Origin of the sequence: Nonomuraea soli (assembly GCF_013761175.1) — a bacterium.
In the GTDB taxonomy this organism is placed as follows: Bacteria; Actinomycetota; Actinomycetes; order Streptosporangiales; family Streptosporangiaceae; genus Nonomuraea; species Nonomuraea soli.
Genome location: NZ_JACDUR010000007.1, coordinates 689,477 through 746,070, shown reverse-complemented (window position 1 = coordinate 746,070; position 56,594 = coordinate 689,477). Strand labels below are relative to the sequence as shown.

At 71.0% G+C, this 56,594-nt stretch carries 55 protein-coding genes (1 of these 55 cut by a window edge); 23 read left to right on the top strand and 32 right to left on the bottom strand.

What is annotated here, in order from left to right:
* Window positions 1-252: 252 nt before the first annotated feature.
* Window positions 253-2,310 carry an ATP-dependent DNA helicase UvrD2 gene (locus tag HNR30_RS36085; RefSeq protein ID WP_181614561.1) on the bottom strand — a complete coding sequence of 686 codons (2,058 nt, stop codon included), beginning with the start codon at window positions 2,308-2,310 and terminating at the stop codon, window positions 253-255.
* Between the two features lie 139 nt (window positions 2,311-2,449).
* Here HNR30_RS36085 and HNR30_RS36080 point away from each other — a divergent pair, with 139 nt between their 5' ends.
* Both HNR30_RS36080 and HNR30_RS36075 read left to right on the top strand, forming a co-directional pair.
* A complete protein-coding gene (locus HNR30_RS36080; RefSeq protein ID WP_246379912.1) occupies window positions 2,450-3,442 on the top strand; it encodes an alpha/beta hydrolase in 993 nt (330 codons plus the stop codon).
* A 71-nt stretch (window positions 3,443-3,513) separates the two neighbouring features.
* Window positions 3,514-3,759, top strand: a complete 246-nt coding sequence (locus tag HNR30_RS36075) for a glutaredoxin domain-containing protein (RefSeq protein WP_181614560.1) — start codon at window positions 3,514-3,516, stop codon at window positions 3,757-3,759.
* A gap of 37 nt (window positions 3,760-3,796) precedes the next feature.
* Here the strand turns inward: HNR30_RS36075 and nudC are convergent, their stop codons facing one another.
* The 6 genes from nudC to HNR30_RS36045 all read right to left on the bottom strand — a co-directional run bounded on the left by nudC (window position 3,797) and on the right by HNR30_RS36045 (window position 8,534).
* Complete coding sequence (nudC, locus tag HNR30_RS36070; protein ID WP_181614662.1) at window positions 3,797-4,759, bottom strand: NAD(+) diphosphatase; 963 nt, start codon at window positions 4,757-4,759, stop codon at window positions 3,797-3,799.
* A gap of 106 nt (window positions 4,760-4,865) precedes the next feature.
* Window positions 4,866-5,546 (bottom strand): class F sortase, encoded by a 681-nt coding sequence (locus tag HNR30_RS48540; protein WP_220134340.1) that lies wholly within the window; start codon window positions 5,544-5,546, stop codon window positions 4,866-4,868.
* Window positions 5,547-5,548: 2 nt separating this feature from the next.
* A complete protein-coding gene (locus HNR30_RS36060; protein ID WP_181614559.1) occupies window positions 5,549-6,211 on the bottom strand; it encodes a hypothetical protein in 663 nt (220 codons plus the stop codon).
* A gap of 93 nt (window positions 6,212-6,304) precedes the next feature.
* Window positions 6,305-6,964, bottom strand: a complete 660-nt coding sequence (locus HNR30_RS36055) for a response regulator transcription factor (protein ID WP_181614558.1) — start codon at window positions 6,962-6,964, stop codon at window positions 6,305-6,307.
* The gene (locus tag HNR30_RS36050) at window positions 6,942-8,291 is read right to left on the bottom strand and encodes a sensor histidine kinase (protein WP_312894880.1); all 1,350 of its coding nucleotides are present in this window, start codon (window positions 8,289-8,291) and stop codon (window positions 6,942-6,944) included. Before HNR30_RS36050 ends, HNR30_RS36055 begins: the two co-directional genes overlap by 23 nt.
* A 9-nt stretch (window positions 8,292-8,300) precedes the next feature.
* Window positions 8,301-8,534, bottom strand: coding sequence for a hypothetical protein (locus HNR30_RS36045; protein ID WP_181614557.1), 234 nt, complete (start codon window positions 8,532-8,534; stop codon window positions 8,301-8,303).
* Between the two features lie 158 nt (window positions 8,535-8,692).
* Between HNR30_RS36045 and HNR30_RS36040 the strand changes: the two genes are divergently transcribed.
* Genes HNR30_RS36040 through HNR30_RS36025 form a run of 4 tightly spaced genes read left to right on the top strand, consistent with a single transcriptional unit; the run spans window position 8,693 to window position 13,869 of the window.
* Window positions 8,693-9,820, top strand: a complete 1,128-nt coding sequence (locus HNR30_RS36040; RefSeq protein ID WP_181614556.1) for an ATP-grasp domain-containing protein — start codon at window positions 8,693-8,695, stop codon at window positions 9,818-9,820.
* On the top strand, window positions 9,817-11,310 hold the full coding sequence (locus HNR30_RS36035; protein ID WP_181614555.1) for an IucA/IucC family protein: 1,494 nt from the start codon (window positions 9,817-9,819) through the stop codon (window positions 11,308-11,310). Before HNR30_RS36040 ends, HNR30_RS36035 begins: the two co-directional genes overlap by 4 nt.
* 1 nt (window position 11,311) lies before the next feature.
* The gene (locus HNR30_RS36030; RefSeq protein ID WP_181614554.1) at window positions 11,312-12,811 is read left to right on the top strand and encodes an IucA/IucC family protein; all 1,500 of its coding nucleotides are present in this window, start codon (window positions 11,312-11,314) and stop codon (window positions 12,809-12,811) included.
* Complete coding sequence (locus HNR30_RS36025; RefSeq protein ID WP_181614553.1) at window positions 12,808-13,869, top strand: type III PLP-dependent enzyme domain-containing protein; 1,062 nt, start codon at window positions 12,808-12,810, stop codon at window positions 13,867-13,869. The genes HNR30_RS36030 and HNR30_RS36025 overlap by 4 nt, the downstream gene beginning before the upstream one ends.
* Here the strand turns inward: HNR30_RS36025 and HNR30_RS36020 are convergent.
* The 11 genes from HNR30_RS36020 to HNR30_RS35970 all read right to left on the bottom strand — a co-directional run bounded on the left by HNR30_RS36020 (window position 13,857) and on the right by HNR30_RS35970 (window position 30,934).
* Window positions 13,857-17,129 (bottom strand): ATP-dependent helicase, encoded by a 3,273-nt coding sequence (locus HNR30_RS36020; RefSeq protein ID WP_312894879.1) that lies wholly within the window; start codon window positions 17,127-17,129, stop codon window positions 13,857-13,859. The two genes, HNR30_RS36025 and HNR30_RS36020, sit on opposite strands and share 13 nt — an antisense overlap.
* On the bottom strand, window positions 17,123-20,356 hold the full coding sequence (locus HNR30_RS36015; RefSeq protein WP_312894888.1) for an ATP-dependent helicase: 3,234 nt from the start codon (window positions 20,354-20,356) through the stop codon (window positions 17,123-17,125). Before HNR30_RS36015 ends, HNR30_RS36020 begins: the two co-directional genes overlap by 7 nt.
* 168 nt (window positions 20,357-20,524) lie before the next feature.
* A complete protein-coding gene (locus tag HNR30_RS36010; protein WP_181614551.1) occupies window positions 20,525-21,439 on the bottom strand; it encodes an LLM class flavin-dependent oxidoreductase in 915 nt (304 codons plus the stop codon).
* A 58-nt stretch (window positions 21,440-21,497) separates the two neighbouring features.
* Entirely contained in the window at window positions 21,498-24,227 is a 2,730-nt protein-coding gene (locus HNR30_RS36005; RefSeq protein ID WP_181614550.1) for a CDP-glycerol glycerophosphotransferase family protein, read from the bottom strand.
* Between the two features lie 186 nt (window positions 24,228-24,413).
* On the bottom strand, window positions 24,414-24,722 hold the full coding sequence (locus HNR30_RS36000) for an MGMT family protein (protein ID WP_376771775.1): 309 nt from the start codon (window positions 24,720-24,722) through the stop codon (window positions 24,414-24,416).
* Window positions 24,723-24,732: 10 nt separating this feature from the next.
* Entirely contained in the window at window positions 24,733-25,887 is a 1,155-nt protein-coding gene (locus tag HNR30_RS35995; RefSeq protein ID WP_181614548.1) for a S8 family serine peptidase, read from the bottom strand.
* Window positions 25,881-26,753: a hypothetical protein gene (locus HNR30_RS35990; RefSeq protein ID WP_181614547.1), complete on the bottom strand. Its 873-nt coding sequence runs from the start codon at window positions 26,751-26,753 to the stop codon at window positions 25,881-25,883. The genes HNR30_RS35995 and HNR30_RS35990 overlap by 7 nt, the downstream gene beginning before the upstream one ends.
* Window positions 26,754-26,839: 86 nt before the next feature.
* Window positions 26,840-28,057, bottom strand: a complete 1,218-nt coding sequence (locus HNR30_RS35985; protein WP_312894877.1) for a S8 family serine peptidase — start codon at window positions 28,055-28,057, stop codon at window positions 26,840-26,842.
* Entirely contained in the window at window positions 28,045-28,764 is a 720-nt protein-coding gene (locus tag HNR30_RS35980; RefSeq protein WP_312894876.1) for a hypothetical protein, read from the bottom strand. The genes HNR30_RS35985 and HNR30_RS35980 overlap by 13 nt, the downstream gene beginning before the upstream one ends.
* Before the next feature lie 59 nt (window positions 28,765-28,823).
* Complete coding sequence (gene moeZ / locus HNR30_RS35975; protein ID WP_181614546.1) at window positions 28,824-30,005, bottom strand: adenylyltransferase/sulfurtransferase MoeZ; 1,182 nt, start codon at window positions 30,003-30,005, stop codon at window positions 28,824-28,826.
* A gap of 41 nt (window positions 30,006-30,046) precedes the next feature.
* A complete protein-coding gene (locus tag HNR30_RS35970) occupies window positions 30,047-30,934 on the bottom strand; it encodes an alpha/beta fold hydrolase (protein ID WP_312894875.1) in 888 nt (295 codons plus the stop codon).
* Between the two features lie 117 nt (window positions 30,935-31,051).
* Between HNR30_RS35970 and HNR30_RS35965 the strand changes: the two genes are divergently transcribed.
* The 3 genes from HNR30_RS35965 to HNR30_RS35955 all read left to right on the top strand — a co-directional run bounded on the left by HNR30_RS35965 (window position 31,052) and on the right by HNR30_RS35955 (window position 32,487).
* Window positions 31,052-31,405, top strand: coding sequence for a hypothetical protein (locus tag HNR30_RS35965; RefSeq protein WP_181614545.1), 354 nt, complete (start codon window positions 31,052-31,054; stop codon window positions 31,403-31,405).
* 156 nt (window positions 31,406-31,561) lie between these two features.
* Window positions 31,562-31,840, top strand: a complete 279-nt coding sequence (locus tag HNR30_RS35960) for a hypothetical protein (protein ID WP_181614544.1) — start codon at window positions 31,562-31,564, stop codon at window positions 31,838-31,840.
* Between the two features lie 362 nt (window positions 31,841-32,202).
* The gene (locus HNR30_RS35955) at window positions 32,203-32,487 is read left to right on the top strand and encodes a hypothetical protein (RefSeq protein ID WP_181614543.1); all 285 of its coding nucleotides are present in this window, start codon (window positions 32,203-32,205) and stop codon (window positions 32,485-32,487) included.
* Between the two features lie 125 nt (window positions 32,488-32,612).
* Here HNR30_RS35955 and ku read toward each other — a convergent pair whose 3' ends face one another.
* A complete protein-coding gene (ku, locus tag HNR30_RS35950; protein WP_181614542.1) occupies window positions 32,613-33,494 on the bottom strand; it encodes a non-homologous end joining protein Ku in 882 nt (293 codons plus the stop codon).
* Between the two features lie 61 nt (window positions 33,495-33,555).
* Between ku and ligD (HNR30_RS35945) the strand changes: the two genes are divergently transcribed.
* The 5 genes from ligD (HNR30_RS35945) to HNR30_RS35925 all read left to right on the top strand — a co-directional run bounded on the left by ligD (HNR30_RS35945) (window position 33,556) and on the right by HNR30_RS35925 (window position 36,602).
* Window positions 33,556-34,458 carry a non-homologous end-joining DNA ligase gene (gene ligD, locus HNR30_RS35945; protein ID WP_246379911.1) on the top strand — a complete coding sequence of 301 codons (903 nt, stop codon included), beginning with the start codon at window positions 33,556-33,558 and terminating at the stop codon, window positions 34,456-34,458.
* A complete protein-coding gene (gene ligD / locus HNR30_RS35940; RefSeq protein WP_181614540.1) occupies window positions 34,455-35,330 on the top strand; it encodes a non-homologous end-joining DNA ligase in 876 nt (291 codons plus the stop codon). The genes ligD (HNR30_RS35945) and ligD (HNR30_RS35940) overlap by 4 nt, the downstream gene beginning before the upstream one ends.
* Before the next feature lie 42 nt (window positions 35,331-35,372).
* On the top strand, window positions 35,373-35,579 hold the full coding sequence (locus tag HNR30_RS35935; RefSeq protein WP_181614539.1) for a hypothetical protein: 207 nt from the start codon (window positions 35,373-35,375) through the stop codon (window positions 35,577-35,579).
* 85 nt (window positions 35,580-35,664) lie between these two features.
* Window positions 35,665-36,285 (top strand): TetR/AcrR family transcriptional regulator, encoded by a 621-nt coding sequence (locus tag HNR30_RS35930; RefSeq protein ID WP_181614538.1) that lies wholly within the window; start codon window positions 35,665-35,667, stop codon window positions 36,283-36,285.
* A gap of 86 nt (window positions 36,286-36,371) precedes the next feature.
* Window positions 36,372-36,602: a DUF3107 domain-containing protein gene (locus tag HNR30_RS35925; protein ID WP_181614537.1), complete on the top strand. Its 231-nt coding sequence runs from the start codon at window positions 36,372-36,374 to the stop codon at window positions 36,600-36,602.
* 296 nt (window positions 36,603-36,898) lie between these two features.
* On the opposite strand, the gene HNR30_RS35920 is transcribed toward HNR30_RS35925, so the two are convergent.
* Complete coding sequence (locus HNR30_RS35920; protein WP_181614536.1) at window positions 36,899-37,177, bottom strand: alpha/beta fold hydrolase; 279 nt, start codon at window positions 37,175-37,177, stop codon at window positions 36,899-36,901.
* Window positions 37,178-37,251: 74 nt separating this feature from the next.
* Entirely contained in the window at window positions 37,252-37,902 is a 651-nt protein-coding gene (locus HNR30_RS35915; RefSeq protein ID WP_181614535.1) for a ferritin-like fold-containing protein, read from the bottom strand.
* 246 nt (window positions 37,903-38,148) lie between these two features.
* On the opposite strand from HNR30_RS35915, the gene HNR30_RS35910 reads away from it, so the two are divergent.
* The gene (locus HNR30_RS35910) at window positions 38,149-40,023 is read left to right on the top strand and encodes a DEAD/DEAH box helicase (RefSeq protein WP_376771774.1); all 1,875 of its coding nucleotides are present in this window, start codon (window positions 38,149-38,151) and stop codon (window positions 40,021-40,023) included.
* Window positions 40,024-40,186: 163 nt separating this feature from the next.
* Here the strand turns inward: HNR30_RS35910 and HNR30_RS35905 are convergent, their stop codons facing one another.
* Entirely contained in the window at window positions 40,187-40,756 is a 570-nt protein-coding gene (locus tag HNR30_RS35905) for a GNAT family N-acetyltransferase (protein WP_181614533.1), read from the bottom strand.
* 83 nt (window positions 40,757-40,839) lie between these two features.
* Between HNR30_RS35905 and HNR30_RS35900 the strand changes: the two genes are divergently transcribed.
* A complete protein-coding gene (locus tag HNR30_RS35900; protein WP_181614532.1) occupies window positions 40,840-41,724 on the top strand; it encodes an alpha/beta fold hydrolase in 885 nt (294 codons plus the stop codon).
* A 2-nt stretch (window positions 41,725-41,726) separates the two neighbouring features.
* Window positions 41,727-42,614, top strand: a complete 888-nt coding sequence (locus tag HNR30_RS35895) for an oxygenase MpaB family protein (RefSeq protein WP_181614531.1) — start codon at window positions 41,727-41,729, stop codon at window positions 42,612-42,614.
* Between the two features lie 45 nt (window positions 42,615-42,659).
* Here the strand turns inward: HNR30_RS35895 and HNR30_RS35890 are convergent, their stop codons facing one another.
* From HNR30_RS35890 to HNR30_RS35875, 4 genes are read right to left on the bottom strand one after another with little or no spacing between them, the layout of a single operon-like run.
* Window positions 42,660-43,469, bottom strand: coding sequence for a RecB family exonuclease (locus tag HNR30_RS35890; RefSeq protein ID WP_181614655.1), 810 nt, complete (start codon window positions 43,467-43,469; stop codon window positions 42,660-42,662).
* Between the two features lie 30 nt (window positions 43,470-43,499).
* The gene (locus HNR30_RS35885) at window positions 43,500-44,207 is read right to left on the bottom strand and encodes an MBL fold metallo-hydrolase (protein WP_181614530.1); all 708 of its coding nucleotides are present in this window, start codon (window positions 44,205-44,207) and stop codon (window positions 43,500-43,502) included.
* Between the two features lie 20 nt (window positions 44,208-44,227).
* On the bottom strand, window positions 44,228-44,836 hold the full coding sequence (locus HNR30_RS35880; RefSeq protein WP_181614529.1) for a MarC family protein: 609 nt from the start codon (window positions 44,834-44,836) through the stop codon (window positions 44,228-44,230).
* A 36-nt stretch (window positions 44,837-44,872) separates the two neighbouring features.
* On the bottom strand, window positions 44,873-45,505 hold the full coding sequence (locus HNR30_RS35875) for a DUF6758 family protein (protein WP_181614528.1): 633 nt from the start codon (window positions 45,503-45,505) through the stop codon (window positions 44,873-44,875).
* A 63-nt stretch (window positions 45,506-45,568) separates the two neighbouring features.
* Between HNR30_RS35875 and HNR30_RS35870 the strand changes: the two genes are divergently transcribed.
* A complete protein-coding gene (locus tag HNR30_RS35870; RefSeq protein WP_312894873.1) occupies window positions 45,569-45,988 on the top strand; it encodes an NUDIX hydrolase in 420 nt (139 codons plus the stop codon).
* Here the strand turns inward: HNR30_RS35870 and HNR30_RS35865 are convergent.
* Both HNR30_RS35865 and HNR30_RS35860 read right to left on the bottom strand, forming a co-directional pair.
* On the bottom strand, window positions 45,951-48,986 hold the full coding sequence (locus tag HNR30_RS35865) for a DUF6242 domain-containing protein (protein WP_181614526.1): 3,036 nt from the start codon (window positions 48,984-48,986) through the stop codon (window positions 45,951-45,953). The two genes, HNR30_RS35870 and HNR30_RS35865, sit on opposite strands and share 38 nt — an antisense overlap.
* A 688-nt stretch (window positions 48,987-49,674) precedes the next feature.
* A complete protein-coding gene (locus tag HNR30_RS35860) occupies window positions 49,675-50,673 on the bottom strand; it encodes a CPBP family intramembrane glutamic endopeptidase (protein ID WP_181614525.1) in 999 nt (332 codons plus the stop codon).
* A 97-nt stretch (window positions 50,674-50,770) separates the two neighbouring features.
* Here HNR30_RS35860 and HNR30_RS35855 point away from each other — a divergent pair, with 97 nt between their 5' ends.
* Together HNR30_RS35855 and HNR30_RS35850 are read left to right on the top strand one after the other, a co-directional pair.
* A complete protein-coding gene (locus HNR30_RS35855) occupies window positions 50,771-51,454 on the top strand; it encodes a hypothetical protein (RefSeq protein ID WP_181614524.1) in 684 nt (227 codons plus the stop codon).
* Window positions 51,451-52,002, top strand: coding sequence for a DUF6529 family protein (locus HNR30_RS35850; protein ID WP_181614523.1), 552 nt, complete (start codon window positions 51,451-51,453; stop codon window positions 52,000-52,002). The genes HNR30_RS35855 and HNR30_RS35850 overlap by 4 nt, the downstream gene beginning before the upstream one ends.
* Here the strand turns inward: HNR30_RS35850 and HNR30_RS35845 are convergent.
* Entirely contained in the window at window positions 51,992-52,924 is a 933-nt protein-coding gene (locus HNR30_RS35845) for an HpcH/HpaI aldolase/citrate lyase family protein (RefSeq protein ID WP_181614522.1), read from the bottom strand. The genes HNR30_RS35850 and HNR30_RS35845 overlap by 11 nt on opposite strands.
* 131 nt (window positions 52,925-53,055) lie before the next feature.
* Between HNR30_RS35845 and HNR30_RS35840 the strand changes: the two genes are divergently transcribed.
* Window positions 53,056-53,649, top strand: a complete 594-nt coding sequence (locus tag HNR30_RS35840; protein ID WP_181614521.1) for a biotin transporter BioY — start codon at window positions 53,056-53,058, stop codon at window positions 53,647-53,649.
* Window positions 53,650-53,671: 22 nt separating this feature from the next.
* On the opposite strand, the gene uppS is transcribed toward HNR30_RS35840, so the two are convergent.
* Entirely contained in the window at window positions 53,672-54,412 is a 741-nt protein-coding gene (uppS, locus tag HNR30_RS35835) for a polyprenyl diphosphate synthase (protein WP_246379910.1), read from the bottom strand.
* 18 nt (window positions 54,413-54,430) lie between these two features.
* Between uppS and HNR30_RS35830 the strand changes: the two genes are divergently transcribed.
* The gene (locus HNR30_RS35830; protein WP_181614519.1) at window positions 54,431-54,913 is read left to right on the top strand and encodes a GNAT family N-acetyltransferase; all 483 of its coding nucleotides are present in this window, start codon (window positions 54,431-54,433) and stop codon (window positions 54,911-54,913) included.
* Window positions 54,914-54,922: 9 nt separating this feature from the next.
* A complete protein-coding gene (locus HNR30_RS35825; protein ID WP_181614518.1) occupies window positions 54,923-55,999 on the top strand; it encodes an epoxide hydrolase family protein in 1,077 nt (358 codons plus the stop codon).
* Here the strand turns inward: HNR30_RS35825 and HNR30_RS35820 are convergent.
* Window positions 55,996-56,409, bottom strand: a complete 414-nt coding sequence (locus HNR30_RS35820; protein WP_181614517.1) for a PPOX class F420-dependent oxidoreductase — start codon at window positions 56,407-56,409, stop codon at window positions 55,996-55,998. The two genes, HNR30_RS35825 and HNR30_RS35820, sit on opposite strands and share 4 nt — an antisense overlap.
* Window positions 56,410-56,411: 2 nt before the next feature.
* Window positions 56,412-56,594, bottom strand: the 3' portion of a protein-coding gene (locus HNR30_RS35815; protein WP_181614516.1) for an AraC family transcriptional regulator. Its footprint extends 564 nt past the window's final position; the window shows 183 of its 747 coding nt (coding positions 565-747); the start codon falls outside the window, past its right edge — the gene reads right to left on this strand; the stop codon is at window positions 56,412-56,414.

Genomic DNA, 56,594 nt, shown 5'->3' with positions numbered 1-56,594 from the left:
TCTTGCCCGCCTGATGGCGTAGGAACAGTGTGACGTGTCCGCACGCTCCCGGGTCACTCGGGGGCGGGGGGTGTGGACAACCATGTCGTACGGCTGCCGCAGGGTTGCCGCCACCCGCCGCCGTGAGCGGCCCTGCGTGCTCCAGGGCAGGCAGTCGGACGTGGCTGGGCGCCGCTACGTGGCGAGGATTGCCCACGTCCGTGGCCGAAGGGTGGGGCGGCCGGGAGCGCCTTGGTGGGGCGTCTGCCTGTCTCAGGCCGGGGACGAGTGATCGGTGCGGCACAGCTCCAGCACGTCGGCCCCGTACTTGTCGAGCTTCACCCTCCCGATCCCCGCGATCGCCAGCAGCTGCTGCTCCGTGGTGGGCACCCGCTCGGCGATCGCCTGCAGCGTCACGTCCGTGAACACGACGTACGTCGGCACCGTGGCCTCCTTGGCCGTGGCCGTACGCCAGGCCTTGAGGGCGGCCAGCAGCGCCTCGTCGTAGTCGGACGGGCAGCTCGCGCAGCGCCCGAGCTTCTGCTCCGCCGCCGCGACGAGGGTCTTGGCGCACACGCGGCACGAGATGGGCGCGGCCGGGGCCCGGCGGGGTTCGCGGGTGGCGGCCGACGAGCGGGCGGGGGCGGCGGCGCGGCCGGTGAGGCCGTCGAGGAAGCGTGACGGCTTGCGGCCCTTGCGTCCGCCGGGGGCGCGGGCCAGGGCCCACGACAGGTGGAGGTGGGCGCGGGCGCGCGTGATGCCCACGTAGAGCAGGCGCCGCTCCTCCTCGATCTGCTCGGGGGTCTCGGCGTAGATGATCGGCATCATGCCGTCGGTCAGGCCGACGAGGAAGACGGCGTCCCATTCCAGGCCCTTGGCGGCGTGGAGGGAGGCCAGGGTGACGCCCTCGACGGGCGGGGCGTGCTGCTCGCTGGCGCGGCGTTCGAGCTCGGCGACGAAGGCGGACAGGTCGCCGCCCTCGGCGGCGACGTCTTCCGCCAGGTCGGCGAGGGCCTTGAGCGACTCCCACTTCTCCCGGGCCTTGCCGCCGCCGGAGGGCGGGTTGGGGGTGAGGCCGATGCCGGAGAGGATGTGGTGGACCTCGGAGGCGAGGGGAGCGTCGCCTGCCGAGCGGGCGGCGCCGCGCAGGAGCACGACCGCCTGCCGTACCTCGGGCCGCTCGAAGAAACGCTCGGCGCCGCGCAGGACGTAGGGGACGTCGGCCTTGGCCAGGGCCTCTTCGTAGGCCTCTGACTGGGCGTTGACGCGGAAGAGCACGGCGATCTCGCGGGCGGGCACACCCTGGTTGAGCAGGGTGGAGATGGCGCGGGCGACGGCGGCGGCCTCGGCGGGCTCGTCGTCGAACTCCTCGAAGCGCGGCCTGGGCCCGTCGGGCCGCTGGGCGACGAGCTCGAGCCTGTGGGGGGTGCGGCTCTTGGCCAGGACCAGGTTGGCGAGGTCGACGACCTGGGGCGTGGAGCGGTAGTCGCGCACCAGCTTGATCACCTGGGAGTTGGGGAACTCGACCGCGAAGTTGGTGAGGTAGCGGGGCGAGGCGCCGGTGAAGGAGTAGATCGTCTGGTTGGGGTCGCCGACGACGCACAGGTCGTCGCGTCCGCCGAGCCAGGTGTCGAGCAGGAGCTTCTGCAGCGGGTTGACGTCTTGGTACTCGTCGACGACGAAGTAGCGATACTGCTGCCTGATCTGGGTGGCGACCTCTTGGTGCTCGGTCATGACGGCGGCGGTGAGCTCGAGGATGGTCTCGAAGTCGACCAGGTGGCGCTCGCGGCGGATGCGCTCGTAGGTGTCGTAGAGCTCGGCGACCTGGGCGGCGTCGATCGGCGGCGTGCGGTGGTGCTTGGACGCGGCGGCGACGTAGTCTTCCGGGCCGATCTGGGTGACCTTGGCCCACTCGATCTCGCCGGCGATGTCGCGCAGCTCGGACCGGTCGGGATTCTTGCGGATCGCGCGGGCGGCCTCGACCAGCAGCGGCAGCTTCGACTCGATCACGGCGGGAGCCGAGCCGCCGATCACCCGCGGCCAGAAGTAGGTCAGCTGGCGCAGCGCCGCGGCGTGGAAGGTGCGCGCCTGGACCAACGGCGCGCCGAGCACCCGCAGCCGCTGGCGGAGCTCTCCCGCGGCCCGAGTGGTGAATGTCACAGCGAGCACTCCGGAGGGCTCGACGACCCCGGATCGGACGGCGTGTGCGATGCGGTGGGTGATGGCGCGCGTCTTGCCCGTGCCTGCTCCAGCGAGGACGCAGACGGGGCCGCGCACGGCCTCGGCCACTTCGCGCTGCTCCGGGTCAAGCCCGGCAAGAACGTCATCCACTCGCTCATCCTCCCAGCAGGTGGCGGAGGAGTCCGCCAACCTGGCAATATTCCAGGCGCCATGTGAGAGTCACGCCGACTCCAAAAGTTAGGCCATCACCCCGACAGTTTCGGGGGCACGGTGGAAAGGAAGGCCCCGTTTGCGACCCGCGGTGACCTTGGCTGCGCTCGCTCTCGCCGCGCTCGTCCCGGCGGCCGCGCACGCCACCAGTGCGACGGCCGCTGCCGCGTCCACGCTGAGCTCCGCCTCCGTGAACGCCGCTGCCGCGTCCACGCTGAGCTCCACCTCGGCGAGGGCCGCGAAGGACCCGACGCCCGAGCCGACCGTGCACACCACCACCGACCCGTTCGGGGTCGGCGGCTTCGCCTTCGAGACCATCTCGTACGGCCCGCACAAGCGCCAGGCCATGGACGTGTGGTGGACTCCCGACGGCATGAAGCGCCCCGGCATCTTCCTCATCCACGGCGGCTGGTGGTCGTCGGGCGACAAGACGCAGGCGACCTCGATCGCCCGCAGCTACGCCGAGCTGGGCTACACGGTCTTCAACCTCAACTACCGACTGTCCGGCGACGCCGCCTGGCCCTCCCAGCGCAGCGACGTGTTCGACGCCATCCACACCGGGGTCAAGTCGGCGGAGCGCTGGCAGTTCGACCCCAAGAAGTACGTGATCCTCGGCTTCTCCGCGGGCGGGCACCTGGCCACCGCGGTGGGCACGTTCGGCGACGGCGAACTGCCGGGGCTCAAGGGCGTCGTGGGCGTCTCCCCCGTGGTCTCGCCGCTGCTCGCCTTCCACGACGGCGACGAGACTTTCGACCCCAACCGCCGCAAGCTGCGCGAGGCGGCCGTCCAGCTGGCCGGAGGCTGCGAGCCGCTGGGCAAGTGCTCGCGCGTCTGGGCGAGCATGGAGGTGCAGTGGCACGCCAGCCGCGGCGACGCGCCGGTGCTGACGGTGCACTCCCAGGACGAGTTCGTTCCGCCGTCGCACAGCGTGCGGCTGAAGAGCATGCTCGGCCAGGTCGGCGTCCCGATGACGGTGCTCACCGTGCCCGGCATCGCGCACAGCTCGCCGCTGTACCGGACTCCCGGGGTCGCCGAGCGCATCCAGAAGTGGATCATCGAGAAGATCGGCTGATCTTCGGAGGAATTCCGACGGGGACTCGCGTTGTTGCAGTGAGCGCCTCATAGACGGAAGGACATCTGGAGATGGCGCTCACGGTTTACAGCACCACGTGGTGTGGCCCCTGCAAGCGGCTGAAGTCGCAGCTCAGCAGGGAAGGCATCGCGTATCGGGAAATCGACATCGAGGCCAACCCCGGCGCGGCGGAATTCGTGATGAGCGTCAACAACGGCAACCAGACGGTGCCGACCGTCGTCATCGAGACGCCGAAGGGGAAGGTCGTCAGGACCAACCCGAGCGTGCTCGAGGTCAAGGCCCTTCTGGGCGTGTGACGAACGGCCTGGGGAGCTCCGAACTCCCCAGGCGATGTCACCAGTCGCCGTCGAGGTGCCTGCCGTACCAGGTCTCGATCAACCGGCGCGCGATCGACACCGGCGGCGGCAGCCGTACCTCGCCCGACTCCAGGGCCGCCGCGAGCTCCTCGCGCGAGAACCACCGGGCCTCGGCGATCTCCTCCTCGTCGAGCACGAACTCGGTGCTGACGGCGTCGGCGAAGAACCCCAGCATCAGCGAGCGTGGGAACGGCCACGGCTGGCTGCCCAGGTAGCGGGCGTTGACGACGGGAACGCCGACCTCCTCGGCGACCTCGCGGGCCACCGCGTGCTCCAGCGACTCCCCCGGCTCCACGAATCCGGCCAGAACCGACAACCGGCCCTCCGGCCACTGGGGGCCGCGGGCGAGCAGGCAGCGGTCGTCCTGGTCGCGGATGAGCATGATCACCGCGGGGTCGACCCGCGGGAAGTGCTGGCTGCCGTCGGCCGGGCAGACGCGCACGTGGCCGCCCTGCCTGGCCTCGGTGAGCGTGCCGCACTGCGGGCAGAACCGGTGCGTGGAGTGCCAGGCCTCAAGGGCCACGGCGTAGACGAGCAGGCCGGCGTCGCGGTCGCCGAGCAGGCCGCCCACCTGGCGCAGCCCGGCGGCGACGGGACGCCCCTCGGGGGCGTCGTCGAGCCGCATCGGCACCGTGACCCGACCGTTGAGATCGGCCGTGTCGGGCAGGTCGGCCACGACGGCGAAGTAGGTGACGCCGTCGGAGACGCCGAGCAGGAAGCGCTCGCCGTCGGGCGCGTCGGCGGTGGCGAACAGGACGGCCTCGACATCGGAACCCGAGCGCGTGACCAGCGTGTGGCCCTGGCTGACGACCATGACCCTCGTCGCGGGATCGGCCCAGGCACGTTCGAGCCCTGCCGCGTCGTTGCGCAGCAGCGCGGAGCGGTCGATCGTCCCCCGTGCCAGCAGCAACGGGCCCAGCAGCTGTTCGCCAATGCTCATCGTCACGTGCCACAACCTCCCAGAACCTTGGCCATCCTATGCCGAGGAAAAGTCCCGGCCATTAACCTGGCCGGGACTGGGGGTCGACGGACGGGATCGCCGCAGGTCAGCGGGCGAAGACGACCACGTTGTCGCGGTAGCTGCGGCCGTCGAACGATCCGCCGCAGGTGATGAGACGCAGTTCAGGGCCGCGGGTGGCGCCGTAGACGACGGCGTTCGGGACCTTGGCCTTGGAGTATTGGGCGATCCGGTAGACCGTGAACGTCGCCCGGGTGCCGTCGGCGCGATGGACGTGGATCTTGCGGCCGGGGGTGAGCGAGCGGAGGCGGTAGAAGACCGCGGGGCCGGTTCTGGAGTCGACGTGCCCGGCGATGACCGCCGCGCCGCGCTCGCCCGGCTCGGGGCCCGCCACGTTCCAGCCCGCCAGGTCGAAGCGCTTGGGGGCGACGAGCTTGCCCTTGCGGTCCAGGGGCAGCGGGATGATCGTGGTGGTGACGCCGATGGAGGGGATACGCAGCCGCACGGGGTTCGCGACGTCGGCCGGCGCGGCGACGGGACGGACGCGCGGGACCCGGGCGTACGGCTCCGCGCGGGTGTCGGCGCCCGTGTCGGCGCCCGTGTCGGCGTACGGCTCGGCCGGGGCTTGCGTGTACGGCTCGGCGAGGGGCTGGGCCTGGGGCGCGAGGACCGGGCGCAGGGGCTGGGGCGAGGACGCCGCCGGGGGTGAGGCGGCGCAGGCCGTGGAGGCCAGCGCCGCCAGACCCAGCGCCGCCAGGGTGCGGCGCACGGTCACCGCTCCTGGGTGGAGGTGCGGCGGCGCAGCCACACGGCACCCCCGGCGAGGGCCGTCAGCCCGGCCAGGCCGGCCGCGGCGGGGACGAGCGGGTTGACGCCCGACTCGGCGGAGACGGGCTCGGCCGAGGTCCAGGTGCCGCCCGCACCGGTGTCGACGCCACCGCTCGGGGTGTCGTCATCGTCATCGTCGCGGGCGGCTCCACCCTTGCCGGTCTCGACGCCGCCCTGAGGGGAGTCATCGTCGTCGCGGGAAGCGCCACCCTTGCCGGTCTCCACGCCGCCCTGGGGCGAGTCGTCGTCATCGTCCTGGGTGACACCGCCCTTACCGGTCTCGACGCCGCCGCGCGGGGCGCCGTCGTCGCGGTCGTCGTCGCGGTCGTCGTCGCGGTCGTCGTCGCGGTCGTCGTCGCGGTCGTCGTCGCGGTCGTCGTCGCGGTCGTCGTCGCCACGCGAGGAGCCACCACGCGAGGAGTCGTCGTCGCGGTCGTCGTCGTCATCGTCGCCGCCACCGTCGTCGTCATCGTCATCCGCCCCCACGACCACCGCCCCGCTCAGCGGCGCCCCCGTCGCGGAGGCCGGAGCGGCGCCGGCGGCGAGGAGCCCGCCACCGCTCCCCCCGATGATCGCCAGTGCCAGAAGCAGACGCTTGAGTTCCATCCCGGTTCCTCTCCCGAAGTCGTTTCTCCTGCCTGACTCCAGGTTCGCGACGGCCGGTGGCACCTGAATGACGCCTCCATGAGACGCCTCTCATCAGGCTTTCAGCCGGTACCCGGTCCCCCGCAGCGTCTCGATGCGGTCGCTGCCGATCTTCTTCCGCAGATACCTGACGTACACGTCCACCACGTTGGACCCGGGGTCGAAGTCGAACCCCCACACCTGGCTGAGCAGTTGTTCCCTGGTGAGCACCTGGTCAGGGTGCCTGCAGAACACCTCGGCGAGCGCGAATTCCCGTGTCGACAGCTCGACGGCCCGCCCGTCGACGTGCACCCTGCGCGTTCGCAGGTCGAGGGAGATCCCTCCGACTCTGAGCACGGTGGCCTCGGGCGTGCCGCCGGCCTTGAGCCGCAGCCGTACACGCGCCAGGAGCTCCTCGAAGGCGAACGGCTTGGGCACGTAGTCGTCGGCCCCGCCTTCCAGCCCGGCGACCTTGTCGGCGACGCTGTCGCGCGCGGTGAGGATGATCACCGGGATCGCCACCCTGGCCTCGCGCAGCCGCCGCAGCACGGTGAAGCCGTCGGCCAGGGGGAGCCCGATTTCGAGCACCATGAGGTCGAACTGCCCGCTGCGCGCGTATTCGTAGGCGGCCTCTCCGTCCTCCACGACGGTGGTGACGAACCCGTTGCCGCGCAGCCCCTTCTCCACGAAGGAGGCGATGCGCCGCTCGTCCTCAGCTATCAGGATCCGGTTCATCGCACGTCCCTTCCACAGTGATCACGAAGCGCGCGCCGTCCTCGACGTGCACGGTCCCGCCGTGGGCTTCGGCGATGGAGCGCACGATGGCCAGGCCGAGCCCGGCTCCGGGGCTGGAGCCCACGCGGACGAAGCGCTGGAAGATCCGTTCGCGGTCGTCGTCGGGCACGCCGGGCCCGTCGTCGCGCACCCACAGGGTCACCCGTCCGTCCTGTACGGCGGAGCCGACGGCGATCTCGCCGCCTTCGGCGGTGTGGCGGAAGGCGTTGGCGGCGAGCTGCATGAGCGCCTGCGTGAGGCGCTGCCTGTCGGCCATGATGCTCACCTCGGCCAGCGAGTCGACCCTCCACCGCCGTTCGCCGAGCGCTCTGGCCTTGGCGACGACGCTGACGGTCAGGTCGGCGACCTCGACCTCCTCGATGGCCAGGAAGCCGGGCTGTTCGGCCTTGGCCAGCGTGAGCAGGTCCTCGACGATCCTGCTCATCCGGTCGAGTTCGTCGGTCACCAGGGCGAGGGTCTCCTCGCGTTCCTCGTCGGTGGCGCCCATGAGTTCGAGGTGGCCGCGGACGACGGTGATGGGGGTGCGCAGTTCGTGCCCGGCGTCGTCGAGGAACTCCCGCTGGATGGCGAAGGCGCGTTCCAGACGGTCGAGCATGTGGTTGAAGGTGCGGGCGAGCGCGGCCACGTCGTCGTTGCCGGTGACGGTGAGGCGCTGGCTCAGGTCGGAGGAGTCGCTGATGCGCTCGGCGGTGGTGCGCACGAGCCGTACGGGTGACAACACGCGTCCGGCGACGAACCATCCGGCGGCTCCGGCCAGGGCGAGCGCGCCGAGGGCGGAGAGCACGAGCAGCCTGACGGCTCTGTCGACCTCGGCGCGGTGCCGGTCGTAGAAGACGAGGATCACGAAGTGCCCCTGTCTGGCGTCGCCGATGACGCTGACCGGGATGGCGGCCCAGCGGATCGTGCCTTCGTCGTGCGAGCCGGTGGCGACCTGGGTGTGCCGGGCGATGCGGTCGATCAGCCGGGGGTCGGCCTCGGCCCTGGCGTCGGGCGAGCGGCCGTGCCAGCGGCCGTCGACGAGGGTGAAGAAGGTCTCCCACCGGTCGGCGACGTTGACCTGGAGGTAGGCGTCGAACAGTTCGTCGAGGTCGCGGACGGGCCGCTGGGCGGCGAAGCCACGGAGTTTGTCGACCTCGTTGCGCAGTTCGTCGTTGACCACTTCCGCCTCGCGCTGCACGAGCACGGCCCATCCGGCGGAGATCGCCACCGCCAGCGCCAGCCCGACGACCGCCAGCATCCAGCCCACGATGCGGAAACGGGCGCTCACGGCTGCTGCTCAGTCGTCATCGTCCTCATCATCGTCTCCGGCCGGAGGTTTGCGCGACGCGCGTTCCTCCTTGGTGGCTTCAGGCCGGGCCGAGCTGGACTGCGTGGTGGGCACCGCGGACGGGGTGACGACGACCGGGCCGCCGAGCTCGGGTTCCTGCGCGCTGACCGCCCGCATGGTGATGAGCACCAGCGCCAGCACCGCCGCCGCGGCCACCCCTGCCAAGGAAGTCCTCCGGATCACGGCCGCCACGCTAGCCGCGTCCGCCGCCCGCCTTCGTGAGACGAGGATGAGAAAACTCTCATACCCTCTGATTGGAGCGTCGGGCCCACATGATGATCTCATCCCGGCTAGGATCAGCGACTTAGGTTAGCCTTACCTGATCTCGGGGGTACTCTGCCTTGCGGCTCTACCTAACCGCGCTCAAGCCGACCGACTCGGTGACCCACGGATTCCTGCCCGCCGCCGAGGCCCTGGGCTGCGAGGTCACCATCCTCACCGACCGGCCGGAGCGGCACCCCGGCGCCGTCGGCTGCGACGTGCGCGACCCGCGGGCGCTGATCGACACGATCGAGCACCTCGGACGCCCCGACGCGATCTTCTCCAACTCCGATCACCTCCAGACCGAGACCGCCCTGGCCGCGGCCTACTTCGGCCTGCCGGGCAAGGACTGGAGGGCGTGCCTGGCGGCCAAGAACAAGTTCCTGATGCGCCGGGCGCTCACCGCCGTGGAGAAGGTCTTCTCGCTGCGGCTCGCGCCGGGCGACCCGGTGCCCGACGGCCTGCCGTACCCCCTGGTGGTCAAGCCGCGCGAGGGGGTGGCCAGCGAGGACGTGGAGCTGGCCGACGGCCCCGGCGGGGTCGAGGAGGTGCGGCGGCGACGCGCGGGCGAGGCCGTGGTGCTGGAGGAGTACCTGCCGGGACCGCTGTACACACTGGAGACCCTGGGCGATCCTGACGGCATCACCGTCCTCGGAGGGTTCCGGACGACCTTGGGAGCTCTGCCGTACTTCGTCGAGGAGCGGCTGGACTGGACTCCCCCGCCGCCCGAGCACCACCACGTGCTCGATGCCCTGCGTGTGCTCGGCGTGGGCTTCGGCGCCTGCCACACGGAGTACGTGATCACTCCGAGCGGCCCGCGCCTCATCGAGGTCAACTACCGGGTGATCGGCGACCACTGCGACTTCCTGCTCGCGGACCTGCTCGGGGTGCCGTTGTTCGAGCACATCCTGCGGGTGCACCTGGGCGAGCGTGTGCCCGAAATGCCCACCTCCAGCGCGTACGGCACCGCGGTCTCCATCGTGGCCGAGCGCTCAGGAGTGATCACGGCGGCGCCCGGCGAGATGTCGGCGCACGACGGCGAGGTGCGCCTGTGGCATCGGCCGCTGCGCGCGGAGGGCGACAAGGTCGAGCAGACCCACACCAACCGCGACTACCTCGGTGTCGTCCGCGCGGTAGGGCCCTCACGCGACACGGTCGAGCGGGCCGTGGCGGCCTTCCGCGCCGCCCACCCGTGGGTGGTCTCATGATCGCCGCGCGCGTGCTCAACGCGCTGCTCAGGGAGAACTACGGCGACCTGGCCAGAAGGGTCTCCCGTGACAAGAACGGGGTGTCGGTGACGCTGGCCGGCGGCCGGGCCGTACGGCTCGCGCCAGGGCGGCTCTTCCAGGACTTCGTCGTGGCCCCCGGCGAGCGCCTGGAGCTGCCGGAGGTGCTGGAGACCCTGGAGGCCGTGGCCGACCCTGCCGACGCCGGCGGGGTGGCGGCCTTCCGCCAGGAGTGCGCCGAGGCCGAGCTGGCGTGGGCGCTGCTGCAGGAGCACCGCGACACGATCCTGCCCCGGCTGGCCGACGGATCGCTGATCTCCCTGGAGAGCCTGGCGGCCTTCGCCGACCACCCGGTCTACCCGACCTCGCGCGCACGCGGCGGGCTGACGGCCGAGGAGCTGCTCGCCTACGCGCCGGAGTTCGCGCCCTCGTTCGAGCTGCGCTGGGCGGCCGTGCGCGCTCCGGAGAGGCACGACCTGCCCGCCTGGTGGCCGCAGTTCGGCCAGGTGGGCCTGGCGCCGATGCCGGGGCACGCCCTGTTCCCCGTCCACCCGCTGTCGCTGGCGCGGGTGGCCGCGCTCGACGGCGTGACCATGGCTCCCCTGCCCCATCTGCGGGTGCGGCCGACGTTGTCGATGCGGACGGTCGAGGTCGAGCCGCGCACCCACTTGAAGCTTCCCCTGGCCACCAGCACGCTCGGCAGGCGCAACCGGAGGTCCATCAAGCCCGGCACCCTCGACGACGGCGCCAGGGCGCAGCGGCTCCTGGAGCAGGTGGCCGACCCCCGGGTGCTGGTCGCCGACGAGCAGACCTACGGCCACGCCGGCCACGAGTACCTGGCGTGGATGATCAGGAAGCTGCCCGACCTCGGCGAGATCGTCCCCGTCGCGGCCTTCCACGCGATCGACCTGCCCGTCGAGGAGCTGCTCTCCTACCTGGAGATCCTGATCCGCTGGAACGTGCGGTTGTTCGTGGAGTACGGCGTGGCGCTGGAGGCCCACCAGCAGAACCTGGCGATCGTGCGCTCGACCGACGGCCTGAGGTTGCTGGTCAAGGATAACGACGGCCTGCTCGCCTCTCCGTCGAGACTGGCCGCCCGGGGCATCGAGCCGCCCGCCTTCTCCGACGAGCGCATGCTGACCGACGACCCGCACGCCCTGGCCGACGTGTTCGTCACCATCACCCTGCACCTGGCCGCGGCGGCCGTGCTCGTCGGCAGGCTGCCCGACGACAGCGCGACCGGCCTGCTCAGGCAGGCGCTCGACGACGCGCTCAGGCCGTACGGCAACGACCCGATGGCCAGGATCCTGCGGGCCAGGACCCTGGAGGCGGCCCGCCTGACCGGCAAGTCCATGGTGATCGCCGGGACCCTCGTCGCCAAGGAGCGCACCGGCGCCCGCGACGTCAACAAGTTCTACGGCACCAGCGGCCCCAACTACCTGCGTGCCCCGTCGATGCTGAGGAGTGCCTGACGTGGAGAGCCTGCTCCTTGATCCACCGGCCGCGCGGGCCGAGGAGGCGACGCTCGCCGCGCTGCTGCGCTGCTGCGTCCGTGAGGTGGCCGGGGTGCGCGGCCTGGTGTGGTCCGCTCCGCCGTACCTTCTCCTGCGGATGGCGGGCACGTTGTTGCGGGTGCGCGCGCACGGCGGCGCGGCGCTGCGCTTCGAGGGTGCTCCCGAGCGGCTGGCCGGCGGGGCGTGGGTGCCGCTGACCTCCGACGAGCTCGTACGGCTGACCTCGCGGGAGTTGTCGGGGCACAATCCCGAGTTCTCCGGCCAGGTCGCCACGTCGAGGGAGGCGATCGCCGCCATCCTGCGGGCCAGGGCAGAGGTGGTGCCGCCCGCCGATCCTTGGCTCGCCTCCGAGCAGTCGCTGGTCTACGGGCACCCCTTCCACCCCAGCCCCAAGGCGCACGGCGGCTCCGGCTGGCTGCGCTTCGCGCCCGAGGCCCACGCCGAGTTCCCGCTGAGGTTGCTGGGCGTGCCGGAGGAGCTGGTGCGCCAGGAGGGCGATCCGGGCGCCCTCGACCTGCTGGGCACGGCGCCGCCCGGCCATGTCCTGCTGCCCGCCCATCCCTGGCAGGTGGAGCTGCTCAAGCTCGACGACCGCCTGCTCGACCTGGGCGAGACGTCGTGGCCGGTGTCGCCGACGTCGTCGGTGCGCACGGTCTACGACCCGGTCAGCGAGACCTGCCTGAAGTTCAGCCTGGACGTGCGCATCACCAACTGCGTGCGCAAGAACGCCTGGTACGAACTGGCGGGCGCGGTGGAGCTGACCAGGCGCCTGGAGCCCGTGTTCGCGGCCCTGGGCACCAAGTGGCTGCCCGAGCCCGGCTACCGCACGACCGCCTCGCACATCGAGGGGCTGGGCGTGATCGTGCGGGAGAGCCCGTGGGCGGTGTGCACGCCCGGCCTGACGCCGACGCTGGCCGGGGCGCTGGCGCTCGGGGTCGAGACCGCCGACCCGCTCGCCTGGTGGTCGGCCTACGTCTCGGCGGTCGCGCTGCCCGTGCTCGACGCCTACTTCACCCACGGCGTGGTGCTGGAGCCCCACCTGCAGAACGTCCTGGTCGCCATGGACGACCTGCCGCGTGAGGCGATCTTCCGCGACCTGGAGGGCACCAAGCTGGTCGCCGGACGGCACGACCTGTCAGGCCTGGACCCGGCCGTGGCCTCGGCACTCACCTACGACGCCGAGCGCGGCTGGTCACGTGTCGTCTACTGCCTCGTGGTCAACCACCTGACCGAGATCGCCGCCGCCCTCGCCGGCCACGACGGCACCCTGCTGCGCACGTTGTGGCAGGAGGCGCGCCGCCTGGTGGCGGAGTACGCCGGCGAGATCGGCTGGCCGGTGCGGCTGTCGGACCTGCTGGCGGGTGAGCCACTGCCGGCCAAGGCCAACCTGACCGTACGCTGGGCCCGTCATGCCGACCGTTCGGCGGGTTACGTCCCGATTGGCAACCCCTTCGCATGATCACCGCACGCGTCGTCGACGCCGCCCAGCGCCTGGGCGGCCAGCCCGCCTACCTGTACGACCTGCCCGCGCTCGACGCGCACGCGGCGGCCGTACGGCAGGCGCTCGGCGGGATCGAGCTGTACTACGCCGCCAAGGCCAACCCCGACCCCCGCCTGCTGGAGGTCCTGGCCCCGCACGTCGACGGCTTCGAGGTGTCGTCAGGGGGCGAGTTCGCGCACGTGCGCGACCTGTTCCCGCGGGCGAGGCTGGCCCTGGGCGGTCCCGGCAAGACCGACGCCGAACTCGGGCTCGACCCCTACCGCCTGCACGTCGAGTCGCCCGCCGAGCTGCGCCGGCTCAAGCGCCTCGGCGTCGAGGCCGACGTGCTGCTCCGCCTCAACCTCGACGTGGAGGTCGCGGGCGCCTCCCTGACGATGAGCGGCCCCTTCGGCATGGACCCCTCAGCGGTCGCGGAGTGCCTGCCCCTGTTCGACGAGCGGGTACGGCTGCGCGGCGTGCACGCCCACCTGGCCAGCGGCCTGGAGGCCGCCCAGCTGCTGGAACTGGCCGCCGAGATCGCCAGGCACCACCCGAAGGAGGTCAACGTGGGCGGCGGCATGGCCGTCTCCTACACCGACCCCGGCCACCGCTTCGACTGGGAGGCGTACGGCAAGGGCCTGGCCGCGCTGAAGCGCCCCGACCAGGTGCTTCGCGTCGAGCCCGGCCGCGCGCTGACCGCCTACTGCGGCTACTACGCCACCCGAGTGCTCGACGTGAAACGCACCAGGGGCGAGCGGTTCGCCATCCTCCAGGGCGGCACCCACCACCTGCGCACCCCGGTCACCAAGGGCCACGACCAGCCGTTCACGCCCATCCCCGCCAGGGTCGGGCGCGAGGAGCCGACGACCCTGGTCGGTCAGCTGTGCACGCCCAAGGACGTCTTCGCCCGCCGGGTGCCCATCGCCCTGGAGGCCGGCGACCTGGTGGTCTTCGAGATGGCCGGCGCCTACGCCTGGAACATCTCCCACCACGACTTCCTGATGCACCCCAAGCCCGGGTTCGTCTACCTCGACTGAGGCACGGCCTCGATGAGCGCCACCAGCCCGGCTTCGTCGATCAGGTTCACCGGCCGGATCGTGCGGTTGACCCTGACGTAGTGGAAGGCGGCGCCCACCTGGGTGACCGGGACCTCGGCCAGGTGCGACCAGGCCAGCCGGTAGGCGGCCAGCTGCACGGAGGCCGCCTTGGCCGCCTTGCCGGTGGGCGGCTTGCCGGTCTTCCAGTCGACGACCTCGTAGGAACCGTCGGGCGCCTGGAAGACGGCGTCCATGCGGCCGCGCACGAGCCGGTCGGCGATCATCGTCTCGAACGGCACCTCCAGGTCGAGCGGCTTGCGCTCGGCCCACTCGGACTCCTCGAAGCGTGCCTGCAGCTCCGCGAGCCGTACGTCGGCCTCCTCCTCCTCGAACAGATCGAGGTCCAGGTCGTCGATGAGCCGCTGCTGGCTCCAGCGGCCTTCCAGCCACTTGTGGAAGTTGGTGCCGCGGCGGGCCAGGGGCGCGGGCTGGCGCGGGACGGGCCGCCTGATGCGGCGGGCCAGCTCGCCGGGATCGGCGGCCAGGGTGACGAGGGACGACACGGTGAGCTTCGACGGCAGCTCGACGGCCAGCCCGGTCCGTTCACGGTAGGACGCCCGCTCGCGCAGCAGCAGCTCGGTGTCGCGCTCCCAGGCGCGCAACCGCTCGTCGTCGAAGGGGCGCAGCGGGTCTTCGGCGATCTCCAGAGCGCCGACGAGCGCGTCCTCGACCATGCGGGCGCCGTCGAGGACCGACTCGTAGCGCAGGCCCTCGGGCGTGACGGGCCAGGTGGCCTCGGCCGGCTCGGCGAGCAGCGGGTTCGTCTCGCCCTCGGCCAGCGGCGGCGCCCAGTAGGCGATGCGGTCGGCGGTGTCGCGCACCTCCAGCAGGAACTCCGACGGGTCCAGCGGCTTGGTGGCGCTCCCCCAGCGGTAACCGGAGCAGATCAGGTGGTAGTGGGCGCGGGTGACGGCCACGTAGGCGAGGCGCCGCTCCTCCAGCAGGTCGCGCTCGCGGCACTGCTCGTCGAAGTCGGCCAGCTCGTCCTTGGTCAGCCCGGTCAGGCGCGGCAGGTCACCCGCGTCGCCGCGCAGCGGGTAGGGCAGCTTGCGGGGGTTCTCGGTCCAGCGGGAGTTCATCACCGGGGTCGCGGGGAAGATGCTGCCGGTCGTGACCGTTCCCTTGGAGCTGAGCAGCTGCGACATGCCCGGCACGACGACCACCGGCCACTCCAGGCCCTTGGAGGCGTGCACGGTCATCAGCTTGACGCTGTTGCTCTCGCCGACGCGCCCGGCCTCCAGCCCGAACTCCTCGCTCTCCGCGGCCTGGAGGTAGGCCAGGAACGCGCCCAGGGTCGGGTCCTCCGCGTCTCCCGCGAAGCGCGAGGCGGCGTCCTGGAAGGCGTCGAGGTCGGCGCGGGCGGCGAAGGCCCCGCCCCGGGAGCCGACCTCGATGTCGAGGCTCATGCGCCGCTCGATCTCGGTGATCAGGTCGGGCAGCGGCTGGGCGGTGCCCTTCCTGAGCGCCCGCAGCTCCTGCGCGTAGGCGACGAGCCTGGTGCGGGCCAGCGGCGAGAACAGCTCCAGCCACGCCTCCCGGTCGGGCAGCTCGTCGAGGGCATCGACCAGGCTGCCGCGCTCCTCCGCCAGATCCACCACGACCTGGTCGAGCGGGTCCTTCTCCGGCTTGCTGCCCTCGCGCGCCTCCCGGTTGAGCTCGCGGGCGCACTCTCCGAGCTGCTTGAGGTCGGCGGGACCGACCCGCCAGCGCGGCCCGGCCAGCAGCCTGACCAGCGCGTCGCCCGCGGTCGGGTCGTAGATCACCCGGAGCGTGGCGACGATGTCGTTGACCTCGGGCACGGTCAGCAGGCCGCCCAGGCCCACGACCTCGACGGGGATGCCGCGATCCTCCAGCGCCCGCCTGATCGCCGGGAACTGCGACCGTTTGCGCGCCAGGATCGCCACGTCGTTGGGCTGGATGGCGGGCGTCTTGGCCTTCTTGCGCTCCCCCTCACCCCAGGGCAGCCCGTCGGGCGCGACCTCCTGGCCGAGCAGGTGCGCGACGCCGTCGGCGATCCACTTCGCCTCGTCCTCGGCCGTCTCGTGGAAGGCGCACGTCACGCGGCCCCTGTCGACCCGGTTCGAGCCCGGCACCAGCACGGGCACCTCCCTGGCCTCCATCCGCAGCGGCAGCTGGACCCTGGCAGCGACGTCGAGCACCCGGTCGCCGTTGCGGAAGCTGACGCTCAGCTGCCTGACGGGCGCCTCGTCGCCGCTGGAGGTGCGGAAGTCCTGGGAGAAGCGGCGCAGGTTGCCTGCCGAGGCGCCGCGCCAGCCGTAGATGGACTGGCACGGGTCGCCCACCGCCGTGACCGGGTGGCCGTTGCCGAAGAGGCTGCGCAGGAGCACGAGCTGGGCGTGGCTGGTGTCCTGGTACTCGTCGAGGAGCACCACCGAGTAGCGCCCGCGCTCGATCTCGCCCACTTCCTTGTGGTTGGAGGCTATGCGGGCCGCCAGCGACATCTGGTCGCCGTAGTCGATCACCTCGCGCCGGCGCTTGAGCCGCTCGTACGCCTCCACCAGCGGCAGCAGCTGCTCGCGGGCGTCGTGCACGGCCAGCGGCCTGCCCTGCGCCTGGGTGGTCTTGCCGGTCAGCTTGCCGTACCCCTGCCTGAGCCACTCGCCCACGGCCCGCACGTCGTGCGCGCCGCGCAGATGTTCCGACAGCTCGCCCGCCAGCTCCAGCACGGCGGCGGTGACGCTCGGCGGACCCAGCTCGACCTTGTCCATCGGACCGTCGTAGCCGACGACCACCCGGCTGGCCAGCTGCCACGAGATCGCCGGGGTGACCAGCCTGAGCGTGGGCTCCAGCGCCTCGCGCAGCGCGTGGTCGGTGACCAGGCGGGCGGCGTAGGCGTGGTAGGTCGAGACGGTCGGCTCGTTGTCGAGCACCTCGGGCTCGACCAGGCCCGCGTCGGCCAGGCCCGCCAGCCGCTCCCTGACACGGTGGGCGAGCTCGGCGGCGGCCTTGCGGGTGAAGGTCAGGCCCAGCACCCGCTCGGGCCTGACGAACCCGTTGGCGACCAGCCAGACCACGCGCCCGGCCATCGTCTCGCTCTTGCCCGAGCCCGCTCCCGCCATGACGACCATCGGCCCCAGCGGCGCCTCGATCACGAGGGCCTGCTCGGGCGTGGGCGGCAGGATCCCGAGCTTGCCCGCCAGCTCGACGGGGTTCAGGGGGCTGGGGGTCTCCTTCAGCACACCTGGCCTCCGCTGTCGTTGACGGGACACGAGCCGCGGGCCGCGCAGGTGCGGCAGCCGTCGTTCACCTTGGCCTGGAAGAACGGGCCCGACATGCCCAGCGCCACGGTGTCGACCAGGTCCTTGGCCCAGTTCGGGTCCTTGTCGTCGGCCAGGGCCTGCTGCTTCTGCTCCATGGCGTCGTTCTTGCCAGCGGCCTTGCCGACCTGGACCAGGGCGGCGCCGCCCGGCTCGGTCAGTCCGTGCTTGGCGAAGGCGTCGAGCAGTACGGCCAGCTGGTAGACGCCGAGCTGCGGGTGACGGTCGAGGTCGCCCGCCTTGGGCTTGCTGGAGCCGGTCTTGAGGTCGATGATCACCGCCCGGCCCTGGTCGTCGCGCTCGACCCGGTCGACGCGGCCCTTGATCTCGACGCCCTCGGAGACCATGGCGGTGAACGACTCCTCCATGGCGACCAGCTCGCGCGGGTTCTCCTTGTGCCAGCGCACGAACTTGGAGATCATCTGCTCGGCCACCTGACGCTGCTTGCGGTTGAACCACACGCCGCCGAAGTCGAGCTCGTTCCAGATCTGGTCGAGCCGCTGTCCGAGCAGGTCCTCGCTGGGCAGGTCGGTGGCGGCCAGGACCGCCAGGGCGTGGATGACGTTGCCCAGGCCCTGGGCGGTGCTGGTGCCCGCCGCGCCCACCGCGGTCTCCAGGAGCCAGCGCAGCCCGCACTTGGTGAAGTTCTCGACCGCCGACGGCGAGATGCGCACGATGTCGTCGGGCCAGCCCAGCGGCCGGTCGTCGGTGATCGGCGTCAGGGCGTACCAGTCGTTGGGATGGGCGCCCTGGACCCCGGCGGCGGCCAGCCTGGCCAGATGGTGGGCGGCCGTCTGCCTGACCCTGGACGGCTTGGTCGGGTCGGTGACGACGCTCCTGAGGTCGGCGACGAGCGCCGACATGTTGAGCCATCTGGCCTTGTCGTCGACGCCCGCCGTCTCGACCGCTCCCGGCATCAGCTCGGCCAGGAACCTGGAGGGCCGCTCGTCGGTGTCGTCGCCGCCCACCGCCGTGACCACGAGCTTCTTCCTGGCCCTGGTCGCGGCGACGTAGAAGAGCCTGCGCTCCTCTGCCAGCAGCTTGGAGGCCAGCTGGGCCGCTGCCACCTGGGTGGAGTCGAGCGCCTGGCCCTCCGACAACTCGATCAGGGTCTCGGCGCCCAGCATCGAGCCGCGCAGCCGCAGGTCGGGCCAGGTGCCCTCCTGCACGCCCGCCACCACGACCACGTCCCACTCCAGGCCCTTGGAGCGGTGGGCGGTCAGCACCCTCACCGCGTCGCCCTCCGGCGCGCGGTCGGCCAGGGTGTCGGCGGGGATCTCCTGGCTGGCCAGGTCGTCGATGAACACCTCGGGACCCGCTTTGGGCACCCGGTCGACGAACCGCGCGGCGTAGTCGAACAATGCCACGACGGCGTCGAGGTCGCGGTCGGCCTGGGCGCCTCGCGCGCCGCCCGCCAGGCTCTGCTCGGTCCAGCGCTGCGACAGGCCGCTGGCGTCCCACAGATCCCACAGGGCGTCCTCGGCGGTGCCGCCCTGCGACACGGTCGCCTCGGCCACGGCCAGCAGCTTGGCCACCCGCTCGGCGGGCAGCGCGATGTGGTCTTCGAGCCTGGTCAGCTCTCTGGCGTCCCTGATCGCGGCGATCAGCAGCTCGCCCGAGGACCTGGCCTCGCCCGCCGGTTCGCCGTTCTCCTCCGCGAGCTGGATCGCCTCGTTCTCGGCGATCTTCAGCGCGCGCCTGAGGCGGCGCACCCCGATCATGTCGGTGCCGCCGAACGGGCCGGTGAGGAGTTCCTCCGCCACCGCCTCCTCGAGCATGGCCGGGTTGATCGCGATGCGCAGCAGGGTCAGGAGCGGGCGCACGCCGGGCTCCTGGGCCAGCGGCACCTCGTCGCCCGCGACCAGGGTCGGCACGCCCGCCGAGACCAGGGCCCGCCGCAGCAGCGGCACCTGCCTGGTCGCCGAGCGCACCAGGACCGCCATGCGGTGCCACGGGACGCCGTCGATCAGGTGCGCCCTGCGCAGGGTGTCGGCCACCACCGCCGCCTCCTGGGCGACGCTGTCGGCCAGCAGGACCTTGACCTCGCCCGGCTCCGCGTCGTCGGTGGGGATCAGGTCGCGGTGGCCCTTGGCCCTCCTCGGAGGCGGGGCGATCCACTCGCCCTGCGGCCGGGGGGCCTCCGGCTCCGCGTCGGGAGCGGGCGCGGCAGGCAGGCGGGTGGCGACCCGGCGTGTCGCCACCAGCAGATCCGCGCCGCTGCGCCGGCACACGCGCAGGGCGACCACCGGAGCGGCGTTGCCGTGCCGGTCGAGGAAACGGTCGGGGAACTGGAGGATGCCCTGCACGTCGGCGCCACGGAAGCCGTAGATCGACTGGTCGGGGTCGCCGACGGCGATCAGGTCGCGTCCCTCGCCCGCCAGCTGCTGCAGGAGGAACTCCTGGGCCGGATCGGTGTCCTGGTACTCGTCGACGAAGACGACGTCGTAGGCCCCCCGCTCCCTGCGCCGCACGTCGGGCTCGGCCAGCAGGCCGCCCGCCTCGCGGATCAGCTCGGTGTAGTCGAGCGACGGCTCGGGATCGAGGTCGAAGCGGGCTTCGTAGCGCAGGGAGAAGCGCCCGGCGGCGACCCAGTCGCCTCTGCCGTACTGACGGCCGAGCTCGACCAGGCGCTCGCCGTCGAGGCCGCGCTCGGCGGCGCGCGACAGGAAGTCGCGCAGCTCCTCGGCGAAGCCGCGGGTCTTCAGCGCCTCGTGCAGGAACTCGGGCCAGCCCCGCGCGCCGTCCTCCAGCTCGCCGTGGAGCAGGCGGCGGACCTCCAGCAGCTGTTCGGGACCGGTGAGCAGGCGGGGCACGGGAAGGCCCGCGCGTACGGCCTCGCGACGCAGCAGGGTGTAGGCGTAGCTGTGGAAGGTCAGCGCCAGCGGGGTCCTGGTGGTGCGGCGCATGCGGCCGGTGATGCGCTCGCGGAGCTCACCCGCCGCCTTGCGGCTGAAGGTGAGGATCAGCACCCGTTCGGGGTCGAGGCCGCGCCGCTCGATGCGGTCGACGACGGCCTCCACGATCGTGGTGGTCTTGCCGGTGCCGGGACCTGCGAGGACGAGCAGCGGGCCGCCGGTGTGCTCGACGACCGCACGCTGGTGCTCGTCGAGAACAGGAGGCGCAACCGGCCCCCCGCCCCCACGTCGCACCAATCGCCAGGTCTGACCACTCACAACACTCAATTCCACCAGACCACAGAGGTAGATCGTGCCGAGTTGACCGTTCTGGCGCGACGATTCGCCCAAGGTAGCGGTCCGCCGGTGGGCGCAAAGCCCGACACGCCGTTCGCGGCCATGCCGATTCGGCTGGTGTGGCCGCTATCCGCGCAGGCGGGCGAGCACCCGGTCGGCGGCGGGCAGCCGGTCGTCGCGCACGACGTACCGGGTGATGCCCCAGCGCTCGCGGTCGCGGTCGATGGCCTGGACGATCTCCTCCACCGTGCCGATCCACAGGTAAGGGCAGCCGAGAACCTCGGCGACGGTCATGCCGAGTCCCGGCGCCAGCTCGGACGCGAGCTTCTCGGCGTCGTCGGTGATCTCGACTCGCTGCACCAGCGCCTCCAGTTCCGGAGGTCTCGGCCGGTCCTTGGCGCCCTCCGCGACGAGCTCCACCTGCCGGTCGACGTCGGCGCCCGTCCAGCGCACCTCGTGCCGGTGGCCGTCGGGCAGCGTGCGGCCGAGCCCGGTCAGGCCCACCACGTCGGCGTGCCCGCCCGCCCAGCGCAGCAGGGTGGAGTTGCCGCCGCCGAAGGTGAAGGGCACAGGCAGGCGCACGGGGCGTGGCGAATCGAGGCGGGCCTCGACCGCGATCCCCTCCCTGGTGACCGTCTCGCCGGCCAGGAGGGCACGGGTGACCTCGGCCACCTCCAGGAAACGCCGCACCCGCCCGGCCACGTCAGGACGCGTGCGGCCCGTCATGCTCCACTCGGCCGGGGTGTGGCCCGCCCCGAGTGCCAGCCTGGCGCGCCCGCCGGAGAGCAGGTCGAGGGTGGCCACGTCGGAGGCGAGCAGCAGCGGCTCCCGCACGCCCGCGTGGGAGACGTAGGTGCCGAGCTCCAGCCGCGTCGTCAGCGCGGCGGCCGACGCCAGCGCCACGAACGGCGAGGCGCCGTCGCCCGGATGGTCGGGAGCCAGGAGCGCCGCGTAGCCGGACTCCTCGGCGTGCCGGGCCAGCTCGGCCCAGGACGCGGCACTCGCGGGATCGGCCTGGACGGAGATGACGGGCGTCGGCATGGATCACACGCTAGGCCTCCTTCCGGGCGGGCCGGAAGGAGGTTCGCCGGCGGATGAATCAGCCGAAGAGGTGGTCGACGACGCGGGCCGTGGCCTTGCCGTCGTCCTTGGGGGCGAAGGTCGCGCGGAAGCTCTCGTACCTGTCGGCGTAGGCCGAGGTGATCGCGGGCAGGTCGTGCAGCGCCTCCACCACCTCGGCGGCCGTCGACAGCACCGGGCCCGGTGCCTGCTCGCGCAGGTCGAGGTAGAGCCCGCGCTTGGAGGCGTACTTGTCGAGGTCGTAGGCGAACAGGATGATCGGCTTCCCGGTGGCCGCGAAGTCGAACACGCTCGAGGAGTAGTCGGTCACCAGCGCGTCGGCCACCAGCAGCAGGTCGGCGGTGTCGGGGTAGGTCGTCACATCGACCGCGCCCGCGGGCACATGGGGCATGGCCTGCATCGGGTGGGCCCTGACCAGCAGCTGGTAGTCGTCGGAGGCGGGCAGGCGCACCGAGGCGTTCTTGCGGTCGTAGTCGCGCCACGTGGGCGCGTAGAGGACCACGGGCCGATCGGGGTCGAGCCCCAGACGGGCACGGATCTCGCGGAGCTCGGCGGCGCGGCCCTGGGCCGACGACGAGGAGAGCATGTCGTTGCGCGGCAGCCCGGCCTCGATGATCTCGCCCTGGTAGCCGAAGGCCCGGCGCAGGACCGGCGTGGCCCACGGCGACTGGGAGATCAGCAGGTCCCAGCCGCGCACCTCGGCGGCCTGGCGGTGCCATACCGGCGGCCGCGGGTCGCGCTGCATGTGGGACTGGTCGTTGCCGATGTGCTTGGCCGGGGTGCCGTGCCAGGTCTGCACGACCACCTGGTCTTCGCGGGCGCGGAACCAGGTGGGCAGGAAGGAGTTGGTGATGATGTGGCGGGAGCGCGCCAGGGCGGCGTGGTGCTCGCGGCTGCCCGCCCGCACGAGGGTCGCGCCGTCGACGGTGAACGCGCCGTCCTTGACGATCCAGATGTGCTCGCCGGCGTGACCGCGCCTGACGCGCTCCTCGAAGATCGCGCGGACGCTGTCGGCGTAGAGCCTGCCGTCGTTGACGACGTAGACGGTCGCGTCGTTCAGCGGCTCCTTGCGCTGGGCGGGGTAGAAGACCCTGCGCAGCTGGTGGGTGCCCGCCAGGCCCTTCTCGTCGGCGGGCCGCACCTCCTCCGACATGATCACAGGTACGTCGAAGCGGGTGGAGACCAGGCGGAAGGAGTGGCCGCCGACCGTACGCTGCTCCTCGTCGAGGTCGCGCAGGGCGGCGTGGTCCATGCGGACGGGGACGATCTCGCCCGACGGGTGCTTGACCGACAGGTTCCAGGTGCCCGACGACAGCGGGACGGTCTCGCCGAAGCGCGGCATCGAGCCGGGCTCCAGCCGTACGGAGAAGTCGTCGCCGTCGCGGACCAGGGGCAGGTGGTACATCAGCCCGGAGCGGTGGCGCAGGGTCAGCGATGTCGCGCCGGACACGTCGGGGTAATGGCCGCGCAGCTCCAGCGTGGAGGCGCTCCACGAGACCGAGCGGATCACCGGGCGCACGCGGTGGGCCGAGACGACCACGCGGTCGCGGCGGTCGCCCAGCACGGTGATCTCGCGGTCGCCGACGACGGCCCGCGTCTCTCCCGCGTCGGACAGCATGACCGAGGCCGCCGGGTCGCCCTTGGGCTCGACCCAGAGCCGGCGCCCGTCCTTCTCGTTGACCAGCGACTGTACGGCCAGGCCGATGTGGACCTGGGTGCCGCCGGCGACGGGCGTGAAGTCGGCGGCGATGCGGTGGCCGCCCAGCCGGGCGTGTCCCTTGGTGACGTTGCGCCCGGGCAGCAGGACCCGCAGGTCCAGCCGGTCGTCGTCGAGCGTGACCCCGGCGAGCTCGGCCCGGTTGGGCTGGAGCACGACCTGGAGCGCCCGGTCGGAGGTCCACACGGGACGCACCCACCAGCCCTCGCGCACGCGCAGCCCGGTGGGGCGCTCGGTGCGGCCGATGGCGGCGCCGCGCAGCAGGCCGGTGGCGCGGGCGCCGCGGCTCCAGAAGACGATCTCGGCACGCCAGGTGGTGGTCTCGGGGATCGCCAGGCGGCGGCGGACCAGGCGGCGCATGCCGCTCACCAGGGCGCGCAGGGAGGCGCGCCAGCGCAGGGCGGCGGGCGAGACGGTCGCGGTGAAGCCCGACCAGTCGTAGTTGCAGCCGACCTCGCGGGCGGTGTGGGTGGCGTGGGGCGCGTGGGCGCGGCGGGTGCGCAGGCGCACGGGCGGCAGCCAGCGCGGCCCGCGCAGCACGACGGTGGCGCGGTTGAAGCGGCGGCTGCGCACCGACAGGCCCGCCAGGTAGGCGTGGCCGTGGACGTGGAGCCTGCCGTCCTTCCAGTGGATGTCGTCGATCTGCGTGACCGGCACCAGGTCGGACTTGCGCAGCCGGAACAGCTCCGCGGGCAGCTCGCCTGCGAAGGGCAGGTCGGCGTACCAGCGCAGGCCGCGCCTGATGCGCCTGGACGGCTCCGCGGCCGCGTTGACGACCTTCACCAGCGTGTCGCCCTCGACGAGCTCCTCGACGTCACGCGTCTCGATGAGGTGGACCAGCAGGCGGCGCGCGACCGGGAGGTCGCGCTTGACTGAGGGCGAGACCTGCGCGAGGTAGGGGCGCAGGAGCTCGACGAGCTCGCGTCTGCGGACTCCTCCCCGCTTGATCGCCAGGTCCATGCGGGCGCCGAGCGGTCCGCTCAGCACATCCGCGTCGAAGGAATCCTGCCCGCCGCTCCCGACGGCCGTCATGACCGCCTGGAGCGATTCGCCCCGATCGCAAAGGTCTTGAACAGCCCTCAGGCGCTCGCCGCCCAGGCTTGGGGGTGTGACGCCGGTGGCCATCGGCGAAACCGCCTTTCGCAACCTGTTCTCCAGTGCTGGCTAGCTTAGTGGTCGCCGTCCACCGGATTACCTACATCGGACCGTCTACGCAGCTCATGACTTTTCCTGAGAATCCGCTGAACCGTCCCATCTGGCGCGTCGCATATCCGCTTTCTCATGACGCACAGGAGTACCTTCCGAACGCCAGTGCTTGAGGCACTCCTGCTCGTGCCCCTGGACCGGGCGGCCGTCGGCACGCACCACCCGCCACCACGGCACTCCGCCGCCCCAGTGGGACATCACCCGGCCCACCTGGCGGGGCCCGCCCTGACCCAGGTATTCGGCGATGTCGCCGTAGGCCATCACCATGCCAGGAGGGATGCGCTCGACCACTTCGAGCACCAGTTCGGCATACTCGTCCACGCGGACCAAGCTAGCGACGTTGGTTGAGCACCGCCACCGACCACCCGAAGGCCACGAGCGCGAGCAGCGCGCCCCCGCCGAAGATCCACATGTGCCACGGGTCGGGTCCGGGCCGCGACGGCTGGGGCGCGTTCGGACCGGCCCCGAAGTGCGCGTTGTCGGGTACGGCCTTGCCACGCTGTTGCGGCTGCAGCTTCTCGGCCGCGGCCAGGGCGGCGGCCGCGTCGACGACCCCGAAACCGATCTTGTCGTCGTACCCCGGCAGCGGGCGGGCATGGGTGCTGGCCGACAGGGCCTGGGCGACCTGCTCGGGCCGCAGGCTCGGGTACTCGGACTTGATCAGTGCAGCCACCCCCGCGACGAGGGCCGAGGCCCCGCTGGTCCCGTCGGCGACGGAGTATCCTCCCGACCTCTCGGCGATCGGCAGCCCCACCCCCGGCGCGGCGACCAGCACCGAGAGGTTGTCGCTGCTGAAGGTGGCGCCCTTGCCCGTCTTGTCGACGGCCGAGACGCCGATCACCCCGGGATAGCCGGCGGGGAAGGTCCAGTAGGAGGTCTGGTTCTGCTTGGCGTACTCCGTCAGGCCGTCGTTGCCGACCGCGGCCACCAGGACCACGCCGCGCCGCAGGGCGTAGGAGACGGCCTCGCGCTCCGAGCGGTTGGCGCCGTAGGAGCCGATCGACATGTTGATCACCTGGGCGCCGTGGTCGGCGGCGTAGCGGATCGCCCTGGCCAGGGGGCTGACGCGCGAGGGCGCCACCTCCTCGGCCGGCGGGATCATGTTGGGTCCCGCCTCCTCCTCCAGCTCGATCGGGAGCGAGAGGACCTTGGCCTCGGGCGCCGCGCCGATCATGCCCTGGCCGGCTCCCGAGGCTGCGATCAGGGAGGCCATCGCGGTGCCGTGCTCGCCGATGGTGCCCGGCCGGTTCTCCGCCGTCGTCATGTCACCGGCGAGCGTGACGCGCCCTTTGAGCTCTTTCACGTCGGGGTCGACGCCGCTGTCGATGACGCCCACGGTGACGCCCGCGCCCTTCGTGGTCGCCCAGGCCTGCTCCAGGTTGAGCGCGTTGATCACCCATTCCTGCTGCTCCCGCACCGGGGGCGCGCTCGCGGTGCCGTACAGCAGGACGGCTGCGGCGGTCAGCGCCTTGGCGAGGGTCAGCACACGTTCCCCTGGGTGCACGGCGGGACACTCGGCGGGTCGGCCAGGAAGTAGGCGATCTGGTTGCCGATCGACTTCGCGGCCGGCCACAGCTCGCTGTGCAGGATCTCCTCGGGAGGAATCGACTCGCGGGTGCGGCCGTCGGCGTAGCCGCCGGTGGAGAAGACGATGTACGGCCCGGCCCCCACCCAGCCGTTGCGCTGGCGCTGCTCGACGCCGAAACGCTCGGCGACGGTGCCGGGGAACGGCACCGGCAGCACGCCCACCCGGTCGTCGGCCGAGAGCTCCTCGTTGGCCGAGACGCGCGACTCCTCGCTCTGCAGGACCGCGACGCCGACGGTGAAGACGAAGGTGGCGCTCTCGTCCATGTAGGTGGCCCGCAGCAGGGCGACGCAGCCGTGGCGCCCGAGCACGTCGGCGACGGTCACGTCGAGGCCCTGGGCGCAGGTCGACTGCGGGGCGATGCCGATGCGGCGCGCGTACTGCGGGGCCCGCTCCAGGCCCATGTACTTGACCTCTTCGGGAAAGACTCCCGCGGCCGGCCAGGCCTGCCAGCGCTGGGCGATCTCCTCCTGCTGGTAGCGGTACTGCTCGGCGGGGGTCAGCGGGCGTGAGCGGGTCTCGACGATCATTCCGGCGGAGCCGAGCAGCACCACGATCGCCGACAGGGCGACGATGAAGCCGACCATGCCGCGGAAGAGGCGGTGGTAGCGCACGCCCTGCTGGAGGTCGGCCATCTCGGCCCGGCGCTGCGCCGCCAGGGAGCCCGCCCGGGTGGCGGCGGGCCAGGAGCGCACGCGGGAACGCCGCGCGGCCGCCGCGCCGAACGGTGACTCACCGCTTCGTCGGCTGCGGGGCAACGGGGTCATCGGCCTCCTGGGGGCCCTGCTCGGCTGATCACTCACTCGCACACTCCGCGGATGTTCTGCCTATTTCGTCCCCTCAAGCAGGCGGATCATGCGTCGTGATACGAGTAAGTGCGGCGTGCCCTTTTGACAACGAACACGATCGCACCTACCGACAGCACCGCCCCGAGTGCTCCTGCCAGGGCAATCGCCCCGTAGAGGGCGATGTGCCGCCGGTCGCGCCGCACGATCTGGATCGGGTCGGCCGGGCCGGGTCCGAGCGCCTGGTCCGGATTCTGGGCGGTTCTGGCGACGTGCGTGTGCTTCGCCAGGCGCTGCGCGGCTGCCAGCGAACGGGAGGCGTTGACGACGCCGAAACCGGTGCCGGTGTCGTATCCGCCCTTGGTTCCGCGTACGGCTCCGGCGGTCAGCGCCTGGGCCACCAGGGCGGGCGACAACTTCGGGTACTTGGACTTGACCAGTGCCGCCACGCCGGAGACGAGCGCGGAGGCCTGCGAGGTGCCGCGGCCCACCCAGTACTCGTCGCCGGGGCCGGCGCCGAGGATGTCGACGCCGGGGGCGGCGACCGTCACCGACGGGTTGTCGTTGGAGAACGACGCGCGCCTGGCCCCCTGGTCGGTCGCGGCCACGGAGACCACCCCGGGGAAGGCCGCGGGGTAGGAGTAGGGCGCGAAACCGTTGGCGCCCTTCTTGCCCGCGCCGTCGTTGCCCGCGGCTGCGACCAGCACGACGCCCTTGGAGATGGCGTAGCGCACCGCCGCCCGCTCCTCCTTGGTCGCCAGTTCCTTCGAGATCGACATGTTGATGACGTCGGCGCCACGGTCGACCGCGTAGCGGATGCCGTTGGCCACCACGTTCTCGAAGCGTCCGTCGGAGTTGAAGGCGTCGAAGCCCTCCTCCTCGTCCTCCAGGATCACCCGCACCGACAGCAGCCTGGCCTCGGGCGCCACACCGATGACGCCCTCGCCTCCCCCGGGGCCGTGACCGTGGCCGGCGATCAGCGAGGCCATGTAGGTGCCGTGGAGCTGCCTGGGCGCCACGCCCGGCGGGTTGGCCCCCTCGGTGAAGTCCTTGCCCACGATGACGGATCCGGCCAGGTCGCGGTGCTCGGGGTCGACGCCGGAGTCGAGCACGGCGACCGTCACGCCCTTGCCCTTGGTGACCCGCCAGGCCTGCGGCAGCGCGAGGGTGTCGATCACCTTCTGCTGGCTGCCGCGCACCTCATCGGCCTGCACCGGCAGCGCGGGCACCAGGACCAGCGCCAGGGCCACGGGCACCGCCCTGCGCCAGCGGATCAGCACTGCCACTCCTGTTCTCCGCAGGAGGGCACGCCCGGCCTGGACAGCGCCGACAGCACCCGCTCGCCCAGTTCGGAGGCGAAGGCGAAGATCGAGGGGCGGCTTCCGCCGATCGACTTGGCCGTCCTGCCGTCGACCTGCCCCGCCGTGGTCATCACCACGTACGGCCCGGCCTGCCGTACCGAGCCCGCCTGCCGGCCGGCGTCGGTGAAACGGTCGGCGACGGTGCTCTTGAAGGCCAGCGCCCGCAGCCCGGGCACCGGGTCGCCACCCTGGGAGAACAACGAGACGGCCCGCTCGGCCCTGAGCTCGTCGGGCAGCACGAGCACCCCCACGGTGACGACGACGCCGCCGAGGGCGTCGAGGTAGGTGGCCCTGAGCGCGGCACGGCAGCCGGCCTCGCTGAGCGCCTTGCGCGCCTTCTTGTCGACGGCGGCGGTGCAGCCGGTGGCCGGCGAGATGCCGACCCTCTTGGCCTTCTCCTCGCCGCCCTGCTCCGCGGTGTAGACGAGGGTGCCGGGGAAGATCCGCCCGGAGGGCCAGGTGCGCCAGCGTTCGGCCACCTCGGTGTCGGCGGCGGACTCCAGCTCCGCCAGGGTGGGCCCGCGGGTGAGCTCGTTCGCGGCGACGTTCGCGGCGACCACGGCCGCGACGGCGCAGATCACGGCCAGCGCGGATGCGGCGATCAGCGACGGCCAGGCACGGGTGGAGCTCACGCCCACTGACCCTAATAGGGACGAACGAGTGCCATCACCCGTTCGTCCCTATCGGTCGGCTAGTAACTCGGCAGGCTCGGGTCGACCGTCTTGACCCAGCTCAGCACGCCGCCGCCCACGTGGACGGCGTCGGAGAAGCCGGCGTTCTTGACGATCGCGAGCGCCTCGGCCGAGCGCGCGCCCGACTTGCAGTGGAGCACGATCCGCTTGTCCTGCGGCAGCTTCTCCAGGGCCGAGCCGTTGAGGAACTCACCCTTGGGGATCAGCGTGGCGCCGGGGATCGAGACGATCTCGTACTCGTTGGGCTCGCGGACGTCGATGAGGAAGATGTTGTCGCCGTTGTCCTGCATCGCCTTGAGCTCGGCCGCGGTGATGGTCGAGCCGCTGGCCGCCTGGGCCGCCTCGTCGGAGATCGTGCCGCAGAAGGCCTCGTAGTCGTCGAGGAGCTGGGTGACGGTCGGGTTCTTGCCGCACAGCACGCACTCGGGGTCCTTGCGGACCCTGACGTCGCGGTACTTCATCTCCAGGGCGTCGTAGATCATCAGGCGCCCGACCAGCGGGTCGCCGATGCCCGTGAGCAGCTTGATGGCCTCGTTGACCTGGATGGAGCCGATGCTCGCGCACAGCACGCCCAGCACGCCGCCCTCGGCGCAGCTCGGGACCATGCCGGGAGGCGGGGGCTCCGGGTAGAGGCAGCGGTAGCACGGCCCGTGCTCGGCCCAGAACACGCTGGCCTGGCCGTCGAAGCGGTAGATCGAACCCCAGACGTACGGCTTGCCGAGCAGGACCGCGGCGTCGTTGACCATGTAGCGCGTGGCGAAGTTGTCGGTGCCGTCGACGATCAGGTCGTAGCCCGAGAAGATGTCCATCACGTTCTCGGTGGTCAGAGACGTGTTGTGGACGATCACCTCGATCAGCGGGTTGATCTCGCGGACCGTCGCGGCGGCGCTCTCGGCCTTCAGTCGGCCCACGTCGGACTGGCCGTGGATGATCTGGCGCTGGAGGTTCGACTCGTCGACCACGTCGAAGTCGATGATGCCGAGCGTGCCGACACCCGCCGCGGCGAGGTACATCAGGGCCGGCGAACCCAGGCCGCCGGCGCCCACACACAGCACCTTGGCGTTCTTGAGCCGCTTCTGGCCCTGCATGCCCACGTCGGGGATGATCAGGTGGCGCGAGTAGCGGCGCACTTCGTCAACGGTGAGCTCGGCGGCCGGCTCGACCAACGGAGGCAAGGACACGGTTCTACACTCCCGTTCAGGGGCTCTTTCCTGAAGGAAACCTAGCTGGCCAGTGGGGCATTCCCCAACCGCGTCTCAAGGATCAGACGGCGCGCCTCCGCCGCCACGACCTGCGGAAGCTCCATCTGGGCGCAGTGGCCGCAGTTGGGGAGCAACACCAGCCTGGCGTCGCGGAAAGTACGGCCTGCCTTCCTGGCCATGATCGGGCGCACCAGCCGGTCGCGCCTGCCGTAGATGAGCAGGGTGGGCGCGGTGATCGTGGCCGCGTCGCGCCAGAGGGAACCGCGGAAGTACTCCGCGACGATCCCGCGCGCCGAGCCGATCATGGCCTGTCCTGAGTACGGCAGGCCGTCACGGCGGCGAAGCTCCGCCACCGCCTCCCGCAGGCGCTCGGGGTGCAGCAGGCCGGGGTCGGCGTAGATCATCGCCATCGAGGCGGCGACCCGCTGCTCGGCGGGCAACCTGCCCAGGACCGTCGCTGCCAGCTCGCCCAGGCGTGGCGTGGTGGCCAGGAAGACCCTGGCCGGGCCGTACCTGGGCATCAGGTCGGGCAGCGCCGGGCTGATGAGCGTCAGCGAGCGCACCAGATCGGGCCGCATGGCCGCGGCCCGGACCACGACCGCGCCGCCCAGCGAGTTGCCGAACAGGTGCGCGGGCCCGGTCTCCTCCAGCAGGCCGATCACCGCACGGGCGTGGCCGGTGATCGAGTAGTCGCCACCGGACGGCGCGGGCGAGTGACCGTTGCCCGGCAGGTCGACCGCGTGCCCGGTGACGATGTCGCGAAGCTCGCCCATGAGGTCGGTCCAGTTGGTGGCGGAGCCCGCCAGGCCATGGACGAACACCGCCTGGTCGGGCGGTCCTGACGGGGTCTCGCGTACGTGCAGCGGCCCGGCCATGCGCCCGGGCCACACAGGGATCGGCTGCTCCACGCACTCCACGATAGCTGGATCCCCTTTGTATAAATTAGTGATAAATCGCGGTTTTTGGGGGTGATTGTCCGGTTATGTCCTAGGGCGATGGACAGCCGACCATTCGGGGGAAGCACGATGTCCAAATTCCGAACCAGATTCGCTGCCGCGGCGCTGATCGCCGCACTGACCGGTGGCTTCATCGAACTGGGAGCCACCAGCGCCAGCGCCGCGACCAGCGCTTCGCCAAGGACCACGGTGAGCACGGGACAGAGCTCCATGGCACCCGTGACCGCCAAGCCCTGCTGGAGGTTCAAGAAGGCCAAGAAGCGCCGGCACTGCTACAACAAGCGGTCGAGCTGGGGCTGGGGCTGGGGCTGGTGGGGCTGGAAGCACCGCGGCTGCGGCAGCAAGAAGGTCGTCATCTCGGTCAGGAACGGCAACTGGCACATCAAGCGCTACCGCAAGTGCGGATGGCGCTCGTGGTGGTGACCGAGCCGACGGTGTAGTTCCGTCGTCCTGACTCGCGGCCGGGCCAAGCCCGGCCGCGAGTCCTTTTTGTATAAATTGAGGATAAATAGACGCTTATGCCCGGAATTGTCCGGTTATGGTGCTTATGAGATGAGCACGACCGTCAGGGGGATGGCAATGTCCAAGCTCAGAACGACGCTCACCGGCGCAGCCCTGGCCACCGCACTCGCGGGAGGCCTGATGGGCTTCGGGGCCACGAGTGCCAGCGCCGGCACCGTCTCAGGGATCACCACCGCGTCACCGGTGGTCTCCGGGCACAAGTGCATCTGGATCGGCAAGAAGCTCAAGGTCTACAAGGGCTACAAGGTCAGGAAGGTGACCATCGTCTGGAAGAACGGGGACTGGCACATCAAGCGCACCTGGGGCTGCTCCCTGAAGAAGAAGTGGCGCTGGTGAACACGCTCCCGCGCAGGCCCGCCGCGACCTCGATCCCGGCTGGATGGGGCTCGCACGACAAGTGGCGCGACGTCGAGGGCTGAGGCCCGCTCGCAGGGAGATGCCCGTGGATCCTAAGGGTCCACGGGCATCTCATTTTGGACATTTCATATCAAATGCGGACAGGTGCTTAAATCAGCCACCAACCACTGCAATGAACGTGCCCAGCGATAAGCAAAAGCCTCTTATTCGCCGTTTATGATCATGAATGCTCGGAGATCATCCCAACCAGGAAGACTCAAGACGAGAGAGTCATCCCGGACAATAGCCAAGCAAATCCGGCTATTTTCCGAAATGCACCAACCGTCAAGGGGAAGCACATCATGTTCAACATCAAGCGTGCAGTCGCGGCGGCCGCCCTGTCCGCCGCCATGGCTGGTGGGGCCCTGACTCTGACCACTACTTCCGCCAGCGCCGCGACGCAGGGCGTCACCGCCTCGCCTATGACCATGGGCCCTTCGTGCATCTGGATCAACAAGGGCAGCAAGCTGAAGGTCCGCAAGGGCGAGCGGTACAACAGGCTCAACGTCCGCTACAACTTCGACACCGACACCTACCACTGGAAGCGCGTGCGTGGCTGCGCCAAGGTCTCACGCCACTCGTGGTAATTCGCTGATTTGGGTCAGATATTGACCCGAATGCGAAGGGCGGGGCTCCTTTGAGGAGTCCCGCCCTCCACGCTGTTATTCATATGCGCCGGTGGAATTCGCGGAATGCGAATTCCACCGGCGCTTCAGGCTGACTTACGCGTCTTCCGCTTGGGCTCGGCCTTTTCCTCCTTGTCGGCCTTCTCGGCCTTCTCGGCCTTGGCCGGCCGCTTCGGCTTGGCGGTGGAGGTGCCTCGCTCCTTCTTGGCCGCCTCCACGGAGGCCCGCAGGGCCGCCATGAGGTCGACCGCGGGTCCGGCCTCCTCGGTCTCGGGCGCGGCGACGACCTCCCTGCCCTCGATCTTCGCCTCGATCACCTGCTGCAGCGCCTCGCGATACGCGTCGTGGTACTCACCCGGATCGAAGTCCGACTCCATGGTCGCGATCAGCGACTCGGCCATCTTCAGCTCCTGGGCCCGCACCTCGATGTCCTCGTCGAGGAAGTCGAACTCGGGCTTGCGGATCTCGTCGGGCCAGAGCATCGTCTCCAGGACGAACACCCCGTCACGCACGCGGAGCGTCGCCAGGGATTCCCGCTGGCGCAGCGCCACCTTGACCACGGCGACCTGGCCCGAGCTCTCCAGCGCGTTGCGCAGCAACACGTACGGCTTGGCGCCCTGGGCGTCGGGTTCCAGGAAGTACGACTTGGCGAAATAGATCGGGTCGATCTGGTCGGCCGGGCTGAACTGCAAGACGTCGATGCGACGCGAGGTGCTCAGCGGAAGGCCCTCGAAGTCCTCGTCGGTCAGCACCACGATCTCGCCGGTCGCCAGCTCGTATCCCTTGGCGATGTCGGCGTAGGCGACCTCCTCACCGCACTTGGTGCACACCCGCTTGTAGCGGATGCGGCCGCCGTCCTCGCGGTGCACCTGGTGGAAGGCGACGTCCTTCTGTTCCGTCGCGGAGTACAGCTTCACCGGGATCGTGACCAGCCCGAAGGAGATCGCACCCTTCCAAATGCTGCGCATGGCCCACCTCACTCAATATCCGGGCTCATCTCGGGGCACATACCCGGACATGGGCGATCCAATGCCGTTTCCCGTCGAACCCATGCTGGCCGTACCAGGTGCGTTGCCGTCCGATCGCGAGCAGTACGGACTCGAGGTCAAGTGGGACGGCATCCGCGCGGTGATGGATCTGACGGGCGTGTTGCGCATGACGGGAAGGCATGGGGCGGACTACACCCGCCGCTATCCCGAAATATCGGGGTTTCCTGTGACTGACGTGGTGCTGGACGGCGAGATCGTCGCCCTCGACCCCAGCGGGCGGCCCAGCTTCGTACGCCTGCAGCACCGCATGCACCTGACCGATCCCGATCCGGCCATGCTCCGGCTCTACCCCGTCACCTATCTGCCCTTCGACCTGCTCTACATCGACGGCACCTCCCTGCTCGACATGCCGTACAGAACCAGGCGCGACCTGCTGGAGCAGCTCGACATCGGGGCTCCGCCGTACTTCCCCGGCGACTCCGACCTGCTCGCGGCCACCATGGCCCAGGGGCTCGAGGGAGTGGTCGCCAAGCGCCTCGACTCGCCGTACCGGCCGGGGACCAGGTCGAACTGGTGGATCAAGGTCAAGAACCTCGACACCAGGGAGGTCGTGATCGGCGGCTGGAAACCGGGCAAGGGCCGCAGAGCGGGCGGCATCGGCTCGCTGATCATGGGGGTGTTCACCGAGCACGGCCTGACCTACGTCGGGCACGTCGGCACCGGCTTCACCGACGCGGAGCTTGAACGGCTGCACGACGTGCTGAGCCCCCTGGAGATCCCGCGCAGCCCTTTCCACAACCCGGTGCCCTGGCGCAACAGGTGGGTTAGGCCCGATCTCGTCGGGGAGGTGGGTTACACGATGTGGACCGACGATCACAAATTGCGTCACCCGGTGTGGCGCGGACTGCGACCCGACAAGATCCCTGCTGAGGTGGTCCTGTGAAGAAGGTGCCCGTCAAGGTCGACGGCCGCGAGCTGGTGCTGAGCAACCTCGACAAGGTGCTCTACCCCGAGGTCGGCTTCACCAAGGCCGAAGTCATCGACTACTACAGCCGCATCGCCCCGGTGCTCCTGCCGCATCTCGACGGCCGCCCCCTGACGGTCAAGCGCTACCCCAATGGCGTCGACGGGAAGTCCTTCTTCGAGAAGAACGCCCCCTCGCACACCCCGTCCTGGGTACGGCGGGCGCGGCTGCCGGTGCCCGGCAGCACCAAGGACCGCGACTCCATCGACTTCGCCGTCGTCGACGACCTGCCGACGCTGGTCTACTACGCCAACCTGGCGGCACTGGAGCTGCACGTGCCGCAGTGGCGGGTCTCCAAGGGCGGCGAGGCGCAGGAGCCCGACCAGCTCGTCTTCGACCTCGACCCCGGCGCCCCCGCCACCATCGTCGAGTGCTGCCAGGTGGCGCTGCTGCTGCGCGAGGTGCTCGAACACGACGGGCTGAGGGCCCGGCCCAAGACGAGCGGCAGCAAGGGCATGCAGCTGTACGCCGACTGGGACGGGCGCGCGGAGCCGTCGGTGTACGCCAAGGCGCTGGCGCAGCTGCTGGAGCGCGAACACCGGGGAGAGATCATCAGCACGATGACCCGTTCGGCCCGCACCGGCAAGGTTTTAATCGACTGGAGCCAGAACAACCCCGCCAAGACCACCGTGGCGCCCTATTCACTGCGGGCCAGGCAGCAGCCGACCGTCTCCACCCCTTTGTTGTGGACCGAGGTGGAATCCTGCCGAACACCTGACGAACTGGTGTTCACAGCTGCTGACGTGCTGGAACGGGTAGAGGAACATGGCGACCTGTTCAGCCGGGCGTAGTGTGGAGAGGTCCACGACTAGAGGGGACGAATGATGTCGGAGATGGACGTACGTGGGGATGAACGCCCCTCTGACGACGACACCGAACTGCCGCTGGAGGCCGCGGAGGCCGACGCCGCCGAGCAGCACCGCGCACTACGCGAGACCGACGAGGAGCCGCGGCGCGAGGTGCCGCTCGACGTCGATCCCGCGGACGCCGCCGAGCAGGACAGGCTGGCCGCCGACGATGACGACGACGATTACCGCTGAGTATCGGAGGAGTCTCGATGAGGTCGTTACTCGCACGTAGGATGTCCGAACGAACGACGGATGTCCCCTCGCTCTAGGAGAGCTCATGACAGCAACGCCGGATGCGAAGCCCCGAGGCACTCGCCTGCCCCGGCTCGCGCGCCGCAGGCAGCTGCTGAGCGCCGCGCAGGAGGTCTTCGTCGAGAACGGCTACCACGCCGCCGCCATGGACGAGATCGCCGACCGTGCCGGGGTCAGCAAGCCGGTGCTGTACCAGCACTTCCCCGGCAAGCTGGAGCTCTATCTCGCGCTGCTCGACCTTCATGTCGACGACATGATCAACCGGCAGCGCGAGGCCCTGGCCTCCACCCGCGAGAACAAGCTCAGGGTGCAGGCGACCTTCGCCGCCTTCTTCGACTTCGTCTCGACCCAGGGCGAGGCCTTCCGCCTGGTCTTCGAGTCCGACCTGCGCAACCTGGCCCCCGTACGGCAGCGCGTGGAGCGTTCTCTGCGCGAGTGCGCCGAGATGGTCAGCGTCGTCATCCAGGAAGACACCGGGTGCTCCAGCGAGGAGGCGCACCTGCTGGCCGTCGGACTCGTCGGCATGGCGGAGGTCAGCGCCCGATTCTGGGTCACCACCCACGGCTCCATCCCGAAGGAGGCCGCCGAGCAGCTGATGGCCCGGCTGGCCTGGCGCGGCATCAGCGGTTTTCCGCGTACGGCGTAAGCCGTTCGCTTGCCGCGATCACCTGCGTTCCCGGGGCCCGCGAGCGGCCACGATGGGATGGGCAACCCGTCTCATGAGGGAGCACGATGGAAATCAAGATCGGCGTACGGTCCGTACACCGCGAGCTCATTGTGGAAGTCGACCTGACGGCTGAGCAGGTCGAGGAGGAGATCAGGCAGGCGCTGGCGGCCGATCGCGGCGTCTTCGCCGTCACCGACGTCAAGGGCCGTCGCGTCGTGGTTCCGGTCGCCTCGCTCGGCTTCGTCGAGATCGGCGAGGACGAGTCCCGGCCGGTCGGCTTCGGCGGCACGCTCTGACACGACCTCACGCTGGGGGCACGGCTCACTCACGAGCCACCCCCGGCACCGTCGTGTCCTCAAGCCGGGGCGGTCGCTCTCGCGATCAGTCGAGGCCGCCGGCCCCGTCGGTGACGAGCTTGGCGTAGCGCTCCGGGCGGCCTCGTGCATCACGTGGGGCGCGTCGGGCAACGACACGTAGCCGACCCGCTGACCGGCGCCCTCGACGATCTCGCGCGCCCGCCGCGCCCGCAGGTCGCCGAGCGCGCCGACCAGATGGCCGCTGCCGGGATCGTTCACCCGCATGTGGTGCGTGATCAGCACCGGCACCCTGATCCCGGCCGGCATCGCCTGGTGGTCGCAACCCGCGGCAGCGCCTCGATCATGCCCTCCCCGTCGCCCACCGGCCACTGGCCGCCCAGCCACGTGGCGACGAGCCCGCCCGACGAGTTGCCCGCCACCACGACCGGGCGCTTGATCGCGAGGTCGATGAAGCGCACCAGGTCGTTGCCGAAGCTGTCGGCGCGGTCCTCGGCCTCGGAGATGCGTATGAAGATCCGCCTACGCGCCGCAGACTCCCGCCAACGAAGATCCATCTGCCCGCCGTACGGCTCCGCAAGCGGAGATTTGCCCGCCGTACGCCCCGCGAACAGGCCCCTGGGGACGGCGCTCAGATGCCCAGGGCGGCCATGCGCTTGCCGTGCTCCTCCGTCAGCTGGGCGAACAGGCGCGCGATGTCCGCCTGGTCGGCATCGGCCAGGAGCTGGGCGAGCTGGGGCCGGGAGGCGGCCACCTGCTGGGCCTGGCTGAGCCCCTCGCCCACGAGGCGCCTGGCCCACAACGCCAGCCGTCCCGCCTGCGTCGGGTCGTCGGCCAGCGCCGCGCGCACCCGGTCGACCACGAACTCCGAGCGCTCCTGGTCGGCCAGGACCTCCTCGACGAGCGGCGCGATCGAGGGCTCCAGATGACGGGCGGCCTCGCGGTAGAAGTCGAGCGCGATGCCGAGTCCCACGTACGCCTTGACGAGCGCCTGCAGCCAGTCGCCCGGCTTGGTCAGCTCGTGCCAGGAGTCGAAGGCCTCGGCGAAGGGCGCCATCGCGGACTCGGGATCGGCGCCCAGCTCGGCCAGCCGGTCGCGCAGCAGCACGAAGTGTCCGTACTCGGCCACGGCCAGCGATCCGAGCTCGGCGCGGTCGGTCAGGTTCGGCGCCAGCTGGGAGGCGTCCTCGGCCATGCGCAGGAAGGCCGTGAGTTCGGCATAGGCGAGAGCACCGAGGAGATCGACATCACCGGATTCCGTCATGGACGCAGCGTAGGTCATGGGAACAACCTGAGTCTCGGCCAGCGTTGTGCTATCGAGTACACTGTTGTGTGAAAGTGCGACCGCACTGTGTTAGTCCGGGGGAATCTCTCCCGCCAACCCCCGATTTCTGGGTTCGCGAGGGCGCGAGTTGATGCGCCCGAGCCGCCAAGCGTAGCTCGGCGAGAGACACAACGGTCGCTGACGAATTGAGAGGACTGGCCTCTCCGCGCGGACCACATGATCCCGGAGACCCAGTCTTCACTGGTGAGACTGAGGCAGGCCAACCTGACTACGTTCCGTGAACTCGGAGTCATTCCGGAGATCGCCGATGCCCTCGAGACCGAGGGCATCTCCACCGCCTTTCCCATCCAGGAAATGGCGCTCCCGCTCGCGCTGGCGGGCCAGGACCTCATCGGTCAGGCTCGCACCGGCACGGGCAAGACCTACGCGTTCGGCATCGCCATGCTGCAGAGCATCGGCAAGCCACGCAAATCCCGCAAGAAGCCGCGCGGCCTCGTGGTCGTGCCCACCCGCGAGCTGGCGATCCAGGTCTCGGAAGACCTGACGACCGCCGCGGGCAAGCTCGGCTCCCGCGTGCTGACCGTGTACGGCGGGCGCGCGTACGAGCCTCAGGTCGAGGCGCTCAAGGCCGGCGTCGACGTCATCGTCGGCACGCCCGGGCGTCTGCTCGACCTGGTCAAGCAGAAGCACCTGGACCTGAGCCAGGTGACGATGCTGGTGCTCGACGAGGCCGACCGCATGATGGACCTCGGCTTCCTGCCCGACATCGAGCGCATCTTCAAGCTCGTCCCCGACGAGCGGCAGACGATGTTGTTCTCGGCGACCATGCCCGGCGAGATCGTCGCGCTGTCGCGCAAGTACCTGAACCGTCCGACGCACGTCCGCGCCGAGAACAGCGACGTCGACGAGAGCGAGCTGACCCCGCAGGTCCGCCAGTTCGTCTGGCGGGTCCACCGCATGGACAAGATCGAGCTCCTGGCACGCATGCTCCAGGCCGAGGGCCGCGGGCTGACCATGGTCTTCTGCGAGACCAAGCGCGCCTGCGACATGGTCTCCGAGCAGCTGCAGACCCGCGGTTTCGCGGCGGCGGCCGTCCACGGCGACCTGGGTCAGGGCCAGCGGGAGCAGGCCCTGCGCGCCTTCCGCAACGGCAAGATCGACGTGCTGGTCGCCACCGACGTGGCGGCGCGCGGCATCGACATCGACGACGTCACCCACGTGGTCAACTACGACACCCCCAACGACGAGAAGACCTACGTCCACCGGATCGGCCGCACCGGGCGTGCGGGCCGCACCGGCATCGCGGTCACCTTCGTCGAGTGGGAGCAGCTGACCCGCTGGAAGATGATCAACCAGATGCTCGGCCTGGAGTTCGCCGAGCCGGAAGAGACCTACTCCTCCTCGCCGCACGTCTACGCCGAGCTGGGGATCCCCGAGGGCACCAAGGGCGTTCTGCCCCGCGAGGCCCGCAAGCGGGCAGGACTCGACGCCGAGAGGCTCGAGGACCTGGGCGAGACCGGACGGTCACGCACCCGCGTCAAGGAGCGCGAGCGTCCCGCGCGAGCGCCACGCGAGCGCCGCCGCACCCGTAGCGGTCGCAGCGTCGAGGAAACCCAGGTTGTCGAGGCGGAGGTCGGTTCCATGCCCGAGCGCAAGGTCGAGGAGACGCCGGCGCTGATCTCAGCCGATGAGCTGGAGGTCAAGCCCAAGCGCACCCGCACCAGGCGCGCGGTGAACGAGTCGGTTCCCGCCGAGGTCCCGGCTGCCGCTCCGGCGGTGGCCCCGGCTGTGGACGAGGCGCCCCGGCGCGTGCGTTCGCGGCGCGACGCCGTCGTGGCCGAGCCCGTCGTGGCCGAGCCCGTGGCCCAGCCTGCGGCTCAGCCTGTCGCTCAGCCCGTGGCGGCGGAGGCGCCGAGTTTCCTCAGCACGCCGCCGCCCCCGGTGCGCCGGGAGCCGGAGCGGATCGTGCCCGCGAGCCCGTTCCAGGTGATCTTCCAGTCGCCTGACCTGGCGACCGACGATGACGAGATCGCCCCGTCGGCGGCCACCGAGCGGCAGCAGCAGCGCCGCCGCGCCCGTGGCAACGGCGCCGCAGGCGGAGGCCAGCGGCGCCGCTGATGTGGCGTTGAGCGATCGAAGGGCGTGGCCATCCGGCCGCGCCCTTTGTCGTACGGCGGGCGGCCCGTGCTCCAGGGCGCGTCGAGGTGCGGCGAGCGCTCCAGGGTTCGGGAGCGGTCGAAACTCCCGGGGGCGGTCACAGCCTCCGGGGTACGGCGGGCGGTCAGAGCTCCAGGCGCATCAGGGGGCGCGTCGGAGTCCTGCGGGCCACCTCCACGAAGCCCGCCCCCTCAAACAGCCCCTTCCACCCGTGGAACAGCTCCGCCGCCGGGAGCTTCTTCTCCGAGTCCCTCGGATACCCCTCGACCGCCCGGGCCCCCTGGCTCCGCGCGAACTCCACCGCCGCCTCCAGCAGCGCCGCGGCCGCTCCCCTGCCGCGCCCGGCCCGCGTCACGTAGAAGCACGGCACCGACCACACCCCCTCCACCGGCTCGGACTCGTCGACCGGCTTGGCCACACGCGAGCCCGCGAGCCGTACGAACTCGGTCCGTGGCGCGATCGTGCACCACCCCACCGGCGCCTCGCCGAGGTACGCCAGCAGCCCTGGCGCGGCCCCCGGCGACTCCACCAGCTCCCGCATCCGCTCGCGTGCCCCGTCGCCGCGCAGGTCGCGATATTCGGCGTTCGTCACGCGGAAGTACATGCACCAGCATCCGGAGTACGCCCCCTGTGGCCCGAACACCTCGCACAGGTCGGACCATGAGTCGGCCGGCCGGATCACAAGCTCACCCATACACCTTCATCTCCCCAGGACTCGCACCAGCGTAGTCGCGTGACCGGTGTCGCAGCCGAGGTGGCTGGGTATTGTTGCCCCACGTGAGTACGCCGCGATTCCTGACCCTGCCTCCGGGCGTGACGCCCACGCGGATCGAAACGCCGCGAGGCACGTTCGCGGCTCTCGAGGCTCTTCCCGGCAGCGGCATCGCCGAGCGCGGGCCCGCGCTGCTGGTCCCCGGGCTGACGGGCAGCAAGGAAGACTTCATCGCGGTGCTGCAGACCCTGGCCCAGTCGGGCAGGCGCATCGTGGCGATCGACCTGAAGGGGCAGTACGAAACCCCGGGGCCCGACGACCGCGGCGCCTACGCGTGCGGCGAGCTGGGCGCCGACATCGACGTGCTCGCGGGTGTCATCGGCGACGGCGAGCCCGTGCACCTGGTGGGCCACTCCTTCGGCGGCCTGGTGACCAGGGCGGCGGTGATCGACGGCACTCACAGGTTCGCGTCGTACACGATGATGGCCACCGGCCCGGTCGGCATCACGGGACGTCGCGCCAAGGGCGGCAGGAAGATCCTCGAAGAGGCGACGGATCTGGGTCTGGAGCACCTGTGGCAGACGAGGTTCGAGCCGGAGGCTCTGGCCAGCGGGGTCTCCGACGACATCATGGCCTTCCTGCGCAAGCGCATGCTGGCCAACTCCCCGACCGCCCTGGCGGCCATGGCCGAGCAGTGCCTGGAGATCGACGACCGCACGGAGGAGCTCCAGGAGGCGGGCGTTCCGATGCTGGTGCTGTTCGGCGAGCACGACGACGGCTGGGCGCCGGAGCTGCAGGCCGCGACGGCCGAGCGGCTGGAGGCCGACTGCGTGGTGGTGCCCGGCGCGGTGCACTCCCCCGCGGTCGAGGCCCCGGAGACGACGGCGTCGGCGCTGGTGCGCTTCTGGAACACGGCAGAGACATTGGATCAAAAGTCCAATAAAGTCTGACCATGGAAACGGTTCAGCCCCCGCAGTCGGTCACGTGGCTGGTCCACCTCGACCGGGCGATGTGGGTGGGCGGCGTGCGCGGCCTCATGCTCCAGGCGCTGCATCCGATGGCGATGCTGGGCGTCTGGCAGAACTCCAACTTCCAGGACGACCCGTTCGGCCGGCTGCGCCGTACGGCCGATTTCGTGGGCCGGGTCACCTTCGGCAGCCCGGAGCAGGCCGACGAGATCGGCCGGCGGGTGCGCGGCATCCACCGGCAGCTGCGGATCCTCCACGAAGGGCGGCACCATCGGGTCGACGACCCCGAGTTGCTCCTGTGGGTGCACTGCGCCGAGGTCTCGTCGTACCTGGAGGTCGCCAGGCGCGGCGGGCTGGGCCTCAGCGAGCGCCAGGCCGACCGTTACCTGCGCGAGCAGCGCCGGTCGGCCACCTACGTCGGGTTGCACGAGGAGGACGTACCCGGCTCGCTGGCGGAGATGGACGCCTACTTCAAGGAGATACGCCCGAAGCTGCGGCCCGTCCCCGAGGCCGTGGAGACGGTGCGGTTCCTGCTGTGGCCGACGCTGCCCAAGGAGCTCAGGGTGCTCAATCCGGGCAAACCGCTCTACTTCCCGTTCGGGGCGCTGTGCTACCTCTCGCTGCCCGAGTGGGCCAGGCGCATGTACGGCCTGCTGCCCCAGGTGCCGCAGGCCGGGGTGACGGCGGGGCTGCGGGCGTGGCGGCTGGCGATGAACTCGGTGCCTGAGCCGGTGCACGACCGGGCTTTCATGCCCGCCACGCGGCAGATGCTCCAGGACGCGCGCGACCGGCTCGGAGCGGCGGGCTACGACATGGGCAAGGGGCTCAGAGGGCTGACCGACCCCCGCCGATGGGCACAACACGCCGCCTGAGGCCGACGGCCTGAAATGAGTATCGGGAGTTCGGCGCCGAACCCGTCACTCGGAGGGGGTCAGGCCGTCCCACGGGAGCCGCTCGGGCGCCGCCGCCCGCCCCTCGGGGCAGTGACGGCGAAAGTCGCACCACGAGCAGATCGGCCCAGGACTGGGAGCGAACATGCTCTCGGTGTCGCCGTCGCGATAGCTCTCGTCGGCCGCTCCCGCCTCCTCGGCCATCTCCTCGGCGCGGCGCAGGTGGCGGCCGAGGGATTCGTCGGAGTGCTCCCACTCGACGATCTCGCCGGTGGGCAGGTGATGCAGCTCCACCTTGCGGCAGGGGGTGCGCAGCATGCGCGAGGCGGCGATCGCGTAGATCGCCAGCGCCAGCGACGAGCGGGCGTCGTCTTGCGTCAGCGGCCGACGCCCGGTCTTGTAGTCGACCACGACCAGCTCGTCGCCCCGCCGGTCGAGCCGGTCGATGCGGCCGGACACGGCGATCACCTTGGTGCGGGTGCCGACCGTGCGCTCCACGCCCACCGGCTCGTCGGAGGGGTCGAGCGTGCTGACGTATCCGGCGACCATCTCACGGGCGCGGTCGCGGAAGACCGTCGACTGCTCGGCGTCGCGGAAGCCCTCGGAGATCCACCCGTTGGTGAGCAGGATGCTCGCCATGACGGGGGTGCGTTTTTCGTACGGCTCCCGCCACCAGCCGGCCAGCGCGTTGTGCACGCTGGCCCCGACGCTGTTGTGCGCCCACGCCGGGCCCTTCTGGGGCGCGGGCCGGTCGAGATAGGTGAACCGGTAGCGCCTGCGGCAGTCGAGCCAGGTGTTGAGCCGCGACGGCGTGCAGGAGTAGAGCCGCCGCGGCATGCCCTCCAGCGGGAGCTGGTCGTACACGACTCAGTCGTCGCTCGGGTCGAGCGAGATCCCGGAGGCCTTGGTGCCGTCGAGGAGCGGCCCCTCGGGCTGCTCGGTCCGCGTCAGCGAGCCGGAGACCCAGTCGTCGAAGTGTGGCTCCAGGTCGCCGACGGTGGTCTCCTCGCCCTGCGCGGGCAGCACCCGGGTGCCCATCGGCAGGGTGAAGAGCCGGCCGCCGATCGAGGTCAGCTGGTCGGCCAGGGCGGGGTATTCGCCGCCGAGCTTGCCGGGGCCGTCGGCCTGCAGCGACTTGCCGGTGAAGACGACCTCCAGGTCCTCGCTGTAGAGGGAGATGCCGCCGGGCGTGATGCCGGGGGTCTCCATCACGTCGAGGGTGGAGCCGGCGACCTCGAACCGGCCGTCGTCCTCGAGGTCGATGTCGGGCCAGGTCTCCGACCAGGTCTCCCGCCAGATGGGCTTGTCCTTGGGGTGGAGGGCGACGATGGCCTCGTCGCGGCTGGCCACCTCGATGGCCGCGCCGACGTGGTCGGCCAGTCCGTGGGTGCAGATGACGGCGAGCACCTCGCGCTCACCGACCTGCTCCATGATCTTGTCGGCGTCGCGGGCCGGGTCGATGACGATGACCTCGTCGTCGTCACCCACGATCCACGTGTTGTTCTCGACCTTGAAGTCGACGCCGTCGACGTCCACGACGCCCTCGGTCACCACTCGCTCGATACGCGCTGTCACGCTTCCGCATGGTACTGGGTTTAGCTGACAAGAGCCCGAACGGCGTTGATGATCAGTTGTACGGCAAGCGCGGCCAGCAGCAGTCCGGCGATCCTGGTGATCAGTTCGACGCCGTTCTCCTTGATCACTCTGATGATCGAGACCGAGAACCGCATGAACACCCACAACACCAGGTGCACGGCGGCGATGGCCAGCCCCAGCGCGAAGATGTTGCCCGTGTGCCCCTCGGCCTGCTGGGCGAAGACGATCGTGGCCACGATGGCGCCTGGACCGGCCAGCAGGGGCGTGCCGAGCGGCACCAGGGCGACGTTGACGCTCGACATGCCCTCGTCGGTCTTGGGCGCGGTCTGGCCGCGCAGCAGCTCCAGGGCCACCAGGAGCAGCAGCAGGCCGCCGGAGATCTGCATGGCCGCCACTTCGACGTGCAGGTAGCCGAGGATCGCCTGGCCGAAGACGGCGAAGACCACGATGAGGCAGAACGCCGTGACGGCCGCCTGCCAGGCGATGCGCTTGCGCTCGGCCAGGGTCCGGCCGTTGGTGTAGGCCAGGAAGAGCGGGATGACGCCGGGAGGGTCCATGATGACGAACATCGTCACGAAGGCCCCGACGAAGAACTGAAGGTCGAACATGGTCCCCCTGCGTCTTCAGGGGGAGTGCGTCCGATCTTAGCCTTCGAGCTTCGGGGAGAACGCTCCGAAGGGCACGTCGAGCGGCGCGGTCTCGCGCAGGTCCAGGAGGCTGAGCTGGGCCAGGGCGATCAGGCACCCCGCCTCGGCGGGCCAGCCGATCGTCCACAACCAGTTGCCCAGCGCCTCTCCCGCGTACACCGCGCGGTCGTCCGGCGCCGTCGTGACGCACCACAACGCGGTGGGATGGCCGAGTACGTCGATCTTGGCGTTGGGCGGCCCGTCGTCGAAGCCCTGGCCGGGATCGGGACCGTCGAGGCCGGCGAACGCCGCGCCCAGGCCGATGCCCGGCTCCTCGGCGATGATGAGCAGGTCGGCGGGCCCGTGCGTGACGGACGGCCCGCTGAGGGCCACCACGCTGGCTCTGCCGCCCGAGCGCTCGTCGCCGACCTCGCCGAATCCGGTCACCAGCCATCCTGGCGGCAACGGCCACGGCAGCCAGACCGGGACGACGGAACTCAGCCTGATCAGCTCGATGGCCGCGGTGGACGGCAGCTTCGGCGGCTGAAACGGCAGCACGTCGGCATGCGCGCCGCACCGCCAGGCGCTGTGCCAAGCGCTCGGCGGATGAAGCGGGCCAAAACACCGCGGACAGGTTGGTGCCGCTCTCACAGCTACTCACGGTGCGTCGTCCGGCACCGATCCGTCAAGGCCGCGCCGTTATATAACCGCAATGTGCGCGTAAATTGTGTCGGAGCCATCGTGATCCGCGACGATCTTCTGCTGCTGGTCAGGCGGGGCCGGCCCCCGGGCCAGGGCCTGTGGTCGCTGCCAGGCGGCCGGGTCGAGCCGGGCGAGAGCGACGCCGAGGCCCTGAGCCGCGAGCTGCGGGAGGAGACCGGCCTGGAGGTCGAGGCAGGGCCGCTCGTGGGCGCCGTGGACCGTCCAGGACCCGGCGGCGTCGTGTACGAGATCCGCGACTACCGCGCCACCGTGACCGGCGGCGTGCTGCGCGCCGGCGACGACGCCGCCGACGCGCGCTGGTGCCCGCTGGACGAGCTCGTACGGCTGCCGCTGTCTGAAGGGCTGCTGGAGACGCTCATCGGCTGGGACGTCGTCAGCGCTCCGCGGACAGGGTCGAGTTCCACAGGATGAGATGGTCGGCGTTGTAGGTCGTCGAGCGGCCCAGCCCGACGACCTGGGTGCCGGCCAGGCTCACCGCGGCCAGCCACTGCCTGCCCTCCCCCGCCAGCTGGTCGGCGTCGAGCTCGTTGCGGTGCCAGGTCTGGCCGTCCTCCGAGGTCCAGGCGGCGCCGTCACCGTCGTGCGTGCCCACGGCGACGACTCCCTGCTTCTCGGCGGCCAGGTCGTGCACGGTCGCCGGGTGCTCGGCCGGCAGCCAGGTGTAGGCGCCCCAGGTCTTGCCGTCGTCCTCCGAGGTGACGGCGAAGGCCCGCGTGGTGCCGTTGTGCTGCGCCGTACCCGTCACCACGACCCGCTCGCCGAGGACCGCCACCTGCCTCAGCCCAGCGCTGGTGGCTCCCGCGGGCATGACCCGCGGTCTGGCCTTCCAGTTGGCGCCGTCCTGCGACCACCAGAACACACCGCTCTCGGAGTCGCCCTCACCCGCCCCGCCCACGGCGAAGTACTTCTCGCCCGCGGCCGCCAGGTCGTGGATGCGCACCCCCGCGCCCGCCTGGGGAAGCGGGCGCGCCTTGGCGTAATTCTGGCCGTCCTTGGTGAACCACAACGCCGCGGCGGCGCCGGAGGCGTTCTGCTCCTGCCCGGCCACCACGTAGCCGTTCTCACCCGCGGTGATGGCGTGCAGCGACACCGAGCTCTCGCCACGAGTGGGCGCGGGCGCCTTCTTCCACGTCAGGGCATCCTGCGACGAGACCACCAGAGGCTCGCTCGTGATCGTGTCGAGGGAGTTGGAGCCCACCGCCAGCCAGCCCTTGCGCCCGTGCGCGACGTCCAGCAACGCCTGCTCGCGCGGACCGCCCAGGCTGGCCGCCCGCCACACCTCACCGTCGGAGCTGGTCCAGATGCCCGCGTCGCCCGAGACCGAACCCACTGCCACGAACCTGCCCTCGCCCGCCGCGACCCTGCTCACCTCACGTGCCGCCCTGGTCAGACCGTCGACGCCGCCCAGATCCACCTGGGAGATCTCGCCGCTCTGCGTCGCCGTCAGCAGCACGGGCCGGTTGTCGATGTCGGAGGCCGCCTGGTCGCCGCCGGCGAACAACACGCCGGTGTCGGTGATCGCGAACGCCCGCAGCGTGGCGTCCGTCAGCTGATCCAGCGTCACACGCTTGCGCCAGCTCTTGGCGTCGTCGCTGGCCAGCACGGTGTAGCCGTTGAAGCCCACCTTGCTGACCGCCGCCACGCCACCCTCGTGCGAGATCAGCAGGTCGACGCCGTTCCGCTGACCGCTCAGGCCGCCGATCTCGCCGCACTGCGCCCACTCGGCCCCGCTCGACGAGCAGTAGACCTGCACCCGCCCCTCCGGCGAGCGATACTCGATCGGCACCAGCACGAACTGCTTGGCCACGACGGCCAGCGTGCCAGGACGCGCCTCGGCGACACCCAGCTTGAACTCCGTCGCCCGCCAGGTCAGGCCGCCGTCCGGCGAGCTGATGGCGCGCATGCCGTCCCCCCCTGTCGGCCTGCCCAGCGCGACCACCGCGTCACCCCTGGCCTGGACGGCCTTCAGCTCACCCACCTCCAGGCCGCGGGTGTCTCCCCGTTCCCAGGTCTGGCCGTCGGGCGAGGACCACACCGCCGCGCCGAACCCGTTGTCGGACAGGGTCCTGCCGACCGCGACGAACCCCTCTCGGGTACGGGCGATGTCGTGGATCATGTCGCCGCGCCTGAACCCGGCCGGCTGCACGCTCTCCCAGGTGAAACCGTCGGTGCTGGTCCACAGGCCCAGCCGGTCCTGGTCTCCGCCGCTGGCCAGCCAGGCACCCTCGGCGCCGACCACGCGCAGCACCGTGGCGGTGGGCGAATCGGAGACCTTGCCCAGCTGCCAGCTCCTGCCGTGGTCGGGCGAGAAGAGGAACAGGGGGCGCGGGGTGGGGTTGGTGGTGTCGCTGCCCACGGCGACCACGGTCTTGCCGACTGCCGTCATGGCGTTCAGCTTCTGGTTCGAGCCGCCGACCGCCGACGAGAGCTTGAACCAGGTGTCGCCCGAGTGGATCTGGCCGGTGGCCAGGCTCAGGCCCTGGCCCGGGGGGCCGGTGAGCTGGCGGTATCCGAGGATGCCGCCGGTGACGGTGAGGGCGATGGCCACCAGGATGAGGATCGGCACGATCGAGCGGCGCCTGCGCACCGGGCTCGACCTGCGGGCCGCCGCCGGCGCGGTGCCCCGATGGTGCCTGCCGCCGTTGGGCCTGGGCGGGCCGGTGGCGACGAGTAAGTCGGGCCGCGTGGGCCGTCCACCGGGCGGCCGCCCCACACGCCGCACGGGCTCCTGCTCGTCGGGCACACGCTCGGGCTGGGCGGGGATCTCCTGCTGAACGGGGATCGGCTCGGGCCCACGGTCGGGCCCACGGTCGGGCCCACGGTCGGGCCCACGGTCGTGCTCACGGTCGTGCTCACGGTCGTAGGCGTCGCTCTCGTACGCGGGCTCGTGGTCGCGGCCCGGATCGGGGTCGTACTCACGGCCGCGCTCGTAGTCGTGGCCCGGGGCGGGCTCATGGTCACGGCCGCGCTCGTAGTCGTGGCCCGGGCCGGGATCGTGGTCCGCCTCGCGTTCGGACGGGGTCCGGCCGGGCTCGGCGCCGGGTTCCTGCGCCGGAGGCGGCGGCCAGCGGGGGCCGTCGGGCCGGGGGTAGGGCTGGGTGGTACGGCTGCGGTCGATCTCCTCGGCCGTCGGCTGCGGCCGTGACTCGCCCCTGGCCACCAGCTTGTCGGGACGCGAGACCAGCCTGCGAGCCCGGCGGCGCGGCTCGGCCTCGGGGTCGGCGGTCGGCGAGCCGTACGGGTGGCGTCCTCTGCGCACGTCGGGCGGCTCGTCCTCCGGCGTGGGCGAGGAGAAGGGCGGCTGGCCCCACGGCGAGGAGCCCAGCGGCAGCCCGCGGGCACGGTCGTCGGTCGGCCCCGGCGGCGTGTGCTCGATGCGCGGCTCACGTGGCGAGGCCTGCTCACCCACGCCACGCCCCGCGACCGGCTCCCCATGACCGCGCCCACCGGACCGGTCACCCTGGCCGCGCCCGCCGGACCGGTCGCCTTGCCCGCGCCCGCCGGACCGGCCGCCTTGCCCGGGACCGCTGGACCGGTCGCCTTGCCCGCGGCCCGCGGACGGCCCACCTTGGCCGGGACCCGCGGATGACCCGCCTTGGTCGCGGTCGCCGGCCGTCTCGCCCTGGGCACGTCCTGGGGGCGTCTGGCCGTGACCGTGCTCTGGGGGCGGCCAGACGCGTCGTCCGCGGTCGGCGGGCATGACGTACGGCTCGCCGCGGCGGCGGGGCGCGCGGGAGGCGGCCTCGCCGGGATCCCACCCGGCCTGGCCGGAGTCCCGCCCTGCCGCGCCGGGGTCTCGACCGGCCTCACCGGGGTCTCGACCGGCCTCGGGGGTGGGGGATGGCGTCTCGCCCTGAGGGTCGTCGCCCGGGCGCGGTTCGTCCGGGCGTCGCTGTGGCGGATCGCTGGGGCCGGAGGCCACGCGCCGCACCTCCTCGTCGGTTTCCGGACCGTTCCACTGCTATGCGGCTATCGCCGGAAATTCCGGTAATGCCACGGGACTACTTCTACCCCGTCCCGCGGAGATGATCACCCGGAATCCCCGATGTGTCGCAACATCCAGACCAGCATGCCCCAGCCGTAAGCGCGAGACCTCTCTAGCGAGATTCGCCAAACTCTCTAGTGATTTGCGGCGAAAACTGACTGATTGCCCGTTTACGAGCCAAGAACAGCACCCCCGCCGCGAACACCCCGAGCTGCACCACGGTCCCCGCCAGCGACGGCCACGGCACCGCCCCCTGCTGCATCGCCTTCTCCAGCTCACCCGCCGCCGCCGACAGCCCGAAGGCGAAGACGTTGTTGACCACGTGCATCGCGATGGCCGCCTCCAGCCCGCCGGTGCGTACGGCCAGCAGCCCCATCACCACGCCGAAGCTGAACACGTCGACCATGCCCGCACCCGTGTAGCCGTGCAGCGACATGAAGGCCAGCGAGCCCAGCACGATGCCGAACACGGGATTGCGGAAGTAGGCGCCGAAGGCCTGCAGCAGCCACCCGCGGAACAGGTACTCCTCCGTGGCCGCCTGGAAGGGCACCAGCAGCAGGATCACGACCACCGCGGGCAGGAACCGCTCCCAGCCCGCCCAGCCGAACAACTGCGAGACGTCCTCGCCCGCGATGGCGTAGGCCGCCGCCAGGGCCGCCTGGCCCAGCACCAGCGCCACCACCGCGACCAGCACGCACTGCCAGAGCCACGTCCAGCGCAGCCGCCCCGCCACCGACGACAGCGTGCCGGGGCGCCTGCGCTGGATCAGCGCCGTCGTGCCGTACACGACGGGCAGCACGGCCGCGATCGACAGCAGCAGGAAGACCAGGGCGTACACCGGGTCGCCGAACAGCCGGGGGTCGTTCTGGAGGACCTCGATCCCCAGCACCACGGCCACGAACATGCCGATCAGCAGGACGGCCAGGCCCACCCCGAAGAAGGCGACGCCCAGCACGATGGTGCCCACCAGCGGGCGCCACCAGGCGTTGGCGGCGTTCCTGGCCAGCTGGTCGTAACGCGCGCCCGGCGGCGACGGCAGGAACCAAGGCTGGGGCGCCTGCGGCGTGTACGGCTGCGGCGGGCCGTACGGGGGCGGCGGGTTGTCGTGCATTACTCCATTGTGGCCACCGGGCGCGCATTTCTTCACAGACAGGCCGCGCGAACGCGTGGATTCTCGAGGGCAAGCAGTCCAACCCTGGGAGTACGTCATGTCCAAGCTGGGGCCGTTCCTCACCCTCGCGGCAGGTGCTGTCCTCGCCGCCGGGCTGGGCGTGGCCAGCGTCACCGCTCAGTCGGCGGAGTCACCCGCCACCGCGGCGAACGTCGCCGAACCCGGCGCCACCGCCGAGGCCACCTCCGTGGCCACCCCGTCCGGCAAGCCCGAGGCCTCGAAGCCGGCCAGGGCCGTCCGTGCCGACTACGCAGGGCGCGTGGAGGGCACCCGCGCCCTGGTCGCCGTCTCCGTCCGCGACGCGAAGGCCATCGGCTACTTCTGCGACGGCAAGACCGAGGCCTGGTTCGTCGGCAAGGTCGCCGAGGGCCAGGTCTCCTTGGAGGGCTTTGGCGGCGCCACGCTGTCGGCCACGCTCGGCGGCGGCAAGGCCGTCGGCGAGGTCGCGCTCGGCGGCAAGAAGTGGGACTTCACCGCCCCCACCGCCAAGAAGCCCTCGGGCCTGTACCGGGCCAGCGCCATCGTGCGCGGCGCGCGCATCAAGGCCGGCTGGATCTACCTGCGCAACCCGAACGGCGACGGGTTCGTCCAGGTCGGCACCGCCTTCGTGGGCGATCAGCAGGTCGAGACCCCGCAGCTCACGCCCGGTCAGCCCGTGACCATCGACGGCGAGCAGCTCGAGCCCAAGGACGTCGACGGATTCATCGAGGAGATGCAATGACCGCGGTAGCCCAGCCACGGCAGCAGCGGCGCGGCGCCGCGACCCTGCTGGTCCCGCTCCTGGTGGGCGGGCTCGTCATGGTGGTGCTCGGGGTGTACGGCAGGATGCACACGCCCACGGGCTTCGCCGTCGGCCCCGCCGGGTTCTCCGGCCCCCTGCCGATGAAGTCGTGGCTCACCACGGGCGCCTTCGTGCTGGCGTTCGTCCAGATCGTCTCGGCCCTCTCGATGTGGGGCAAGCTCGGCATCCGCATCCCGGCCGGGGTGCACCGGTGGTCGGGGCGGCTGGCGTTCGTCCTGACCGTCCCGGTCGCCTTCCACTGCCTGTACGCCCTGGGCTTCCAGTACGACGTGCCCAGGGTGCTCATCCACTCGCTGCTCGGCTGCTTCTTCTACGGGATCTTCACGGCGAAGATGCTGGCCCTGCCGCGCAAGGGCCTGCCCGGCTGGGGCCTGCCGGTGCTCGGTTCGCTGGCGTTCACCGCGCTGGTCGGGCTCTGGCTGACCTCGTCGTTCTGGTTCTTCACCACGATCGGCGTCAGCTTCTGAACGACGTGGTACGGCTGAGCCCGGCCGCCCGCCCCTTGGCCGCCACGACCAGGGCCATCTTCCGGGAGGCCTCGTCGATCATCTCGTCGCCCAGCATGACCGCGCCGCGCTGCTCCACGGTGGTGTAGTGCTCGTACGCCTCAAGGATCAGCTCGGCGTGGTCGTAGTCTTCCTGCGAGGGTGAGAAGACCTCGTTGCACGCCTGCACCTGTGAGGGGTGCAGCACCCACTTGCCGTCGTAGCCCAGCGCCGCGGCCCGCCTGGCGACCTTGGTGAAGCCCTCGACGTCCTTGATCTGCAGGTAGGGTCCGTCGATGACCTGCAGGTCGTGCATCCTGGCGGCCATCAGCAGCCGCATGAGGATGTAGTGGTAGGCGTCGCCCTCCGGGTAGCCGGGCGGCTGCTCGCCCACGACGAGCGTGCGCATGTTGATGGAGGCCATGAAGTCGGCGGGTCCGAACACGAGGGTCTCGAGCCGCTTGGAGCTCCCGGCGATGGCGTCGACGTTGACCAGCCCGCGGGCGTTCTCGATCTGCGCCTCGATGCCGATGCGGCCGACCTCGAAGCCCATTGTCTTCTCGATCTGGGTGAGCAGTGTGTCGAGCCAGACGACCTCGGTGGCGTCCTGCACCTTGGGCAGCATCACGCAGTCGAGCCGCTCGCCGGCGCCCTCGACGACCTCGATCACGTCGCGGTAGGTCCACTGGGTCTCCAGGGCGTTGACCCGCACGACCCGCGTCTTGCCGGTCCAGTCGCCTTCGAGCAGGGCCTTGACCACGTTGCCTCGCGCCTGCGCCTTGGCCAGCGGGGCGACGGAGTCCTCGAGGTCCAGGAAGACCTCGTCGACGTCGAGGCTCTGGGCCTTCTCCAGGAAACGGGGGTTGCTGCCGGGGACCGCGAGCACCGAACGTCGAGAGCGCATGCGGCTCACGCTAGCGCCCTTCTATCGCACCCGTACAAACCCCTGTCCTGGTTCTTGGAGCACCCCACCTAGGAGTTCGGATGCGAGAGGCGGCAACAATAAGGTCAACCGCATACAAAAGAGGAGTTTCGATGGCTTCCGTCCCCGCGGCACACCGCCCCGCCGTCCTGTCCGACCTGATTCCCGGCGCCCGGGTCCGCGACGCCGCCCTGGTCGTCGGAGGCGCCGCGCTGACCGGCCTGGCCGCCCAGGTCTCCTTCGGCTGGCCGGTGCCCTGGACCGGTCAGACCTTCGCCGTGCTGCTGGTCGGTGCGACGCTCGGGATGAACCGCGCGGCCCTCAGCATGGCGCTCTACGCGCTGGCGGGCGCCGCGGGCGTTCCGTGGTTCGCCGAAGGGACCTCCGGCGTGATCAGCGCGACGACGGGCGGGCTGCTGCCGTCGTTCGGCTACATCCTCGGCTTCATCGTGGCCGCCGCGATCGTCGGCAAGCTGGCCGAGCGCGGCGGTGACCGTACGGCGCTGCGGACCGTGGGCACGATGATCGCCGGCAACGTCGTCATCTACGCGTTCGGCATTCCGGTCCTCATGGCCACCCTCGACCTCGGCCTCGGCACCGCCCTGTGGGAGGGCGCGGGCAAGTTCCTGGTGAGCGACGGCCTCAAGATCGCGCTCGCCGCCGGGCTGCTCCCGCTGGCCTGGAAGCTGGCCTCCCCCAAGCGCTGACCCCCGGTCGGGCGCCGGGTGGTCACGCCGCCCGGCGCTGGGCGTGGGCGCGCAGGGCCCGGAGGAAGTCGATCTCGCGGAAGCCCGGCCAGTAGACGTCGCAGAAGTGCAGGTCCGAGTGGGCCGCCTGCCACAGCAGGAAGCCCGACATGCGCTGCTCGCCGCTGGTCCTGATGACGAGGTCGGGGTCGTCGCGCCCGGCCGTGTACAGGTAGGGGTCGAGCGACTCGGCGCTCAGCGTCCCGGCCACCTCCTCCAGGGAGTCGCCCGTGCGTGCCAGCAGCAGGGAACGCACGGCGTCGACGACCTCCTGGCGCCCGTCGTAGCCGATGGCGACGGTGAGATCGTGGTCCCGGCCGGCGGTGGCGTCCTGGGCGAGTTTCAGGGCGTGCGCCGTGGAGTCGGGCAGGGCGTCGAGCCGACCGGCGACGTGGATCCGCCACAGGGGCGACGACTCCACGAGCGTGCCGGCGATGATCCGCTCGATGAGCTCCATGTAGTACCTCACCTGGAACGACTCGCGCTTGCGCACATTGTCGGCCGAGGCGACGTAGATGGTGACCTGCCGGATCCCGAGCCTGGCGCACCAGCCGAGCACGGTCTCGATGTGGGCGACCCCGTGCTCGTGGCCCAGGCTGGGGTTGTCGAAGCCCATCTGCCGCGCCCAACGGCGGTTGCCGTCCATGATGAGACCGACGTGCGCGGGCAGCGGGCCACGCCCGACCTTGTCACGCAATATCCGGAGATAGAGGGCGCGAATCATGCCCATACTCTGGTCCACATGCTCCTGCGGACCAAACGGCTGACCCTGCGCCCGGTCACCCCGGACGACCACGCGACGCTGCTCGCGCACTGGACGAGCCCTCAGGTGCGGGCGTTCCTCTTCGACGGCGAGGTCCTGAGCCCCGAGGCGGTCACCCAGGTGATCGAGGAGACCCCGCACCTCTGGCTGGTCCACGACGGCGAGGCCGTGGCCGGCACCGTGGCTCTGCGTCCCCTGGAGGACCTGGGCCTGGAGGTCGTCTACAGCCTGGAGCCCGGTGCCTGGGGCAGGGGCTACGCCACCGAGGCAGCGCGGGCGGTGGTGGAGCACGCGCTGACCACGCTCGGCCTGCCCGAGGTGCTCGCCGAGGTCGACGAGGGCAACCTCGCCTCCATCAGGGTCGTCGAACGTCTGGGCATGCGGCCGTTCGAGAGAGTGGAGGGACTGCTGGGGCCCATGGTCCGCTTCAGGACACTGCCGATCAACGAGGAGCGGGCGTAGTGTCCGACCATGACACCCTTCCACATCGACATCCCGCAACAAGCGCTCGACGATCTGCATGAGCGGCTTCGTCGTACGCGCTGGATGCCCGAACTCCCGGGCGCGGGATGGGAGCGAGGCACACCGGTCGGCTATCTCCAGGAGCTGACCGACCACTGGGTGAACGGCTACGACTGGCGCAAGGCGGAAGCCGAGCTGAACCAGTGGCCGCAGTTCACCACCGAGATCCAGGGTCAGACCGTGCACTTCAGGCACATCAGGGCTCAACGGGAGCACGCCCTGCCGCTTCTCCTGATGCACGACAACCCCGGAGGAATCATCGGGCTGCTCGACGTGCTCACCCCGCTGTCACGCGACTTCCACATCGTCGCGCCGACCATGCCGGGGTTCGGCTTCTCCAGCCCGCTGGCCGGCACCGGCTGGACGGTGCCGCGCACCGCGGCGCTGTTCGCGGAGCTGATGGACAGGCTCGGCTACACCAGGTACGGCGCGCACGGCGGGGGCGGCGGCGCCAATCTCTGCATGGAGCTGGGCCGAACGGTGCCGGAGCGGCTCGAGGGCCTGCACGTCAACGCCTACGTCGCGATCCCGGGCGACGACCTCGACGGGCTCGGGGCCGGCGACATGCGACGGCTGGGCACCATCCAGCAGTTCATGCAGGACGGTTTCGGCTTCAACCTCATCATGTCCACCCGTCCGCAGACCGTATCGGCGGGCATGCACGATTCGCCCGTCGGCCAGCTCGCCTGGATCGCGGAGAAGCTCAGGGACTGGGCGGGCCCGGAGAACCCGATCTCCGCCGATCGCATCCTGACCGACGTCACGGTGACCTGGTTCACCCACACGCAGGTGTCGATCGCGCAGTCCTACTTCGACAGCGCGCACGACCACGGCGCCTGGGGACCGAAGGATCGTGTCGAGGTGCCCACCGCGTTCGCGGTGTCGGCCAACGACGTCACCATCCGCCGGTTCGCCGAGCGGGACGCCAACGTCGCCTCCTGGACGGAGTTCGACCGCGGCGGCGCCTTCATGGCGCTGGAGCACCCTGACCTGATCGTCGCCGACATCAGGAAGTTCTTCGGCTAGTGCTCGGCCCGGTGGGCGGGGTACCACTCCTCGCCCACCGGCTTGCCCTCCAGGTTCCAGCTCCACGAGACGGTGGGCGTGATCCGCACGTAGAAGCCGGGCCCCATCATGCCCACCCGCTCGACGGGCGGCTCCGCCCTGCCGTAGATCCTGATGCCGCGCGCGACGAACGGGTCGAAGGAGACCATGTCGTCGACGACGAGCGCGACCGCGTGCCGTCCCGCCTGGACGTTGCGCACCTTGCGGGTGGCCAGCACGCTCGGTCCCGAGCCGCCGACCCAGAAGTGCTCGCCGTCGAACTCGAAGGCGACGGGCATCACGTCGGGCTGCTCGCCGTCGGGAGCCAGGGTCGCCAGCCTGGCCAGCGGCTGCGAACGAAGGTAGGCCAGTTCTTCCTCGGTGAACGACACGGTCAGTACCTTTCGGCATAGGCGGTCGGCGGTTCGCCGAACATGTCCTTGAAGTCGCGGGTGAAGTGGGCCTGGTCGGCATAGCCGAGTTCGGCCGCGACGTCGGCCCAGTCGAGGCCCATACCCCTGGCCAGCCGCTCGGTCACCTCGTGCAGCCGATATCTGCGGATCACCCACTTCGGCCC

Bases quoted from the DNA above. Each gene is read 5' to 3' on its own strand.
- HNR30_RS35935 (WP_181614539.1), top strand. From the start codon at position 35,373: ATGGACGTACGTGGGGATGAACGCCCCTCTGACGACGACACCGAACTG.
- HNR30_RS35880 (WP_181614529.1), bottom strand. From the start codon at position 44,836: ATGTTCGACCTTCAGTTCTTCGTCGGGGCCTTCGTGACGATGTTCGTC.
- HNR30_RS35960 (WP_181614544.1), top strand. From the start codon at position 31,562: ATGTCCAAGCTCAGAACGACGCTCACCGGCGCAGCCCTGGCCACCGCA.
- HNR30_RS36055 (WP_181614558.1), bottom strand. From the start codon at position 6,964: ATGAACCGGATCCTGATAGCTGAGGACGAGCGGCGCATCGCCTCCTTC.
- HNR30_RS35850 (WP_181614523.1), top strand. From the start codon at position 51,451: ATGACCGCGGTAGCCCAGCCACGGCAGCAGCGGCGCGGCGCCGCGACC.
- HNR30_RS35990 (WP_181614547.1), bottom strand. From the start codon at position 26,753: ATGACCCCGTTGCCCCGCAGCCGACGAAGCGGTGAGTCACCGTTCGGC.
- HNR30_RS36025 (WP_181614553.1), top strand. From the start codon at position 12,808: ATGATCACCGCACGCGTCGTCGACGCCGCCCAGCGCCTGGGCGGCCAG.
- ligD (WP_246379911.1), top strand. From the start codon at position 33,556: ATGCCGTTTCCCGTCGAACCCATGCTGGCCGTACCAGGTGCGTTGCCG.
- HNR30_RS35855 (WP_181614524.1), top strand. From the start codon at position 50,771: ATGTCCAAGCTGGGGCCGTTCCTCACCCTCGCGGCAGGTGCTGTCCTC.
- HNR30_RS35925 (WP_181614537.1), top strand. From the start codon at position 36,372: ATGGAAATCAAGATCGGCGTACGGTCCGTACACCGCGAGCTCATTGTG.
- HNR30_RS36010 (WP_181614551.1), bottom strand. From the start codon at position 21,439: ATGCCGACGCCCGTCATCTCCGTCCAGGCCGATCCCGCGAGTGCCGCG.
- HNR30_RS35845 (WP_181614522.1), bottom strand. From the start codon at position 52,924: ATGCGCTCTCGACGTTCGGTGCTCGCGGTCCCCGGCAGCAACCCCCGT.
- HNR30_RS36005 (WP_181614550.1), bottom strand. From the start codon at position 24,227: ATGACGGCCGTCGGGAGCGGCGGGCAGGATTCCTTCGACGCGGATGTG.
- HNR30_RS35920 (WP_181614536.1), bottom strand. From the start codon at position 37,177: ATGGATCTTCGTTGGCGGGAGTCTGCGGCGCGTAGGCGGATCTTCATA.
- HNR30_RS35930 (WP_181614538.1), top strand. From the start codon at position 35,665: ATGACAGCAACGCCGGATGCGAAGCCCCGAGGCACTCGCCTGCCCCGG.
- HNR30_RS35830 (WP_181614519.1), top strand. From the start codon at position 54,431: ATGCTCCTGCGGACCAAACGGCTGACCCTGCGCCCGGTCACCCCGGAC.
- HNR30_RS35915 (WP_181614535.1), bottom strand. From the start codon at position 37,902: ATGACCTACGCTGCGTCCATGACGGAATCCGGTGATGTCGATCTCCTC.
- HNR30_RS35905 (WP_181614533.1), bottom strand. From the start codon at position 40,756: ATGGGTGAGCTTGTGATCCGGCCGGCCGACTCATGGTCCGACCTGTGC.
- HNR30_RS35825 (WP_181614518.1), top strand. From the start codon at position 54,923: ATGACACCCTTCCACATCGACATCCCGCAACAAGCGCTCGACGATCTG.
- HNR30_RS36035 (WP_181614555.1), top strand. From the start codon at position 9,817: ATGATCGCCGCGCGCGTGCTCAACGCGCTGCTCAGGGAGAACTACGGC.
- ku (WP_181614542.1), bottom strand. From the start codon at position 33,494: ATGCGCAGCATTTGGAAGGGTGCGATCTCCTTCGGGCTGGTCACGATC.
- uppS (WP_246379910.1), bottom strand. From the start codon at position 54,412: ATGATTCGCGCCCTCTATCTCCGGATATTGCGTGACAAGGTCGGGCGT.
- nudC (WP_181614662.1), bottom strand. From the start codon at position 4,759: ATGAGCATTGGCGAACAGCTGCTGGGCCCGTTGCTGCTGGCACGGGGG.
- HNR30_RS35895 (WP_181614531.1), top strand. From the start codon at position 41,727: ATGGAAACGGTTCAGCCCCCGCAGTCGGTCACGTGGCTGGTCCACCTC.
- HNR30_RS36075 (WP_181614560.1), top strand. From the start codon at position 3,514: ATGGCGCTCACGGTTTACAGCACCACGTGGTGTGGCCCCTGCAAGCGG.
- HNR30_RS35840 (WP_181614521.1), top strand. From the start codon at position 53,056: ATGGCTTCCGTCCCCGCGGCACACCGCCCCGCCGTCCTGTCCGACCTG.
- HNR30_RS36060 (WP_181614559.1), bottom strand. From the start codon at position 6,211: ATGGAACTCAAGCGTCTGCTTCTGGCACTGGCGATCATCGGGGGGAGC.
- HNR30_RS35860 (WP_181614525.1), bottom strand. From the start codon at position 50,673: ATGCACGACAACCCGCCGCCCCCGTACGGCCCGCCGCAGCCGTACACG.
- HNR30_RS35955 (WP_181614543.1), top strand. From the start codon at position 32,203: ATGTTCAACATCAAGCGTGCAGTCGCGGCGGCCGCCCTGTCCGCCGCC.
- HNR30_RS35890 (WP_181614655.1), bottom strand. From the start codon at position 43,469: ATGCCGCGGCGGCTCTACTCCTGCACGCCGTCGCGGCTCAACACCTGG.
- HNR30_RS35965 (WP_181614545.1), top strand. From the start codon at position 31,052: ATGTCCAAATTCCGAACCAGATTCGCTGCCGCGGCGCTGATCGCCGCA.